The organism is Streptomyces sp. GESEQ-35 (assembly GCF_017948485.1).
Classification (GTDB): Bacteria; Actinomycetota; Actinomycetes; order Streptomycetales; family Streptomycetaceae; genus Streptomyces.
This window is the reverse complement of the sequence record NZ_JAFFSX010000028.1, coordinates 1-55,898: the sequence shown is the minus strand read 5'-3', so window position 1 is coordinate 55,898 and position 55,898 is coordinate 1. Positions and strand designations below refer to the sequence as shown.

Below are 55,898 nucleotides of genomic sequence, written 5' to 3'. Positions count from 1 at the left end.
AGGGCGGCGGAGCGCGTACTCGTCCATGATGATGCGGACGTTGGGCTCCGGCTTCTGCCGCAGTAGGTACTGGCGCCCGATACGAGCCGCCACCTGTTCCTCGACCAGATCGTCCTCAGGTGTTGTCTGGAGCCCAGACAACACCTCCCGGGCGAAAGCTTCGGTCTGCAGAAGTCCCGGCACGCCCAGCGTGAACTTCCACATGATCCGCGCCATCGCCTCCAGCTCCATGAACCTCTTGTACTGGTCCTTGAACACGTCCAGCCGAGCAGCATGCCAATGCCGAACCAGCAGGTCGCCGGCCCCGTAGTACCCGTCCAGGTCCTCCATCACGGTCAGCTTGGACAGCCGCTCCCCCGACTCCAGCCGGCTCAGGTAGCTCTTGTCGTACCCGGTGTCGTCGGCCAGCTGCCCCAGCGACTTCCCTGCCTTCTCCCGCAGGAACTTCAGCGTCCGCCCCAGTACAGCCCGCCCCGATTCCCGCTCCGCGTCAACGACTTCGCCCATGTCACCCCTCCCCGTTGCCTGGCGCTCCAGACAACACCAAACCCCTTCCGCAGCGTACGTCGAACCTGTGACGATCGAGGCACGAACGGTAATCACCGCTCGTCAGCCCCCACTTGCCACGGCAAACCCCCGCGACCGATGCAGCTCGGCCCGGGGGCGTGGCCGACGCTTCGAAGGAGCGCCGACATGCGCGAACGTACCGCCCGATGCATCGAATCGCTACTGCTCGTACTCATCCGGGCACTGCTGCCCGCCCGTGGACGCCACCGAGCAGCACCATCTCAACTCCCGCCCATTGAGCGCCCGTTGGCCGCACCACCCGGCCGCCCACTCCACACTTGCCCCTTCGAGCCCGACACCCCCCTCGTACGCCCCTACCTCCTGACCCCGGACGAGCGCCACGAACGCAAGCTGCAACGCCAACGCCGCCGCGCGCTCTGGCTCGCCACCTACGGCATCGACGTCGGCCCGCGCCGTATCCATGGAGTGGAGGTCTCCGGATGAGCGTCGCCGAAGAGCTGCCGGCATCGGCCACCTACGAGCTCCGCCTCCTGCCCTGGACCACCCCCGAGGGCAAGCCCTGCTATCTCAGCACCGACAGCGACCACAGCACGCTCTCCCTGCTCGCCGACAACGTGGAGGCGGCTCAACTGGACTCCGGTGAACAGGTACTCGTCGGAGCCAGGGCAGTACTGGCCGATCCCAAGGCTGGGGAGCGGGCAGCACGCTTCGCGCTCACCAGGGCGACGGAATGTCTGGAGGACGTCCTGCGTATCGCGGTCAGCCGGGGCGAACGCATCACCGGGAGCGAACAGTGAACATCAGCGTCACCCCGCCAGCATGCTCAAGGCGGCAACCTTTACGTGCGGGGCGGCAACCGATCTTTCGGACCATCCCCCGCACGGAACGGATCGCCGCATGAGTGAACAGCACAGCAAGCCGCGTCACCGCAGAAGCCGCAAGGCCCTGGCTGTCGGCATCCCCCTCGCCCTCACCGCCGCCGGAACCATGGCCTACGGCACGGTGTTCGGCGACCAGCAGCAGGCCTCCGCCGCCTCAACCGCCGCCCCCACCTGGGCCACCGCCACCGCCGACGGCTTCGCCTCCGTCAACTCGCAGGGGCAGAACGGGACTTACGGCGGCCGGGACGGCAAGACCGTCACCGTGAGGACGCTGGCCGACCTGGAGAAGTACGCGACCGCCGCCGAGCCGTACGTCATCGTCGTCGCGGCCACCATCGACATGAACCCGGTCGGGAAAGAGATCAAGGTCCAGTCCGACAAGACCATCGTCGGGGCCGGCACCTCCGGGCACATCGTCGGCGGTGGGTTCTTCCTCGGCTCCGGGGTTCATAACGTGATCATCCGGAACCTCACCATCCGGGACGCCTACCAAGGCATCTGGAATGACAAGGAACACGACTTCGACGCCATCCAGATGGACGGGGCCCATCACGTCTGGATCGATCACAACGACCTGCGGCACATGGCCGACGGGCTCATCGACGTCCGCAAGGACACCACCAACGTCACGGTGTCGTGGAACAAGCTCAGCCAGGACAACAAGGCCTTCGGCATCGGGTGGACCGAGAACGTCGTCACCGACATCACCATCCACCACAACTGGATCAGCGAGACCGAGCAGCGCAACCCGTCCACGGACAACGCCGCGCACGCGCACCTCTACAACAACTTCCTGGAGGACGTCGCGGGGACCGACATCAAGTCCTCGTACGGCAACTACTCGCGCGGCGGGACGGCCATGGTCCTGGAGAACTCCTACTTCCAGGGCATCAACAACCCCGTCATCAAGGACAGCACCGCCTCGATCGTGCAGAGGGGCAACGTCTTCTCCGGGACCAGTGGGAGGAACGAGAGCGGGGGGACTGCTTTTGATCCGAAGAGCTACTACGGCTACACGCTCGACCAGGCCGCCGACGTACCGAATCTCCTCAAGTCCGGTGCGGGGCCCAGGAGTTCCATCGGCACATCGACCGCATCGACGACCGCTGCCGCGGCGACCACCCTCACCGTCGCCGCCGACGGGTCCGGCCAGTACAGGACCGTCCAGGCCGCCGTCGACGCCGTCCCCGCCAACAACCCCGCCCGGGTCCTGATCTCCGTGAAGCCGGGAACGTACCGCGAGGTCGTCAAGGTCCCGGCCGACAAGCCGCACGTCACCATCCAGGGCAGCGGCAGCAGCCGTAAGGACACGGTGATCGTCTACAACAACGCCGCCGGAACCACCAAACCCGGTGGCGGGACCTACGGCACCCCCGGCAGCGCCACCCTCTCCGTCCAGTCGGACGACTCCCAGGTCCGCAATCTCACCGTCACCAACGACTTCGACGAGGCCAGTCATCAGGACATCGCCAACCAGGCGGTGGCGCTGCTGACGCAGGCCGACAAGATCGTCCTGGACAGTCTCATCGTCAACGGCGACCAGGACACCCTGGAGCTGGAGACCGCCGCCAAGGACAAGCTCGGCCGGGTCTATGTGAGCAACTCCTACATCACCGGCAACGTCGACTTCATCTTCGGCCGGGCGACGGCCGTCGTCGACAGGTCCGTCATCACGCTGAAGAAGCGCTGGAACGGCACCTCCGCCGGCTACGTCACCGCCCCGAGCACCCCCGCGAACCGCAAGGGCATCCTCATCGACCGCTCGACGGTCAACGGCGACGTCTCCTCGGCCTCCTTCTTCCTGGGCCGCAACTGGCACCCGAGCGGTGACGCCACCGTCGATCCGCAGACGACCGTACGGAACTCCACGCTGAGCGCCGCGATCAAGTCGACCCCCTGGTCCGACATGGGCGGCTTCTCCTGGAAGGACGACCGGTTCGCCGAGTACCAGAACACCGGCGCGGGCGCGGGTCCCGCGAGCGGCGACCGGCCGCAGCTTTCCGACGCGCAGGCCACCGGCCAGGAGGTCGCGGACTGGCTGGGCGACTGGACGCCCACGGCGTCCTGACACCTCGCTCCAAGGTCAGGCACAGCGCCTCGTCACACTTTTGAGGCATGGCTCGGACTCGAAAGATTCTGCTGGCCGACGACGACACGGCCTTGCGCGAGGACGTCGGACGGCTGCTGCGGTTCGAGGGCTACGAGACCGTTCTCGCCGAGGACGGCCGCGTGGCCCTCGATCTCGTCGCCGAGCCGGACGGCGAACCGGATCTGGTGCTGATGGACGTCACCATGCCGGGCCTCGACGGGCTGGCCGCGACCCGGCGGATCCGGGCCTCCGGGTCCACCGTGCCGATCCTGATGATCACCGGCCGGGACGCGGTCGGCGACCGGATCGTCGCCCTCGACAACGGCGCCGACGGCTATCTGATGAAGCCCTTCGCCGCCGAGGAACTCCTCGCCCGGGTCCGGGCCCTGCTGCGCCGGAGCGGCACCTGGCACGCCCCCGAACCTCCCGACCGGCTCTCCTTCGACGACGTCGTCCTCGACCCCCGCTCCCACACCGTCACCCGCGGCGGCCGCCCGCTCGATCTCACCCCCACCGAGTACTCCCTCCTGGAGTACCTGTTGCGGCATCCCGCCAAGGTGCTCAGCCGGGCGCAGATCCACAAGGACGTCTGGGGCTTCGACTTCGAGCCCGCGTCCAACACGCTGGACGTATACGTGATGTACCTGCGCCGGAAGCTGGAGGGCTACGGGCAGCCGCGGCTGATCCAGACGGTGCGCGGGCTGGGGTACGCGCTGCGCGCCGCGTGAGACAGCACAAGTCACCCCTGCCGGAGTCTCGGTCGAGCCGGTTCAGCCCATCGCGGCCCGTACCGCGGCGAGTATGGCCGTCTCGTCGGCACCGGTCGCGCGGGCGGCGGCGACGTATCCGTGAGCGAGCCGGGTGAGCCGAAGGGTGTCGGCGTGAGCGGCCGACGGCACGGCGGCGACCCGGGTGCCTGCTCCGCGTTTGGAGCGGATGAGGGCCGCGGCCTCCAGTTCCTTGTAGGCCCGGGCCACGGTACCGACGGCCAGGCCGAGGTCGGCGGCGAGTTGGCGGACGGTGGGGAGACGTTCGCCCTCCGGGAGGCGGCCGCTGCCGATGAGCGCGGCGAGTTGGGCCCGGATCTGCTCGTACGGAGGGACGGGGCTGGTCGTGTCCACACGTACGGTCGGGCCGGTCATGGTTGCCTCCGGGGGGCGGAGAGCGGGACGGCAAGGACGTACAGGCACCACACCGCCGTGCAGCCGGCAGCCGCCGCGACCGGCAGCAGGATCCAGCCGACGGTGTGTGACGCGGGTCCGAGGCAGGAAAGCGAGCGCAACGCACCCGAGGCGAAGAACGCGGTGCCGGCGAGCGGAGCGGAAACCAGCAGTCCCCATGCGGCCGTCACCGCGAGTACCCGGTCCCGGCGCTGTTCCTCGTCGGCGGCGCGCAGCGCCGGGTCGCCGTCGGGGACCGGTCGCCGCGTGCTGCGGTACAGGACGTAGCCGCAGGCGGCGGTGGAGAACGCGAGGGCGCCGAGGATCGGGACGCCGTAGAAGAGGCCGGGCCAGGGGCCGTGCGACTCGGTCAGTCCGTCGCAGGCGGCGCCGAGTGTGCGGCCTGCCCGACCCATGTCGTCCGCGGACGCGGTGAACGCGGCGGCCGCGAGCAGGGCGATGAGCGCGGCAGCCTGCGTGGCCAGAAGTGCGGCGAAGCGGGTCGGGAGGAAGTCGCGGATGCGGCGCGGAGTGAGGCCCGCCCGGCGTACCGGCCCCTCAGGCTTGGGACTCAGGGCGTCTGCCGCCAGGATGCCGGCCACGGCGCAGATACCGAAGACCGGGGTGGCGAGGAGGATTCCGGACCCCAGACGGTCACTCCCGGCGATTCCCCAGGCCAGCGCGGCGCCGAGCGCAAGGCCGCCCCACCGGGCGAACCGTTCGGCGCGGGGCCGTCGGTGCCGGTCGGGCAAGGCAGTGTCGAGCATGGCGGTCCCCCGTCGTGGAGCTTGCATCAAAGATCAAGTACAAGATCGCGGACACCGGATCTTGTGTCAAGTCAGTGATACAAGCTGCTCGAACGGTGAATGCTCAGATCCGGAGCATCAGCGTGTCGTCCCCTCCGTGTACGGTCAGCGCCCCCGGCATCGGCCCCGCCAACCGCGCATACGCGCCGCCCCGCGCCACCAGCTCCGCATGCGTGCCCGTCTCGACCAGGCGGCCCTCGTCCACGACAAGGATGCGGTCGGCGTCCGGCGCCAGGCTCAGATCGTGCGTGATCATGATCGTCGTACGGCCGCTCATCAGCCGGCGCAGCGGCTGGACGATACGGCGGGCCGCCACCGAGTCGAGTCCGGCCGTCGGTTCGTCCAGGACCAGGACGGGCGCGGCGCGCAGCATCGCGCGGGCGATGGCGATCCGCTGGAGCTGTCCGCCGGAGAGGGTGGCGGTGCCGGGGGCGATGACGGTGTCGTAGCCGTGGGGGAGCTTGACTATGAACTCGTGCGCGGCTGCGGACCGCGCGGCCTCCTCGATCTCCTCGCGCGTCGCGCCCGGACGGCCGCACTCGATGTTCTCGAGGATCGTGCCGTGCAGGATCAGCGTCTCCTGCGGGAGCAGGGCGACGTTCTCGCGCAGGAAGTCCAGAGGTACGTCCGTCAGGGGCACGCCGTCGAGACAGATCACCCCCGACGACGGGTCGTAGAAGCGGACCAGGAGCTTGGAGAGCGTGGACTTTCCGGCGCCGCTCGGGCCGGTGACGAGGATCAGTTCGCCGGGTGCGGCGGTGAGGGTGACGTCGTGGAGGCTGTCCTCCTCCGCGCCGGGGTAGCGGAAGGACGCGCCGTGGACGCTCACCCAGCCGCGGACCGGCCATTCCCGCACCGGTTCGGCGGGGTCGGCGACCGCCGGTTCGGAGTCGAGGATCTCGCCCAGGCGCTCGGCGCCCGCCGTGGCGGCGGTGAGGGTGAGGCCGAGCTGGCCCAGGTTGCGGATCGGCGGGTAGAGGTAGCCGAGGAAGGCGGCGAAGGCGAGCAACTGGCCCAGGGACATACGGGCCTGCGCGATCTCCCAGACGCCGAGGCCGATCACCGCGAGCACGCAGAGCGTCTCGACGACCTCGACGAACTGCTCGTACATCTCGCTCGCCCGCGCTCCGCGCACGGACGCCCGCATCCACGCGCGCGCCTCACGGTCGAGCCGCTTCTCCTCCGCCGCACGGCGGTTGTACGCCTGTGTCAGGACCACGTTGCCGAGCGACTCCTCGACGACCGAGGTGATCGCTCCGTCGGCGGCCCGTTCCTCCCGGGAGGACTCCTTGATACGGCCGGCGAAGCGGCGGGCGGCGAGGAGGAAGAGGGGGGCGAGGACGAAGGTGACCAGGGCCAGGTCCCAGCGCAGCCAGAGTGCGGCGGCCGCGTAGAAGACGGCGGAGAAGGCGGCGGAGACGGTGCCGACGACGCCCGACACCACCATCTGCTCGATCGCCTCGACGTCACCGGTGAGCCGTTCGACCAGGTCGCCCTGGCGGTGCCGCTGGAAGAAGTGCGGGGGCAGGTCCTGAACGTGCCGGAAGGCCTGCGCGCGCAGCCGCAGCACAAATCTCTCGGCGGTCCACACGGCGAGGGAGTTGCCGAGGTAGCCGACGATCGCGCCGGCGACGGAAGCGGCCAGCCACCAGCCGGCCGGGCTCCAGAACGCGGAGAGCGAACCCGCCTTCAGGGCATGGTCGGTGAGTTCCGCGAAGAGCAGGATCGACGCGGTTTCGGCGAGCGCGGCGACGATCACACAGGCGATGACGACCACGAGCCATCTGCGATCGCCGCGCGTCAACGGCCAGAAACGCGCGAATGCCGATCGGACGTCACGCATGGTCAACCTCCCGGAATATACGGCCCGACATGCCCGAGGCGGGGTCCGGATATTCCGGACCCCGCCTCGTGACGCTGCTTACTTGTTGCCGACCGGGCGGCGCTTCGCGGGCTTCTTCGGAGCCTTCTTCTTCGGAGCCGGCGCGGGCTTGTTGTTCTTCTTCACCGGGGCGACCTTGTGGAAGCTCATAGCTTTCTCCTTCTTCCCTGCGGGTGGATTCCCTTTGCCGTCTGCGCTGTTCGCTTTCGACATGGAAAACACTACGGGAGCCCGGAGGCGAAAATCGCCAATTCCGCTTAGACCTCGATTAATTGGGCCTGAGATTGATTTTCAGGCAGTCCCGGGAACCGAAGCACCATTCACCCAGACTTTATTACGGGCCTCACCTGGAATTTACCTATCCAATTGACAGCCCCGCCCCGTCCAGCCGCACCCTGATCCCGTCCTCCTCCACCCGGACATCCCTGAGCCGCAGCTCCCCGTTCGGCGGCTCGGGCAGCCGGAACCCCAGCGACAGCCGGTCGGCGAGGACCGGGCGGGTCAGCCGGGGCAGGGCGTCCAGGAGTGTGGGGTCGAAGCCCAGGGTCTTCAGAAGCTGGGGGTGGGCGAGGGCCAGGTCGATGAGGTTGAGGTTCATGGCCTGGCGGGCGAAGCGCGCGGAGCCGGTCAGGTCGGCGAGCTTTGTGTCGTCGCGCAGGGCCTCGCGTACGGCGGAGTCGGGAACGCCCAGGCGGCGCACGAGAGACGGCACCGACAGCAGCGCCTTCGCCTTGCGCGTCTCGCGGGCGATCCGGGCCGCCGCGTCGGAGGTCAGATGCAGGCCCTCCGACGCGCGGGCACCCGGGCGGTACGTCGCCAAGTCCCCGATGTCCAGGCGCATTCCGCCGATGTGCGTGGTGATGCCGCGGTCGCCGTCGCGCAGGATGCGGGCCTCGGCGCGCAGCCGCAGATCGTGTCCGGCGACCGGCAGCATGCCGCGCGCCCGGATCCGGTCGTGCCCCTCGCCGGTGAACGTCACCTGGGACGCGCCCAGTTCGCGGTTCAGGTCGGCGAACGACAACAGCACGTCGCCGTCCAGCTCGGGGACGCTCGCGCCGCGCACGGACGTCGGACTGTCGGCGTCCAGTCGTACGTTCTTCGCCGTCGCCGACACCTGCGCCAGCGAGACCCGGTCGGCGGCCACGTCGGGCACGGTCACCTTCACCGAGTCCAGCCGCTCGTCGGCGAGTTGGGTGACGAAGGGGAAGCCGCCGATCTCCACTTCGGGCGCCGCCGCGAGGTCGAGCCGGTCCTTGAGGGTGTCCGCCGCCTCGCGCTCGGCGTACAGCAGCGCCCAGCGGTCGGTGAGGGCCAGACAGGCGGCAAGGACGACGAGCCCCACCACCGCCTTCATCCCGAGCGACAGACCCGCGAAGCGGCCCCGCCGACGGCGACGGCCGTTACGGCGGTGGTTGGGCGGGGCCCACTCCTCGTCGTCCTCGCCGACGGTGTCCCTCCGGAGGAAGTCCTCCAGAGGGCCTTCGTCGAGAGCGCCGAGCTCGTCGTACGGGTTTGAACGATAATGCGTCGCTATGTGGTGGGGGGTACGCATCGATCCATCCGAACATACGTACCGACCCCACCCGCAACCTCTACCCGAGGTATGCGATCTAGCTCACGATCGTGATCCGGTCCGCCTTCGGCGGAGCGATCGGGTTCGCGGCCGAGGAATTGGCCGTGAGGTACTGGCCGAGAGCGGCCAGGTCGTCGGTCCCGACCAGGTCGTTCGTGCCCTGACCCAGCGTTGGGAAGCCGTCGCCGCCGCCCGCGAGGAAGCTGTTCGTCGCGACGCGGTAGGTGGCCGCCGGATCGATGGCCGTGCCGCCCAGCTTGATCGAGTCGGTGACGACCCGGTCCGCGCCGGTCTTGGTCATGTCCAGGGTGTACGTCAGACCCGACGAGATCTGGAGGACCTTCGGGGAGGCCGCGTTGGTCCCGCTGACCTGCTCCTTGAGCACCTGGATCAGCTGGGTGCCGGTGAAGTCCTGGAGGTTCACCGTGTTGGCGAACGGCTGCACCGTGAAGCCCTCGGCGTACGTCACCACACCGTCGCCCTCACTGCCCTTGGCCGCGTAGGTCAGCCCGGCCCGGATGCCGCCCGGGTTCATCAGCGCGAGGTCGGTCTCCGGGTCCAGCTCCTTGCCGTACGCGAGCTGCGCGTCGGCGATGAGGTCGCCGAGCGGGGACTCGGTGCCGCTGTTGCCGATGTCGGCGGAGATATGGCCGATCGCACGGTTGCCGATGGGCGCCGCGAGGGTGTTCCACTTGCTGATCAGCTCGGTCATGTCGGTCGCCTTGGGGACGTCCCGGGTGACCACGTGGTTCGCGGACTTGACGGCCGTACGGGCGATGTCACCCGTCCACCGGTCGTACGTCAGCGTGGTGTCGGTGTAGAGCCGGCCGAAGGACGCGGCCGAGGTGACCATGCGCGGCTTGCCCGAAGGGTCGTTGATCGTGCACGCGTACGCCGCGTGGGTGTGGCCGGTGACCAGCGCGTCCACCGACGGCGTGATGTTCTTGGCGATGTCCACGATCGGGCCGGAGATGCCGTCACCGGCGCCGGGGCTGTCGCAGTCGTAGTTGTACGCCTGCGAGGCGGGCGCCCCGCCCTCGTGGATCAGCGCGACGATCGACTTCACGCCCTGCTTCTGGAGCACCTTGGCGTACTTGTTGATCGTCTCGACCTCGTCCTTGAACTTGAGGCCCTTGACGCCCTCGGCGGAGACGACGCCCGGAGTGTCCTCCAGCGTGACGCCGACGAAGCCGACTTTGACGCCGTTCTTCTTCCACACCGAGTACGGCTTGAGGATCGGCTTGCCGGTCTTCTCGTCCAGGACGTTCGCCGCGAGGTACGGGAAGTCGGCGCCCTCGAACTTCTCGTCCGTGTAGCAGCCGTCGGTGGCGTGGCAGCCGCCGTTCTGGAGGCGGGCCAGTTCCTTGGCGCCCTCGTCGAACTCGTGGTTGCCGACGCTCGTCACATCGAGGTCGAGCTTGTTCAGCGCCTCGATGGTGGGCTCGTCGTGGAACAGGCCCGAGATCAGGGGGGAGGCGCCGACCATGTCGCCGCCGGCCGCGGTGATCGAGTACTTGTTGCCCGCGCGGGCGTCGCGCAGGTGGGTCGCGAGGTACTCGACACCGCCCGCGTCGATCGTCTTCGTCGTGCCGTCCTCCTGCACCTCGGTGACGCGGCCCGAGGAACCGGCCGGCGGCTCCAGGTTGCCGTGCAGGTCGTTGAAGGACAGCAGCTGGACGTCCTGGTAGCGGCCGGGCAGACCGTGGCCCGCCCCCTTGCTGTCCTGCGCCGCCCCGGCCGGAAGCGCCGCGAGCAGCGCGCCGGCGGTGGCCAGTCCCGCTGCTGATGCGAGAAGTACGTGCGTACGGCGTCTGCGGTGATGCGGCTGGGATATGGCTGGCATGCGTTCCCCTGTGGGTCTGCTGTTGTCTGTGGGTTTCGGGTGATCTCGCCCGGCGGCAGCCTAGAGTCAACGCGCGTAGCGCGACAGGGGGTTCGCGGTTACATCCTCGTTGCTTCGTTGCCCTCGGCTGCCGCCACTTTGTCCGAGGCTCCCCGTACCCTCGTACTCATGACCAGCGACGACACGGCATACCCGGCCCGCTCCCGAGCCATCGAGACCTACTCCGCGCTCTCCCCGGCACAGACCGAGTCCGTGCTCGCGCTGCTCACGGAGGCGACGCTCAACGACGGGCAGCAGGCGGTGTCCGAGCAGGGGCGGCTGTATCTGCGCGGAGGCGCCCGGGAGGGCATCGCCCATCTGCTGCTGACGGTCGGCGACGAACTCGTCGGCTACGCCCAGCTGGAGGACACCGATCCGGTGGAAGCGCCGGCCGCGGAACTGGTCGTCCATCCGGCGCACCGGGGGCACGGTCACGGACGGGCGCTGGGGTCGGCGCTGCTGGCCGCCTCCGGGAAGCGGCTGCGGGTGTGGGCGCACGGCGGGCATTCGGCGGCGCGGCATCTGGCGCAGGTGCTGGGGCTCACGCTGTTCCGTGAACTGCGCCAGATGCGGCGGCCGTTGACCGGGCTCGACCTGCCCGACCCCGTGCTGCCGCCCGGTGTGAGCGTCCGTACCTTCGAGCCGGGTCGGGACGACACGGCCTGGCTCTCGGTCAACGCCGCCGCCTTCGCCCACCATCCCGAGCAGGGCTCCCTCACGCAGCGGGACCTCGACGACCGTATGGCCGAGCCCTGGTTCGATCCCGCCGGGTTCTTCCTGGCGGAGCGCGAGGGCGAGCTGATCGGCTTCCACTGGACGAAGGTCCACGCCACGGAGGGCCTCGGCGAGGTGTACGTCCTCGGCGTCCGCCCCGGCGCCCAGGGCGGGGGCCTGGGCAAGGCCCTGACGACGATCGGCCTACGGCATCTCGCGGCGCAGGCCCTGCCCACCGCCATGCTGTACGTCGACGCCGACAACAAGGCGGCGGTGTCGGTCTACGAACGGCTGGGCTTCGTCACACACGAGACGGACCTGATGTACCGGTCGGAAACCTGAGCCTGCGCACCGGCTCCCGCCCGCACACCCCCCACACCACCGCCGCACCGGCCAGCACGAACCCCCAGCGGTCGTGCGCGGCAGCCCACCGCTCGTCGGCCACCTGCACGAACAGGGCCCAGTCGTCCGGCAGGAGCAGGGGCGTCAGGGCGGCCGCGGCGAGCAGGACCGCTGCCACGAGTGTGCCGGGTGTGGGGTCTTCCGAGCGGTGTACCGCGATGGCCGCGACCGCGAGGGCGAGGGCGAACACCGCGCCGGCCTCCAGCGTGACGTCGGCCACCGGCGGCCGTACGTCACCGGGGACCAGGAGCGCCGCGGCCGTCCACCACACCGCCGCCGCCGGCGCGACGAGCACCGCCCGCAGAGCGTGGCGGACCCAGCGGCGGGTCGGTACGGGTGTCGTGGTGTTCCGGGCGGGGTCGTCCAGGACGAACGCCAGCCCGAGCGCGAAGGCCAGCGCCGCACCCCGTAGGAGAAACAGGGCCCACCACGCGTTCGAGCCCATCAGCCTCGGCAGCCCCGCCAGCAGCAGGCCCGCCGCTCCGGCCGCGCCCAGCACCCGCCAGGGCAACGTACGCCAGACCGGCACCGCCAGCTCCCTCACTCCTCGCATGCGTCCGCGTCCTTCGGCACCTTGACGCCCAGCAGTTCGGCCGCCCGGCTGGTCTTGGCCTTCGGTGAGGTCAGCTCGGCCCAGTTGGCCTTCACCTTCGCCGTGACGGTGTCACGCGGCTGCTGGAGCAGCTCCCGTACGACATCGGTCTGACCCGAGGTCATGGACAGCGGATCGGTGGGCGACAGGACGATCGCGGAGCCGGTCACGCTGTCGTCGAGGCGGACGTTGCGGAAGGACTGCATCGGGTCGTCCGCCCAGCCCAGCGCCAGCCACATGACGGTCACCATGCGGCCGTCGCACATGTCGCCGGCCGCCTTCTCGCTGCCGGTCACCAGCACGGAGGCGACCGCCGCCGAGAACTCGGGAACGCGGTTGCCGCCCCACGCCGTGCCCACCGTCACCTGGTGCGGGGTCGCGGACGGGTCGAGTGCCGCGTCACCGGACAGGCCGTAGCGGGCGTCGACCCGCTGTCGTACGAGGAGTTGCTGCTTCTGCTCGTTGCCGGCCGCCAGCGACCGGACGTGGTCCACGACGTCCGCCCAGGTGCCCGTCTGCGGCTCCCACTCCGGGAAGGCGCAGTAGGCCGAGCCGTCGTGCCGTACGCAGGTCTGCTCCTTCTCGGGCGTCACCGAAATCCGCTCCCGGGCCGCCGTCAGCTCCGGCGAGACGCCCTCGGCCTGCCGGACGGCGCCCGTCAGTGTCAGGACCACCGCGGCGGCCAGGGCGCCCGCGACGATCGGTGTGCGGCCGCCGCTCACCAGCATCGCCAGCAGCACGGCGACGAGGACGAGCCCCGCGAGGTAGAGCGCGTGCCAGGCGGCCGGGCGGCCGATCAGGTCGGACGGCAGCATGGTGTTGCTGGCCTCGCCGATCACCGGCGCCAGCCACCTCGTCCCCCCGTTGTCCCCGGGGGCCGCGACCAGGAGGAAGAAGAAGAGGACGAAGACCCCCGCCAGGGGGGCCGCCACGACCGACGGGATCAGTCGGCCCAGCAGCACCCCGACCGCCCCGAACAGCAACACGGTCAGCGGCCCGACGAGCAGCTCCGCCGGGGAACCGTGCCCGATCGCCCCCGGCTTGAGCGCCTGCCAGGTGAACTGGCCCGCGACGCAGAGCGCGGTGAGGACGGCGGCCGGGACCACGGACAGCGCGTGTGCCGCCGTGCGCTGCCAGGGCTGAAGCAGCAGCACCGCGAAGTGGCGTTCCGTGTCCCGCCGTCGGGATCTCAGTACCGCCAGGTTCGCCGACAGCAACACGGCCAGGGCGACCAGCAGCGGCGCGGACTGCGTGGCGCGGTCGACGCTCTGGAGCACCGGGAAGTCGTCGCCGTCGCGGTAGACGGTCCAGGCGATGTACACGGCGAAGGCCAGCAGCACCGGGACGCGCAGCAGCAGCTCCCGCGCCTCGAAGCGGGCCAGGGCGAACACCGCCGCCCAGGTCTGGCGCGGCTCGGTGCTCACGGCGGGCGGGGCCGCCTCCAGCACGGCGCTCATGCAGCCACCTCCGCCGGCTCGCCGTCGAGCGTGAGGAGGTAGCCGTCCTCCAGGGTGGGTTCGAGTAGTTCGGCCCCGGGTGGCGGGTCGCCCACGTTGCGGAACGTCCCCAGCCCCGTGCGCCAGCCCGCCTTCGCGCCCGGCGCGCGTTCCGTACTGCTCCACACCCGGCCGGCCGCCCGTGCGGTCAGCTCGGCGGGGGTGCCGTCGAAGCGGATGGTGCCGCTCGCCATGACCAGGACGCGGTGGCAGAGCATCGCCACGTCCTCGGTCTGGTGGGTGGACAGCAGGACCGAACGGCCCTCACCGGCCTGTGCGATCAACTCCCGGAAGCGCATGCGCTGTTCGGGGTCGAGGCCGACGGTCGGCTCGTCGAGGACCAGGAACCCGGGGTCGCCGACCAGCGCGGCGGCCAGCGCGACCCGTTGCTGCATACCGCCGGACAGCTTCTTGATCCGCTTGCCGCGTACGTCCGACAGATCGACGCATTCCAGCACCCGCCGCACCTCCTGGTGCCGTGCGGCGCGGTCGGTCAGCTCCTTGAGGATCGCCACATAGTCGACGAACTCGAAGGCCGTGAAGTCCGGGTGGAAACCGGGGGTTTGGGGGAGGTAGCCGAGGTTGCGCCGGACCTCGTGGCGGCCGGCGGCGGTCGCCGGGTCGTGGCCGAGGACGGTGAAGGCGCCCTGGTCGGCGGGAACGGCCGTGGCGAGCACCCGCAACAAGGTGGTCTTTCCTGCTCCGTTGGGGCCGAGCAGGCCCGTCACACCGGGCGTGAGCCGCAGTGAGACATCGTCCAGGGCGCGGGTTCCGCCGTAGCGGAGGCTCAGCCCGGAGGCGGAGACGGTGGGGATCATGCGGCGCTCCCGTTGAAGAGGTCGAAGCGGTCACGAAGGAGGAAGAGCAGACCGGCGGCGAGCATGGCGACGGCGGCTGCCGCGCCCTGTCCGGCCGCGGTGAAGGGTGCGAGCGGTCCGTCGGCCGTCGCCTGCGCGACCAGCAGCAGCGCGATCCACCCGCCGCCGACGAGGGACGGCGCGAGCACCGGCCCGAGACGCGGGGTCAGCGCGAGCCCGGTCGCGGTGAGGGCGAGTGCGGGCAGCAGCCAGGCGAGGGCCTGAAGGCCGTACGCCGGAAGCGCGAGGGTCGCCAGGCCGTTGAGGCCGAGTCCGGCGGCGAGCACGGCCACCGTACGGATCATCAGCAGCCGGAACCCGTGCACCGGGGACACGACGGCCATCTCGTACGTCGGGTCCAGCGCGGGCCCGTACGACACCGCGACCCCCGCAAGGGGCAGCAGCGGCGCGAGGGCGAGGAACATCGTGGGCGACCGGGTCACCGGGGACACGTTCGTCACCACGACGGTCAGCACGAGCACTCCGACGACCGCGCCCAGCCACGAGCCGCGCATCACCGGTGTCGCCGCGAGCAGCCGCGCCGTGTGATCGGGCACCCCGATCCGCACCAGCAGCGCCTCGAACCAGCCCGGCCGGGGCGCGTCCAGCTCGGCGTCCAGCCGCTCCCAGCCGGCGTCGAGCGCGACCGGGTCGCTGACCTCGGCGAGCACGGCCCGGCACCGGTCACAGGCGGTGAGGTGGGTGTCGGCGGACCAGAGGGCGGGGGCGGTCAACTCGCCGCGCGCGTAGGCCCGTAGATCCTCATCAGATACGTGCCAGGTCATGCGGGCACCTCCTCAAGTCCTTTGCGTGCGTACGGCCCCGGTTCCGGCAGGTGCCGGATCGGGCCGGCGCCCTGCCGAGCCGTGTGCCGGGCCCGTTGTCCGATCGCCCGCGTCATTCCGGCGCCTCCCCCGGTTACGTGCGTCATGCCAGCGCCTCCCGCAGTTGCTTGCGGGCACGCATCGCCCGTGTCTTGACCGTGCCGGGCGGTATTCCCAGCAGGACGGCGGCCTCGCGGGTGGTCAGCCCGTCGACGACCGTCGCCTGGAGCACCGCGCGCAGCTCCGGGGAGAGCCCGACCAGGGCGCCCGCGAGGTCCCCGTGCTCGACCCCCGCGAGCACCCGCTCCTCCGCGGACGCCTCGTCCCGGTGCCGCAGCCGCGCCAGCGTCTGCCGCAGCCGGCCCCGGGCACCGTCGCCGCGCAGTACGTCGACCAGGCGTCGCGACCCGATGCGCCACAGCCACCCGGCCACATCGCCGTCCTCCCGGTAGCGGGCCTTGCCCCGCCACACCGCGAGGAACGTCTCCTGTACGACGTCGTCGACGATCCCGGCGTCGGCGCACCGGCCGCGCAGCCGGGCGGCGAGCCACGGCGCGAACCGCCGGTACAGCTCCTCGAAGGCGCGCCGGTCCCCGTCCGCCGCGATGGCTCGCAGCAGGTCCCCGTCGCTTCTCGTTTCGCTCACGTCTCCTCATCGCACGGGCGCCACGGATCGGTTCACACCCTCGCCCATGGCTTTGCGGCTTGACTTTCGGGGCCGCCTTCCACCACCCTTTCACTACTCAATTAGTGAAAGGGTGGTTGCCGAGTGGTCGAATACCGTATCGACCGGCACAGCGGCGTGGCCACCTACGTCCAGATCGTCCAGCAGACCAAACAGGCGCTCCGCCTGGGCCTGCTGGAGCCGGGTGACAAGCTCCCCGCGGCCCGCGAGGTCGTCGAAGCCACCGCCATCAACCCCAACACCGTCCTCAAGGCCTACCGCGAACTGGAGCGGGAGGGCCTGGTCGAGGCACGCCGGGGCCTGGGCACCTTCGTACGCCGCGGGCTGAACACCACCCCCGCCGACTCTCCCCTGCGCACCGAACTGGACGCATGGGCACAGCGGACCCGCGAGGCGGGTCTCGGGCGGGAGGACGTGGCCGCGCTCTTCACTGCCGTACTCGAAACACACTTCGCCGCAGGCGAGAAGCACCTCCAGGGAGAACCGACATGACCGACACGGCCATAGAGGCAGCCGGCCTGGGCAAACGCTTCGGCAGGCGGTGGGCGCTGCGTGACTGCACCGTCCAGCTGCCCACCGGACGCGTCTGCGCGGTCGTCGGGCCGAACGGCGCCGGCAAGTCCACGCTGCTCGCCCTCGCCGCCGGGCTGCTCGCCCCGACCGAGGGCACGGTGCGCGTCCTCGGTGGATCTCCGGCGGCGGCACGCGCGCGTGTCGGTTTCGTCGACCAGAGAAAGCCGCTGTATCCGCAGCTCACGATCGCCGAGACGCTGGGCATGGGTGCCGACCTCAACCCCGGCCGCTGGGACGCGCAGGCCGCCGAGCGGATCGTGGCCGACGGCGACCTCGACCCGAAGTCCCGGGTGCGCTCCCTCTCCGGCGGCCAGCGCACCCGCGTCGCGCTCGCCCTCGCGCTGGCCAAGCGGCCCGAACTGCTGCTCCTGGACGAGCCGATGGCCGACCTCGACCCGCTGGCCCGGCACGAGCTGATGGGCGTCCTGATGTCCCAGGCCGCGCAGTACGGCACCACGATCGTGATGTCCTCGCACGTGGTCGCCGAGCTGGAGGACTCCTGCGACCACCTGCTGCTGGTCGGCGGCGGCCAGGCCCGGCTCGCGGGCGAGCTCGACGAGCTGCTCCAGGCCCACACGCGCGTGACGGGTCCCGCCGACACCCCCCTCGACCCGCACCACACCGTCGTCGAGTCCCGCACCACCGGCCGCCAGCTCACCGCCCTGCTCCGCCCGGCGGGCCCGCTGCCGGACGGCTGGCGGACGAGCGCCCCGTCCTTGGAGGAGCTGGTCCTCGCCTACCTCCGCAACCCGCAGGCCCCCGCCCGGGCGGCCGAAACCCAGGAGATCCCCGCGTGACCGCCCTGACCGCCCCGGCTCCCTCGCCCCACCTGCTGCGCCGGCTGCTGCGACTGCACCGCCCCGCCCTAAATGTTCGGGCGGCACTCCTCGTCAACCCGCAGGCCCCCGCTCGGGCGGCCGAGACCCAGGAGATCCCCGCGTGACCGCCCTGACCGCCACAGCCCCGGCTCCCACCCCCGCACCCCACCTGCTGCGCTGGCTGCTGCGACTGCACCGGCCCGCCCTGTACGTCTGGGCAGCGCTCCTCGTCATCACCGCAGCCACGCTCCTGTGGCTGGGCGGCCCGCTCACCGACGACGCGGCGGCGGCATGGCGGGAGTACAACGCCTGTGAGCAGCCCTCTTGTGTGTACGACCAGGACTCGATCGTCCTCTACAAGGACGTGTACAACTACGCGACCTTCGCCGTCCTGGCGGTCCCGTTCCTGGTCGCCGCCTGGGCGGGTGCCTCGCTGATCGGCCGCGAACTGGAGAACGGCACCGACCGGCTGGCCTGGACCCAGTCCGTCTCCCCCGCCCGCTGGCTGGCCGCCAAGCTCGCCGTACCGGCCGCCCTGGTCACCGCCGGCACCGGACTGTTCGTCCTCCTCCACCATCTGGCCTGGTCGGCAGGGGAGGGAAAGATCGACACCGCCAAGTCCTGGCACGACTCGGCCACCTTCTACGCGGGCGGCCCCATCACGGTCGCCCTCGCCCTGACCGGCCTGCTCGCCGGCGCCCTCGCGGGCCTGGTCCTGCGCCGCTCACTCGCCGCGCTCGGCACCGGCGCGGTTGCCGTGGCCGCACTGTGGCTCGGCCTCAACCAGGCGCTGCCACATCTGTGGCCGGCGGAAACCCGGCTCAGCAGCCTGCAGAGCGGCCCGGCGCTGGAAGGCACGGAGGTCGGCTACGGCCTGGTGACCACGTCCGGCGACCGGATCGCCGACCCCAACTGCGGCGGCACGTTCATCCCGGAGTGCCGCCACGTCATGGAACGCCTCGACGCCACCGCCTATTACGTCGACTTCCACCCGGCGTCCCACTACTGGCCCCTCCAGCTCACCGCGACGGCCATCGTCCTGGCCGTGGCCGCCGCAGCCGCCTTGATCGCGTTCCGCCTGGTCAGGCACCGTACCGGCTGACGCATCGTGATGCGCATACGTCCCTCAGAGCGGGTAGGGGCGTATGCGCAGGGCTTCGTGCTGCCCTGCGTACGGAAACCCGGGGGACGTAGACGCCTCGGGGCCGCCCCCCGCTATCCCGCACGTCATGTCGCCGTAACCATTGGTTCAGCCGGGCTTGCGACCCTCGGCGAATGCAGCCAGCCGTGCCAGAGCCGGCGCCGCCCCCCGAGGGCCGCGCGAGGAACGGGGCGGGAAACGGAGCGGTGAACGGGGACACCGGATTCGCCGTCGCGCTCCCTCCCGCTTCTTCCGACGCGCCCGTCTCGCTCCCGGCGCGGAACAATGGGTCCATGAGCCAGTCGAACGCCCAGGCACAGGTCCAGCATGCACAACCGTCCGTCGGTTCCATAGCCGCACACCGGCCACACACGGTGTCCGCCGCGGTGTCCGACCTGGAACCCGACATCGATGCCGACCTCGACGCCTACGAGGAGGCTCCGTACGACGGGCCCCAGTTGCCCCAGGGCCGCTTCCTGGACCGGGAGCGCAGCTGGCTCGCGTTCAACGAACGGGTCCTCGAACTCGCCGAGGACCCGAACACGCCCCTGCTGGAGCGCGCGAACTTCCTCGCGATCTTCGCCTCCAACCTGGACGAGTTCTTCATGGTCCGGGTGGCCGGCCTGAAGCGCCGTATCGCGACCGGTGTCGCCACGCGTTCCGCTTCCGGTCTCCAGCCGCGTGAGGTGCTGGAGATGATCTGGGCCCGCTCCCGCGAGCTGATGGCCCGGCACGCCGCCTGCTACCACGAGGACGTCGCCCCCTCCCTCGCGGAGGAGGGCATCCACCTGGTCCGCTGGGCCGAGCTGACCGAAAAGGAGCAGGCGCGCCTCTTCACGCTGTTCCGGCACCAGATCTTCCCGGTCCTGACCCCCCTCGCGGTCGACCCGGCGCACCCCTTCCCGTACATCTCCGGCCTCTCCCTGAACCTGGCCGTCGTCGTACGCAACCCGGTCACCGGCCACCGCCACTTCGCCCGCGTGAAGGTGCCGCCGCTGCTGTCCCGCTTCCTGGAGAGCTCCCCCGGCCGGTACGTCCCCATCGAGGACGTCATCGCCGCCCACCTGGAGGAGCTGTTCCCGGGCATGGAGGTCCTGGAGCACCACGCCTTCCGGCTCACTCGCAACGAGGACCTGGAGGTCGAGGAGGACGACGCCGAGAACCTCCTCCAGGCGCTGGAGAAGGAGCTCATGCGGCGCCGGTTCGGGCCGCCGGTGCGTCTGGAGGTCGAGGAGTCCATCGACCGCGAGGTGCTCGACCTGCTGGTGCGGGAGCTGAAGATCAGCGAGGCCGAGGTGTACCCGCTGCCGGGTCCGCTCGACCTCACCGGCCTCTTCCGCATCGGCGGCCTCGACCGGCCCGAGCTGAAGTACCGCAAGTTCATCGCCGGCGTCCACCGCGACCTCGCCGAGGTCGAGTCGGCGTCCGCACCCGACATCTTCGCCGCGCTGCGCAACCGGGACGTGCTGCTGCACCACCCGTACGACTCCTTCTCCACGTCGGTACAGGCGTTCCTGGAGCAGGCGGCCGAGGACGACGACGTCCTCGCGATCAAGCAGACCCTGTACCGGACCTCCGGCGACTCCCCGATCGTCAACGCGCTCATAGACGCCGCCGAGGCCGGCAAGCAGGTCCTCGTCCTGGTCGAGATCAAGGCCCGCTTCGACGAGCACGCCAACATCAAGTGGGCGCGCAAGCTGGAGGAGGCCGGCTGCCATGTCGTCTACGGCCTGGTGGGCCTGAAGACCCACTGCAAGCTGTCGCTGGTGGTCCGCCAGGAAGGCGACACGCTACGGCGGTACTGCCACGTCGGCACCGGCAACTACCACCCGAAGACGGCCCGCCTCTACGAGGACCTCGGCCTGCTCACCGCCGACCCCCAGGTCGGCGCGGACCTGTCCGACCTGTTCAACCGGCTGTCGGGATACTCGCGCCGCGAGACCTACCGACGGCTGCTGGTGGCCCCCAAGTCCCTCAGGGACGGCCTGATCTCGCGGATCGAGAAGGAGGTCCAGCACCACCGTGCCGGACGCCCCGCGTTCATCCGCATCAAGGTCAACTCGATGGTGGACGAAGCCGTCATCGACGCCCTGTACCGCGCGTCCCAGGCGGGCGTGCCGGTCGACATCTGGGTGCGCGGCATCTGCGCGGTGCGTCCGGGCGTGGCGGGCCTCTCCGAGAACATCCGGGTCCGCTCGATCCTCGGCCGCTTCCTCGAACACTCCCGGGTCTTCGCCTTCGGCAACGGCGGCGAACCCGAGGTGTGGATCGGCAGCGCCGACATGATGCACCGCAACCTCGACCGCCGCATCGAGGCGCTGGTCAGGGTCACCGACCCGGCTCACCGCGCCGCGCTCAACCGGCTCCTCGAGACCGGGATGTCCGACACCACCGCGTCCTGGCATCTCGGTCCGGAAGGCGAGTGGACCCGGCACGCGACCGACGCGGACGGCCAGCCCCTGCGGAACATCCAGGAGATGCTCATAGACGCCCGGAGGCGCCGGCGTGGCACAGCAACACCTTGAACCGACGGACCCGAAGGCCGGGACGGCCGGGCTGACCGGGGACGCTCTCGCGGGCTACCTGCGGGCCCAGGCCACGGAGTTCCTCCGTGCCCTGCGGCTGCACCGGGAGACCGGAGGCACGACCAACGGCTCGGCCTCGGGCACGGAGGAGTCGGTCGATGCGGCGCGCGCCCTGCGCCACTCGGCCCGCCGCATCAGCGGCAGCCTGCACACCTTCCGCCCCCTGCTCGACCCCGACTGGTCCGAGGCCATCCGCCCCGAACTGGCCTGGCTCTCCGGCACGCTGGCAATGGAACACGCCTGCGCGTCCCGCCTGGAACGGCTGCTGCTGGCGCTGCACCGGTTGTCGGGGGCGGCGGGATTCCCGGCCCAGTCGGCGGATGCAACCGGCGTAGCTGTGGGCAGTCGTTCCGCTGGGGCGGATCCCGACCCACGGAAAGCGGAACCCGGCAACGCCGGTCCCCCGACCCACCCGGCCACTTCGGAACGCGGCAACCTGACAGTTGGCGCGGCCAAGGCAGGCGCCCTCCTCGAGCGCCAACTGACGCTGGCCCGGACCCGAGCCCACTCCACCGCCCTCCAGGCCCTCGGCTCCTCCCGCTTCCACGCGGTCGCCGACAACATCGCCGTACTGGCCAGTGACGTCCCCCTCACGCCCAAGGCCCCCACCGCCGATCTGCGCCCCCTCGCCGGCGCGGCCGAGGAGCGCCTCACCGACGCGATCGCCGCCCTGCCGCTGGTGACGGCCGGCAGCCCGTACAACGCGGAGGCGCTGGTCCACGGCCTGTCCCCCGACCCGGCCCCGCACCCGCAGGACGCACCCTGGCACCAGGTCCGTCTGCTGCTGCGCCTGCACCGCTACGGCCGCGAGGTCCTGCTCGGCGAGGACGCGCCGGTGGACGTGCGCCTGCTCACCGCGGGCCAGGCGCTGAACCGGCACCGCGACGCCTCGGAGGCCGCCGCCGCGGCGGCGGCCGCCGCCCGCACCCCCCGGATCGCCCCGGCGACGGCGTACGCCCTCGGCGTGCTCCACGCCGACCAGCGGCACGAGGTGGAGGCGGCACGTTTCGCGTTCCAGCAGGCATGGCAGAAGCAGGCGGTCGGCACCGTCTGACCCGTCCGGGCCGCGGTTCCGACCCACACCCGCACCTTCGAGGAGGCGGTGAAGTCCCGGTGACTCACACGAACGACGGCACCGTCCAGGCAGCCGGCTGCGTCCTGTGGCGCCGCTCGCCGGTAGACGGTGAACTGGAGGTATGTCTCGTGCACCGCCCGAAATACGACGACTGGTCACACCCCAAGGGCAAGCTGAAACGAGACGAGGAGTCACTCGCGGGCGCCCTGCGGGAGGTCGCGGAGGAGACGGGCTACAGCGCGGTGCCGGGCACGGAGCTGCCCACCGCCCACTACCTCGCGAGCGGCCGCCCCAAGCAGGTCCGTTACTGGGCGGCCGAGGCCGGATCCGGCTCCTTCGCCCCCAACCAGGAAGTGGACCGGCTCCTGTGGCTCTCCCCGACGGCCGCCCGCAACCGTCTCACCCAGCCGAGGGATCGCACCCTCGTGGACGCTCTGCTGGATGCCCTTCGCCTGGCATAGTCCGGAATCTCCCCGTGTCCACAGCGTGAGCCTTCCGTGACCTAACCACACCGACAGCAGGGGTTCACCCTGCGTTCATTTCTGGCCATAAGCGCCTTCACCTGATCTGCCTACTTTCAGCCTTGCCTGATGACGGGCACTGCCCGAATAGGTGTCCGCATCAATCAGTCTTTCGCACGCCGCCGAATTCAGGACGGCGGCTCCTGGAAGGAACTCCCTCAAGTGAAGCTTCAGCGCAAGAACCGGCGGGCTCTCGCTCTCGGCGCGATCGCCGTCTCCGGCGCCCTGGCCCTCACGGCGTGCGGCTCGGACGACACCGGCGACACCGGCAGCGGCGACTCCTCCGCGACCGCCGCGGCCGGTTCGATCAAGTGCGACGACGCCAAGGGCCAGCTGCTCGCCGACGGCTCATCCGCGCAGAAGAACGCTATCGACGCCTGGGTCAAGCAGTTCACCGCTCAGTGCACCGGCGTCCAGATCAACTACAAGGGCGGCGGCTCCGGCGCCGGCGTCACCGCGTTCACCCAGGGCACGGTCGGCTTCGCCGGTTCGGACTCGGCGCTGAAGCCCGAGGAGATCACGGCCTCCAAGGAGGTCTGCTCCGGCGGCCAGGGCATCGACCTCCCGATGGTCGGCGGCCCGATCGCCCTCGCGTACAACGTCGACGGTGTCGACAACCTGGTCCTGGACGCGCCGACGATCGCCAAGATCTTCAGCGGCAAGATCAAGACCTGGAACGACGCGGCGATCGCGAAGCTGAACCCCGACGCCAAGCTGCCCAGCACCAAGATCCAGGCGTTCCACCGCTCGGACGAGTCCGGCACCACGGACAACTTCACCAAGTACCTGCTCGCCACCACCCCGGACGACTGGAAGTACGAGGGCGGCAAGGCCTGGACGGCTCCGGGCGGCCAGGCCGCGTCCGGCTCCTCCGGTGTGGCGCAGAGCGTGAAGCAGACCTCCGGCGCGATCAGCTACATGGAGCTGTCGTACGCCAAGGACGTCTCGACGGTCGCCATCGACACGGGTGCCGCCGAGCCGGTCAAGGCCTCCACCGACGGTGCCACCGCCGCCATCGCGGACGCCAAGGTCGTGGGCACGGGCAAGGACCTCGCGCTCGAGATCAACTACGCCACCAAGGCCGACGGCGCCTACCCGATCACCCTGGTCACCTACGAGATCGTCTGCGACAAGGGCAACAAGGCGGAGACGCTGCCCACCGTCAAGGCGTTCCTGAACTACATCGCCAGCGAGGACGGCCAGAAGGTTCTCGCCGAGAACGACTACGCGCCGATCCCCGACGACATCATCGCCAAGGTCCGCACCACCATCGCGGGCCTGAGCTGACCTGAGTGTGCGGCCCGGTCCCCCTGGGGGGCCGGGCCGCACCGTCCGGTGCACCGCCGCCAGGAGCCGCACGCCGAGTACGGCTCCGCAGACCGGAGAAACCGATGGACATAGCCACACAAGACACACCTCCCCCCGCACCTCAGCCGACCGAGGGCGAGCGTAAGCGCGCCGCCCGTGGCGCCACCCGACCCGGAGACCGGGTCTTCCTCGCTCTCAGCCGTGGGTCGGGCATCTTCCTGCTGGTGATCATGGCCGCGATCGCGGTCTTCCTCAGCTGGCGAGCCGCCATCGCGATCGGCGATGACGAGGGCAACTTCCTCACCACCTTCGAGTGGAACGCCACCGCGATCCCGCCGGTCTTCGGTATCGCCGTCCTGGCCTTCGGCACGGTGGTCTCCTCGATCATCGCCATGGTCATCGCGGTCCCGATCGCCGTCGCCATCGCGCTGTTCCTCACCCACTACGCCCCGCGCAAGCTGAGCGGCCCGATCGCCTACGTGATCGACCTGCTCGCCGCCGTACCGTCCATCGTGTACGGCCTGTGGGGCGCCCTGATCCTCGTACCGCACATGGACGGCCTCTTCGGCTGGCTGAACGAGTACTTCGGCTGGACCGGCATCTTCTCGTGGCAGGAAGGCCCCGCCCGCTCGATGCTCACCGTCGGCATCCTGCTCGCGATCATGATCCTGCCGATCATCACCAACGTGAGCCGTGAAGTCTTCCGCCAGGCTCCGCAGATGATCGAGGAAGCGGCCCTGGCCCTCGGCGCCACGCGCTGGGAAGTCATCCGCATGGCCGTGCTGCCCTTCGGCCGCTCCGGCGTGATCTCCGCCTCGATGCTCGGCCTCGGCCGCGCGCTCGGCGAGACGATGGCCGTCGCCACCGTCCTCTCCCCGGACTTCCTGATCCACGCCAGCCTGCTGGACCCGGGCGGCGGCACCTTCGCGCAGAACATCGCCAGCAAGTTCCCCGAGGCGAACGAGTTCGGACGTGACGCGCTGATCGCCTCCGGTCTGGTCCTGTTCGTCATCACCCTGCTGGTCAACGGCGCGGCACGCATGATCATCGCCCGCCGCAAGGAGTACTCGGGGGCCAACGCATGAGCCACTCAGCCGCCACCGCCAAGCGTCCCGGCTCCCTTCAGGGCGGCCAGCTGCCGACCTGGGGCCCGTGGGCGATCGCCGCGGGTTCCCTCGCCGTCTCCATCGGCCTCAGCCTGGCCGTCGGGATCGAGAGCAAGATCCAGTGGGGTCTGATCGCCGCGATCCTCTACGTCCTCGGTACGTTCGTCATCGCCTCGCGCGTCGAGAACCGCCGTCAGGCCAAGGACCGCATCGCGACGTCGCTGGTCTGGGTCGCCTTCCTGCTCGCCGTGGTCCCGCTGGTCTCCCTGGTGTGGACGACCGTCTCCCGAGGCGTCAAGGTCCTCGACGTCTACTTCCTGTCCCACTCCATGGGCGTGGTCGCCGACTCCGAGCCGGGCGGCGGTATCTACCACGCCATCATCGGCACCCTGGAGCAGGTCGGCATCGCCACCGTGATCGCCGCGCCGGTCGGCGTGCTCACCGCGATCTACCTGGTGGAGTACGGGCGCGGCAACCTCGCCCGGGCCGTCACCTTCTTCGTCGACGTCATGACGGGTATCCCGTCGATCGTCGCCGGTCTGTTCATCCTCTCGATCCTGCTGATGTTCGACCTGGGCTTCTCCGGCTTCGCAGGCGCGCTCGCGCTGACGATCCTGATGATGCCGGTCGTGGTCCGCTCCACGGAGGAGATGCTCAAGCTCGTCCCGAACGAGCTGCGGGAAGCATCCCTGGCGCTGGGCATCCCGAAGTGGCGCACCATCCTGAAGGTGGTCCTGCCGACCGCGATCGGCGGCATCACCACCGGCATCATGCTGGCGGTCGCCCGTATCGCCGGTGAGACCGCGCCCGTGCTGCTGCTGGTGTTCGGTAACCCGTTCATCAACAACAACCCGTTCGAGGGTGCGCAGGCGTCGCTGCCGCTGTACATCTACCAGCAGTACTCGCAGAGCGCGGGCTCGGAAGCGGCGTACGACCGCGCCTGGGCCGCATCGCTCACGCTGATCGCCTTCGTGATGATCCTGAACCTGGCGGCCCGCGGCATCGCCCGCTGGAAGGCCCCCAAGTCCGGTCGCTGACGCGGCCATACAGCGACCGATCTGATTTCCGAAAGAAGCAGTGATACCCATGGCCAAGCGAATTGACGTAAGCGGGCTGAACGCCTACTACGGCTCCTTCCGCGCCATCGAAGACATCTCGATGACCGTCGAGCCCCGCTCCGTGACCGCCTTCATCGGCCCGTCCGGCTGCGGCAAGTCCACGTTCCTGCGCACGCTCAACCGCATGCACGAAGTGACGCCGGGCGGCCGGGTCGAGGGCAAGGTCATGCTCGACGACGAGAACCTGTACGGCGGCGGGGTCGACCCGGTGGCCGTGCGGCGCGAGGTCGGCATGGTCTTCCAGCGTCCGAACCCGTTCCCCACGATGTCGGTGTACGACAACGTGGCGGCCGGTCTGCGGCTCAACGGCTCGTACAAGAAGTCCGCGCTGGACGACGTCGTCGAGAAGTCCCTCAAGGGCGCGAACCTCTGGAACGAGGTCAAGGACCGTCTGAACAAGCCGGGTTCCGGCCTGTCGGGTGGTCAGCAGCAGCGTCTGTGCATCGCGCGCGCGATCGCGGTGGAGCCGAACGTCCTGCTCATGGACGAGCCCTGCTCGGCCCTCGACCCGATCTCCACCCTCGCCATCGAGGACCTGATCGGCGAGCTGAAGGAACGGTTCACGATCGTCATCGTGACGCACAACATGCAGCAGGCCGCCCGGGTCTCCGACCGCACGGCCTTCTTCAACCTCTCCGCCGTCGGCCAGCCCGGCAAGCTCATCGAGATCGACGACACGGAGCGCATCTTCTCCAACCCGTCGGTCCAGGCCACCGAGGACTACATCTCCGGCCGCTTCGGCTGACAGACCCCTCGCGGTGCTGCATGGCGGTGCCACCGCGAGGTCGATAAGGGCCCGTCCCCCGGCTCCCGGGGGACGGGCCCGTCGTCGTTCTCACGGCCGCTACAGGAACGCCAGGTTCACAACCCCGTACGAAGCAGCGGCCACCAGCGCGGCGGCCGGCATGGTGATGAACCACCCGAGCACGATGTTCTTCGCGACGCCCCACCGCACGGCGTTCACCCGCTTCGTCGCACCGACACCCATGATCGCCGACGTGATGACGTGCGTGGTCGAGATCGGCGCCTTGAAGAGAAACGCGGTGGTGAACATGATCGACGCGCCGGTCGTCTCCGCCGCGAACCCCTGAGGCGGGTCCAGCTCAATGATCTTCCGCCCCAGCGTCCGCATGATCCGCCACCCACCGGCATACGTACCGAGCGACAGCATCACGGCGCAGACGATCTTCACCCACACCGGAATCGGATCGCCGTAGTCCTCGACATCGGCGATGACCAGCGCCATCACCACGATGCCCATGGTCTTCTGCGCGTCCTGAAGGCCGTGCCCGAGAGCCATCCCCGCCGCGGACACCGTCTGCGCGATCCGGAACCCGCGCTTGGCCTTGTGCGGATTGGCCCGCCGGAAGATCCACATGATCGCCGTCATCACCAGATAGCCGACCACCAGGCCCACCACCGGCGACACGAACATGGGGATGACGACCTTCTCCAGCACCCCGGACCAGTACACGGTCGTACCGCCCGCGAGCGCGGCCCCCACCATGCCACCGAACAAGGCATGCGAGGACGACGAGGGCAGCCCGTAGTACCAGGTGACCAGGTTCCAGGTGATCGCCCCGATCAGCGCGGCGAAGAGGATCCCCATCCCCTTCGACCCCTCGGGTGTCTGAATCAGCCCCTCACTGACCGTCTTGGCGACCCCGCTGCCCAGAAAGGCACCGGCCAGATTCATCACGGCGGCCATCGCCAGCGCGGCCTTCGGCGTCAGAGCGCGCGTCGATACGGACGTCGCGATCGCGTTGGCCGAGTCGTGAAAGCCGTTGGTGTACGTGAAGAAGAGCGCGACCAGAATGGTCACGACCAGCGCAAAGGTGTCCATGGCGTGGGCTCAGGACTCCTTGACGGCGATGGTCTCCACCGTGTTCGCCACATGCTCGAACGCGTCCGCGGCTTCCTCCAGCACATCCACGATCTGCTTGAGCTTCAGCACCTCGATCGCGTCGTACTTGCCGTTGAAGAGGTGCGCAAGAAGCTTTCTGTGGATCTGGTCGGCCTGGTTCTCCAGCCGGTTGACCTCGATCCAGTACTCGGTGAGGTTGTCCATCGTCCGCAGACTCGGCATCGCCTCGGCCGTCAGCTCGGCCGCCCGCGCCAGTACCTCGATCTGCTGCTCGACGCCCTTGGGAAGTTCCTCCACGTTGTAGAGGACGACCAGGTCGACGGCCTCCTCCATGAAGTCCATGATGTCGTCGAGGCACGATGCGAGCTTGTAGATGTCCTCACGGTCGAACGGCGTGATGAACGAGGAGTTCAACTGGTGGAAGATCGCGTGCGTAGCATCGTCACCTGCGTGTTCCGCGGCCCGCATACGCTCTGCGATCTCGGCCCGGCCGGCGGTGTCCGCCCCGAGCAATTCCATCAGGAGTTTCGAGCCCGTGACGATGTTGTCCGCGGATGCGGCAAACATGTCGTAGAAGCTCGTCTCCCTGGGGGTCAGACGAAAGCGCACGTGGGGTCCTCGGGATGCTTCGGTTTCGGTCAGGCTGATGCTAGGCACATCATCCGGCCATGGCTAATGGGCCGTCTCCCAGTGTCGCCCATCGAACAGAGTGCTCTGCACAGGGGCGTAACAAGGGTTCGGTCCTGGCTTCTGCCTGCGGCATTGGCCAAGAGCCCTATACCCAGCAAAGTTCGGTACGATATACCCAGTAGGGGTATATGTGTCTGGAGGACGCGATGACGACCACCGAGGCCGGCGCAGGAGCGCACTCCGAGGCCACCCCGGCCGTGGTGACGGACCACGACCGCGGCATCCACGGCTACCACAAACAGAAGGACGAACACCTCAAACGCCTGCGCAGGATCGAGGGCCAGATCCGTGGCCTTCAGCGCATGGTCGAAGAGGACGTCTACTGCATCGACATACTCACGCAGGTGTCCGCCTCCACCAAGGCCCTACAGTCCTTCGCCCTCCAGCTCCTGGAGGAGCACCTGCGCCACTGCGTCGCCGACGCGGCCGTCAAGGGCGGCGAGGAGATCGACGCAAAGGTGGAGGAAGCAACAAAGGCAATCGCCCGCCTGCTACGTACGTGAGATTCCTCGCGCCCCAAAGGGGCGCGGGGCTGTATCGATATGCGGCTCCGCCGCGTGGGCGCGACCAGCCACAACGCACCCGCAGAGACCTACTGGCCCTCAGCGGAGCGATCGCGTGTTTCGGCCACTTTCAGCACCTCGTCGATGCTCTCAAGGCTGAGCCGATCCTCGTGGGCGGCGGACGCCGCGATGATCAGGTCTCCGCACAGCTCGATCTCGGCGAGGGCCACGTGGTCCTGAACTGCCGTACCGCCGACCGGAGCCACGTGCATCACCTCTTCTCTGCCGTCACCGACTTCCTAGAGTAGGGAGCGGCCTACACAACGCGCATGGCACGGACGGGCTAGTTCTTGACGTCCGTCACTCTTCCGCGCGCCTTCCCCCTCGGCCGCCGCTCACTCCTCGGCGATCCGACCGGCATAGATGTCACCGGCTTCCGGCAGCTCTACGTCGACGGGGGTCCCGAAGTCGTACAGCAGGGTCGTCGAGGCTACCGCGACGGTGTTCTTCTGCTGTCCGTTGACGAAGCTGAACCGGTGCCGGATCTTACGGATGCGCCCCTGGTCGTCGAGGTAGACGTCGAACGGCACGGAGGCCGTGGCGAACCCTTTCGCCGCTGCGGCCAGCGCCTTTTGGTTCCCCTCCGAGGCATCCTGCGCCGCGTCCGCGAGATCGGCGGTCCCCCGGTAGTGCCGTACCGGGGTCCCCGCGACCTCGGTCTCTCCCGCGTACGTCGCCGTGCGCGTCCCCCGCAGCAGTTCGGCGGCGGCGTACGGGTCGGTGGCCCCGCCGGTGACGAGATTGCCGTCCGACAGCGTGGCGGTGTCCACCCGTACCCATTTGTCGGCGGGCACTCCGGCTCCCCGGTTCTTCATGAACAGCGCGCCGGGGGCGAGGAGTTCGGTGATCGAGCGATGGTCCGGGGTGCCCGCCGGGTCCTGCGGCAGCTGCACCTCCAGCCGCCCGAGCTGCCGGGAGAAGTCGTACACCCCTTCGCCCCGGATGGTGACGCGGGTTCCGCCGGTGGCCATCTCCATGGACGTACGGGCCTGGGAGGTGCCGGCGTCGACCAGCCGGTCGGCCGCCCGGTGCAGGGTCTCGACGGGATCGGCGGACGCACGTGCGTCCTCGGCGGCGGCTCCGCCGGAACACCCCGTGGCGCAGGCGCAGACCATGAGTCCCGCGACGCCCGCCGCTGTCCGCCACTGTCGCCGTTGCCGCTCCGCCATCGCCTGCCTACCCCCAGCCGCTACGTCCGTCCCTGGCCCCCTGTCGTTTCGGTTAACGACGAGTAGGTGGCACCGTCACGCCGAGCAGTGGGCCCCTTTACCTGCCCTGGGTACGGTTGATGCGTGGCGCAGCACGATGGCCTGGATTCCCGCCAGGCACTCCCGGAACACCGCACATCAACGGTTGACCAAGGCAAGTTCTGCACAGCCCGCTGCACCTGCGGCTGGCGCGGACCGGCCCGCAGAGCCCGCAGCCAGGCGAGAACGGACGCGAAGGGGCACGCGAGCGCACCGGGGTAGTGGCGCCGTTCCCGCACGTGAGCCCGCCCGTATCCCAGGGCATCCTGTGACAAGACCGCAGCCTTGTCACACCGCGGCCGGCGGTGGAACCCGTGCCTCCGCGGTCCCGTCTCGTTCCACGGAAGCCGACAGGAGGCGCACATGGAACGGCGTACGTTCATCGGAGGCGGCGCGGCCGCGATCGCGGGCTTGACGACTGCGGCGTGCAGCGGCGGGGGAACATCGGGCGCGGCCCGCAGCACCACCTCCGCCACCGCGGACCTGACCACGGGCATGTCCACCGCCACCAAGACCGCCGCCGCGAACTGGTCCGCCCTGGCGCAGGAACTGGACGGCACCCTGGTCCGCCCGGGCGAGGCCCAGTGGAAGGCGGCCCAGCAGCTCTACAACACCCGCTTCGACAGCCTGAAGCCGGCGGCGGTGGCCTACGTGGCGCACCCGGACGACATCCGCACGAGCCTCTCCTACGCCCGGGCCCACAACCTCCAGGTGGCGATCCGCAACGGCGGCCACTCCTACGCGGGCTGGTCCTCGGGTAACGGCCGTCTGATCGTCGACGTGTCGAAGCTCAGCAGGGTCCGGGCGAGCGGCGGTACGGCCGTGGTCGGCGCCGGCGCCAAACTGATCGACGTCTACCGGGCCCTCGCGGCAAAGGGCGTGACCATCCCGGCGGGCTCGTGCCCCACGGTGGGGGTCTCGGGCCTCGCCCTGGGCGGCGGCCACGGAGTGGTCTCCCGCGCCTACGGCCTCACCTGCGACAGCCTCACCCAGGCGACACTGATCACGGCCGACGGCAAGCAGCTGACGGCCAACGCCGCCGAGAACAAGGACCTGTTCTGGGCGCTGCGCGGCGCGGGCAACGGCAACTTCGGCGTCGTGACGGAACTCCGGTTCAAGACCCACCCGGCCCCGCAGGCGGTGTCGGCGTACATGAGCTGGCCGTGGTCGAAGGCGGCGGCGGTGGTGCGGGCCTGGCAGGAGTGGGGCCCGAGCCGGCCCGACGAGATCTGGTCGTCCCTCCACCTGGCCGGGGCCGGCAGCACACCGACCATCTCCGTCGCGGCCTTCTCCCTCGGCACCTACGGCGAACTCCAGAACGCGGTGGACCGACTGGCCGACCGAATAGGGTCCCCGGCGACCAGCGTCTCCCTGAAGCGCCGCTCCTACGAGGCCTCGATGGACCTCTACGCAGGCTGCTCGTCCTTCGCGTCCGACGCACAGTGCCATCTCCCGGGCTCCACCCCCGGCCGTTCCCCCGAAGGCGCCCTGAACCGCGAGACATACGCGGGGAAGTCGGACTTCTTCGACCGTTCGCTCTCCGCCGCGGGCATCCAGACGCTGCTGTCCCAGCTGACCTCGGTCCGGGGCGGCGCCGGCAGTATCGACATCACGGCCCTCGGCGGCGCCGTCAACCGCGTCTCCCCCACGGCGACGGCCTTCGTCCACCGCCGCTCCCGCATGCTGGCCCAGTACGTCGCCTCCTGGCGAGCGGGCACCTCCGGTACGACGGCGCAGTCCTGGCTGACCTCGGCCCACACCGCGATGCAGCCGTACGCCTCGGGCGCCGCCTACCAGAACTACACGGACCCGACCCTGAAGGACTGGCGCAAGGCGTACTACGGCGATGCGGCAACACGCCTCCAGCAACTGAAGAAGCAGTACGACCCGGAGAAGTTCTTCACATATCCACAGGCGCTGTAAGCCCCAAGCTGCGGGCATGCGTGCCGCCTGGGGCGGCACGGGTGGGCGCAGGCGGCACCCCGTCAGCGCCGGGCTGCGCGACCCACCCCGCCCCAGCCCCAACGCCGCCCAGCTACGCGGCCAGGTCCCGTTCCTCGGCCCCGGCAGGCTCAGCCCGAGCCCCGGGAATCACCGCTTCCTCGTTCCCCCCGACTCTCCCCCGCCCCCGAATAAGCCACGACGCCCTGCCGGACCCCTCAGCCGCCTTCATCACCGGCGTAAGCAGCGCCATCGCCAGCGGAGACAGCAGCAACACCACAGCCGTACCGAGCGCGAACCCACCCACGACATCCGTCGGATAGTGCACACCCATATAGATCCGGCAAAAGCCCTCGATCAGGGCCAGCGCAATCCCCGCCGCCCCGAATTTCCTGTTCGCCACGAAAAGCCCGACCCCCATGGCCATGGCGATCGTCGCGTGATCGCTCACAAACGAGTAATCGGTCTTCCCGCCCACCAGGACATCCAGCCCCTGGTGGTCGAGAAAGGGCCGGGGCCGCTCGACAAATCCCCGTATGGGCACATTCACCAGCACCGCGATCCCGGCGGCAAGGGGCGCCCACACCAGCGCGGCAACGGAAGACACCGCATCCTCGCCACCCCGCTGCCGGACATTCCACCAGCACCAGAGCACCAGCAGCACCATGGCGATCAGCAGCCCGAACTCGCCGACGAACTCCACACCCCGGTCGAACCACCGCGGCGCGTCCTTGGCCAGGCCATTGATGTCGTAAAGCAGCTCGACGTCGGGGTTCGACCCGGATTCTGCGAGTCCAGCCATGGTGCGCGGCCCCTTCGTCGTCTCTCTACGTCACCAGGAACGCACGGCTCCTGTTAATACGTTCCACACTCCACCGAATGATCACTCAGACGTTATCGAAGAGATACTCATCACCGCAGCTCAGGGGGGTGGTTGACGCTCAGTTCAGGGATCGGTTCAGGCCATGCTGGACAGTCTTGTCCGTTCCGTGGGGGTCGGCCGACGGTCAGGCTCCGACGTACGCCGCAAGGTGCTCACCTGTGACGGTGGAGCGCGCGGCGACGAGATCGGCGGGGGTGCCCTCGAAAACGATTCGGCCACCGTCGTGCCCGGCGCCGGGTCCGAGGTCGATGATCCAGTCGGCGTGTGCCATGACGGCCTGATGATGCTCGATGACGATGACGGACTTGCCGGAGTCGACGAGCCGGTCGAGCAGACCGAGCAGCTGCTCGACATCGGCGAGGTGAAGGCCCGTCGTCGGCTCGTCGAGGACGTACACGCCGCCCTTGTCGGCCATGTGCGTGGCCAGCTTGAGCCGCTGCCGCTCGCCGCCGGACAGCGTGGTGAGCGGCTGGCCGAGGGTGAGGTAGCCGAGCCCGACGTCGGCGAGCCGGTCGAGGATGGCGTGCGCGGCGGGCGTACGGGCCTCGCCGGCGCCGAAGAACTCCTCGGCCTCGGTCACCGACATCGCGAGCACCTCGCTGATGTCCCGGTCGCCGAGGTGGTACTCCAGGACCGAGGCGTCGAACCGCTTCCCCTCGCAGTCCTCGCAGGTGGTGGCGACGCTCTGCATGATCGCCAGGTCGGTGTAGATGACGCCGGCGCCGTTGCAGGTCGGACAGGCGCCCTCGGAGTTGGCGCTGAACAGGGCCGGCTTGACGCCGTTGGCCTTGGCGAAGGCCTTGCGGATCGGTTCGAGCAGTCCGGTGTACGTCGCCGGGTTGCTGCGCCGGGAGCCGCGGATCGGCGCCTGGTCGACCGAGACGACGCCCTCGGAGGCGGGGACCGAGCCGTGCACGAGCGAGCTCTTGCCGGAGCCGGCGACGCCGGTGACGACGGTCAGCACCCCGAGCGGGATGTCGACGTCGACGCCCTGGAGGTTGTTCGCCGTCGCGCCGCGGATCTCCAGGGCGCCGGTGGCCTTGCGCACCGTGTCCTTCAGGGCGGCCCGGTCGCCGAGATGGCGGCCGGTGATGGTGCCGGAGGCGTGGAGCCCTTCGAGGGTGCCCTCGAAGCAGACGGTGCCGCCCGCCGTACCGGCGCCGGGGCCGAGGTCGACGACATGGTCGGCGATCGCGATCGCCTCCGGCTTGTGCTCCACGACCAGAACCGTGTTGCCCTTGTCGCGCAGCCGCAGCAGCAGGTCGTTCATCCGCTGGATGTCATGGGGGTGCAGCCCGATGGTGGGCTCGTCGAAGACGTAGGTGACGTCGGTCAGTGCCGAGCCGAGGTGGCGGATCATCTTCACGCGCTGCGCCTCGCCGCCCGACAGCGTGCCCGCGGGCCGGTCGAGCGAGAGGTAGCCGAGGCCGATCTCCGTGAACGAGTCGAGCGTGTGCTGGAGCTTGGTGAGCAGCGGCGCCACCGACGGCTCGCCCAGCCCGCGGACCCATTCGGCCAGGTCGCGGATCTCCATCACACAGGCGTCGGCGATGCTGATCTTCTTGATCTTCGACGTCCGGGCGCCCTCGCTGAGCCGGGTGCCGTCGCACTCGGGGCAGGTGGTGAAGGTGACGGCCCGCTCCACGAACGCCCGGATGTGCGGCTGCATCGCCTCCTTGTCCTTCGACAGGAACGACTTCTGGATCTTGGGGATCAGCCCCTCGTAGGTGAGGTTGATGCCGTTGACCTTCACCTTGGCCGGTTCGCCGTAGAGGAAGTCCTGCATCTCCTGCTTGGTGAAGCTACGGATCGGCTTGTTCGGGTCGAGGAGGCCCGACTGGGCGTAGAGCCCCACGGTCCACTGGCTGTCCGACTTCCAGCCGGGGATGGTGAACGCGCCCTCGGCGAGCGACTTGGAGTCGTCGTAGAGCTGGGTGAGGTCGATGTCGGAGACCTTGCCCCGGCCCTCGCAGTGGGTGCACATGCCGCCGGTGCGCTCGTAGGTCGCCCTGACCGCCTTCTTGTTGCCCTTCTCGACGGTGATCGCACCGGCCGCCCGGACCGAGGCGGTGTTGAAGGAGTACGCGCTGGGCGGGCCGATGTGCGGCTTGCCGAGCCGGCTGAAGAGGATCCGCAGCATCGCGTTCGCATCGGTGGCGGTACCGACCGTGGACCGCGGATCGGCACCCATCCGCTGCTGATCCACGCTGATCACGGTCGTCAGCCCATCGAGCACATCGACCTCGGGCCGCGCCAGATTCGGCATGAAGCCCTGCACGAAGGCGCTGTACGTCTCATTGATCAGCCGCTGCGACTCCGCAGCGATCGTGTCGAACACCAGCGAGCTCTTGCCCGACCCGGACACCCCGGTGAACACCGTCAGCCGACGCTTCGGTATCTCAATACTGACGTCCTTGAGATTGTTCTCCCGCGCACCGTGCACGCGAATCATGTCGTGAAGATCGGCAGCGTGCGACGTCATCGTGTCTCCATCTAAAGGGGCGGAACAACAGCGCCCCTTTAGGGGCGCGGGGAACTGCGCGACCAGCCACAACGGACCCGCAGCCAACCGACAACCACAGCGCTCAGCTCAACTCACTTGAGTTCCTGGATGCGGACCATGTTCCCCGCGGGATCGCGAAACGCACAGTCCCGAACCCCGTACGGCTGCTCGGTAGGTTCCTGAACAACCTCCGCCGCGGAGCTACCCTGCACCTTCTCAAACGCACCGTCGAGATCGTTCGTAGCCAGCAGGATCCACCCGTACGTCCCCTTGGCCATCATCTCGGCGATGACGCGCCGCTCATCATCGGTGATCCCGGGGTCGGCGGCCGGCGGCGCCAGCAGGATGGACGTGCCGGGCTGTCCGACGGGCCCGACCGTGATCCAGCGCATCAGACCCTGTCCGACATCGCTGCGGACCTCGAAGCCGAGCGTGTCCCGGTAGAAGGCCAGGGCCGCCTCCGGGTCGTCCTGCGGAAGGACGCTTGCGTGAATGGTGATGTCCATGCACGTCACGCTAGCGGCGGCCCGGTGCCGACGCTTCTTGATTCCTGATCGGCCTGGTCACCTGTTTCGCCACGCACGCCGGCATCCCCTCCGTCGCGTCCGCCGCGAGCCGCCGGTAGGTGCTGGGCGGCATGCCGACCAGCTCGGCGAAGCGTGTGCTGAAGGTGCCCAGCGAGGCACAGCCGACCTCGAAACAGACCTCGGTGACGCTGAGGTCCCCGCGCCGCAGCAACGTCATCGCGCGCTCGATGCGCCGCGTCATCAGATAGCTGTACGGCGACTCGCCGTACGCGGCCCGGAACTCCCGGCTCAGATGCCCGGCCGACATGTGCGCACCGCGCGCCAGCGCCTCGACGTCGAGCGGCTGGGCGTACTCCCGGTCGATCCGGTCGCGGACACGACGCAGCCGCGCGAGATCGCGCAGGCGCTGCTCCGGGACGGGCGGGTTGGTCACGTTCAAGAGCGTACGTGGGTCACCCCTGCCCCGTCAGCGCCAGCGCCTTTCCACCGTCCTCGGTGACCCTCGTCGCCCCGAAGTAGTCCGGTGTGTCGATCGGGTCGAACCGGATCACGGCCCCCGGCCTCGGCGCATCGATCATGTAACCGCCGCCCACATAGATCCCCACGTGCCGGATGGCCCGGGAGTTGGTGAGGTCGTCCGAGAAGAACACCAGATCCCCCGGCAGCAGCTCCGCCCGTGAGGGATGCGCCCCGGCGTTGTACTGATCGTTGGCGACACGCGGCAGGGTGACCCCCACACTCTCGTACGCCGCCTTGGTCAACCCGGAACAGTCGAACCGCCCGCCCTGGTCTGAGGTCCCGTTCCCACCCCACAGATAGGGCGTGCCGAGCTTCTTCTGGGCGTAGTAGATGGCGCCGGCGGCCTGCTTGGAGGGATCCACGCGCGAGACGGGCGCGGCGAAGCTCTCCTCGAGCGTCGTGATCGTCTTCACGTAGTTCTGGGTCTCCGAGTACGGCGGCACGCCTCCGTACTTGATGACCGCGTACGCCCCCGCGTTATAGGCGGCGAGCATGTTCTTCGTGGCGTCCCCCGGCACGTCCTTCACATACGACGCGAGCTTGCAGTCGTACGAGGCGGCCGACGGAATCGCGTCGTTCGGATCCCACACATCCCGGTCCCCGTCCCCGTCCCCGTCGACACCGTGCGTGGCCCAGGTCCCCGGAATGAACTGCGCTATCCCCTGCGCCGCGGCCGGGCTCTGCGCATTCGGATTGAACCCGCTCTCCTGGTACAGCTGGGCGGCGAGCAGCGCGGGATTGATCGCGGAGCACATGGTGCCCCACTTCTGCACGAGGGTCTGGTAGGCGGCGGGCACGGCCCCCTTGGCCAGCGACTTGGAGGCTCCGCCCACCCCGTTGGCGAGGTTCCCGGCGACGATGTACACGCCGACGACGAGCAGCATCACGAAGCTGAGCCCCGCCGCGAGGGCAGCACCCGCCACGATCCACGCCTTACGCACCGTCAACCGCCCCTCGCCGCCCGGGATTGCGCCCACGTCAGTCTAGAGACTGCCCCGAGGGGCGGTGTGATCACACGAAAGGAGAGCCGGCCGGAGCAGCCGATTCTCTCGTGGTCGGTCGGGCCGCCCTTGACGCTCAGTCAGCGGCCGGACTTCAGGGCGTGCAGCAACAGCGGCAGGGAGCGATGCAGTTCACGCTCCCAGTAGGGCCAGTCGTGGGTGCCGGGTCCGTAGAAGTCGGTGGTGAGCCGCACTCCGGCGGCCTTGAGCCGGCCGGCGAGGGCGTGGTTCATCTCGTTCAGCTGTGCCTCCAGGTCGTCCTGGGTGCCGGGCGGGTCGAACGGGCCGGCCGTGCCGTCGCCGCTCGACAGGAAGACGGGGCTCGAACGCAGCCGTTTCGCGAGGTAGTACGGGTCGTGCGCCTCCCAGATGTCGCGCTGGGCCACCGGGTCGCCCCACAGCGCGAGCGGGTCCTCGCCGAACTCCTCCAACAGGTCCATCAGGCCGTTCGGGAAGTCGGCGTACAGGGGATGCACCACGCCGCTGTAGCTCGCCACGGCCCGGAACATGCCTGGGTGGTGTGCGGCGTAGAGCAGGGAGCCGAGGCCGCCCATGGACAGCCCGGCGATCACCCGGCGGTGGCCGGCGCCGTAGCCGTGCTCCAGCAGCGGGCGCAGCTCGCGCAGGTGGAAGGTCTCCCAGGCCGGCGAACCGCCGCTGCCGTGATTCCACCAGTCGCTGTACCACCCGGCCGGTCCGCCCTCGGGCATGACGACCAGTGTGTTGCGGAGCTGCGGCAGCGCGGCGACGTCAGTCTCCCGGGTCCAACTGTCATACGTGTCGCAGCAGCCGTGGAGCAGGAACAGCACGGGCCATCGCTGCCCCTTCCGCCGCTCGTCCCAGCCGTCCGGGGTCAGCAGCCGCACCTTGGCGGTGCGGCCCAGAGCGGGCGACGCGACGGTCAGGTCGACCAGGCGAGGCCCCACCTTCTCCTCCGCCACGACCCGGGCACCACCGCCCCCGCCCGATCGGTCCGCGGCCGCGGTTCCGGGCAGGACCGCCATGACCAGGGCGACCAGGACTGTCCAGATCAACGGGCGGGCATGGCCACGGTGCACGGCGGGCCTCCACTCTCAGCGAACCGATCGGCTTCTGACGAGTACCACCGGGGAGCGTACGGATCGCTGGGGCGAGGGTCACTACCTCGGACAACTGATGCTTGGCGGAAGCGGGGCCACCGGACACTCGGCCCACAGCAGCTTCCCACCCTTCGAGGCCCCCAGCTCCCGCAGCACGGAGACACCGACCGAGTCGGCACTGGCCCGTACGAGATGCAGGCCGCGACCGTCTTCGGCGTCGAGCGGGGGTTCGGCGAGCGGGACGCCGTCGGCACGGAACCCTGGAGGGACCCTCGGGTCCGTGTCCCATACGGCGACTCGAAGACGGCCGGATTCCATCGGACGGAGGCGGAGGGCGTATGGGCCGGCCGTGTGGAGGTGGGCGTTGGTGAGGAGTTCGGAGGCCATGAGTTCGGCGGTGGGGATGGCGTGGGTGAGCCCGTGGGCGGCGAGGACGGTACGGAGGGTGGCTCGGGCGATGCCCGGTGCGTGTGGATCGTGCGGGAGGTGGAGGGTGTAGGCCCAGGGCGGGGATACGGTGGCCATGGAAGTCTCCGATCACTGTGGGGAGTTGGGCGGTGCCCAGTTGTAAGGTAGCGGGATCCGTATAAGTTCTTAGATGGATCCAGGGAAAGTACTGATTCACCACCCGTTTGAGTGACAAGGAGGGCGGACGCACGTGCGAAACAACCCAACGGGTCGTCAACTCCGCCTGGGCACTGAGCTGCGCAAACTCCGGGAGCGTGCGGGCCTGACCTCCACTCAGGCGAGTCGACTGCTCGGCGTGCAGCAGAACCAGATCAGCAATGTGGAAGCCGGACGTGCGGGAGTGAGCCCCGAGCGAGTGCGCACGCTTGCCTGCCACTACGACTGCGGGGACAAGGCCCTCGTCGAGGCGCTCGGCGAGATGGCAACCGAGCGGACGCGCGGCTGGTGGGAGGAGTACCGCGAGATCCTGCCCGCTGCCCTGCTGGACCTCGCCGAAGTCGAGCACCACGCAACGCGACTGCGCGCCGCCGTGACCGTGCACATCCCCGGCCTGCTCCAGACCACGGACTACGCTCGCGAGATCTTCCGCCAGGACGTGCCGGAGATGTCACCCCCCGACATCGAGCACCGGATCTCGTTCCGCATCAAGCGGCAAGCCGTGCTCTACCGGGACTCGCCGACACCGCACCAGGCAATCGTCCACGAGGCTGCTCTGCGCATGAAGTTCGGCGGCCCCTCCGTGACCCGGGCGCAGCTTCAGTACCTGCTGGACATGAGCGAGCGCGACCACATCACCATCCGCGTGATCCCGTTCGACGCCGCCACGCTCCCCGGCTCGGGCCAGTCCTTCTACTACTCCAAGGGGCCGGTACCTCAGCTCGACACCGTGCACCTCGCCCAGTCCCACGGCCCGGTCTTCCTCGACTCCGAGGCCCAACTCGACAAGTACCGCGTACTCCTGGACCGCATGGAAGCCGGCGCGCTCTCGGCCGTGGAGTCACGTGACTTCATCCACAAGATCACCCAGGACCTGTGAGGAAATCCCGCGATGACTCAACTCACCTGGCAGAAGTCGTCCTATTGCGCCCAGGGCGACTCCTGCGTCCACGTCGCGACCACCACCGAAACGATCCATCTCACCGAAAGCAGCGACCCCACCGGCGCGATACTCACGGCCACGCCGGCCGCTTTCGATGCCCTCCTCACCGCTCTCAAGAAAGAACCCCGTGCCTGACATCCCCCCGAACCTCACCTGGGAACGCGCCGCACCGTCGGAGGCAACCGGTCCCGGCCCCTGGATCGAGATCGCCTTCGGCGAGGGGGACGACGGGGAGGCCCCGGTCTACATCCGCGAGACCAGCGACCCGGACAACGTGGTCACGACGAACCGCCGCAAGTGGGACGCCTTCGTACTCGGCGTACAGGCAGGCGAGTTCGACCACTTCGTAGAAGACGCGTAGACGCGTGACAGCACGCTGCCAAGCCTGCGGGCGCCCGATCGAGAGCGGCGGCGGACCGGGGCGGACCGCGTCGTACTGCTCGCAGGCATGCCGACAGCGGGCCTACCGCGAGCGGCGGCGGCCGGCCGGTGTACCCGCCCGGGAGCTGGTGTCCGACCTCGGGGACCGGCTGACCCGACTGCGCCTGGAACCCGCGCTCGCGTTCCAGGCCGACGTGGAGGCCCTGTCACCGCGCTTCGCCCAGCTACGACGTCTCGCCCGCGAGGCACGTGAGGCGGCCGAAAGCGTCACACCCGCCGACGTGACGAAATCCGGCGAGGACGACACCCTCACGGCCCTCATCGAGGCCCACCACCGCGAACTCCGCGTCCACTGCTACCGGCTCCTCGGCTCGTACGACGAGGCCGAGGACCTCACCCAGGAGACCTTCCTACGGGCCTGGCGTGCCCGCGAGACCCTGGACGGCGTCGACAACCCGCGAGCCTGGCTGTACAAGATCGCCACCCATCTGAGCCTCGACTTCCTGCGCAAGCAGAACCGGCGCCCGACCCGCTATGAACCCGTACCCGGCATGGACTCCGGAGACGGCCCGCCGCCCCCACGGGTGCCGTGGCTGCAACCGTTCCCGGACGACCAGTTGCCCGAGGCCCCCGCGCCCGAGCACGAGCCCGACGAGCAGGCCGTGGCAAGCGAGACCCTCGAACTGGTCTTTCTCACCGCCATCCAGCAACTCCCGGCACGCCAGCGCGCTGCGGTGATCCTGCGTGACGTCGCCGGATGGTCGGCCCAGGAGACAGCCGAGCTGATGGACACCAGCGTCCCCTCGGCCAACAGCGCGGTGCAGCGCGGCCGTTCGGCCCTGCGGCAGGCGTTGCCGGGGCGGCGCGAGGACTGGTCGGCCACCGCGCCCAGTGCCGAGGACCTGGCACTGCTCCAGCGCTACATGGACGCGGCGGCCCAGGCCGACATCGACGCCATGGTCGAGCTGGTCCGGGAGGACATGGTTCTCACCATGCCGCCGAACCCGTTCTGGTTCACCTCGCGAGACGCGATGTTCGCGTTCGTACGGCCGAACCTGGATCCGGCGTCGCCGATGTTCGCCGGGCACTGGCGGCACCTGCCGGTACGTGCCAACGGCCAGTTGGCGGTCGCCGGCTATCTGCGGCGGCCCGGGACCAGCGTGTTCCGGGCGCAGCTGATCGACGTACTGCGGGTCGAGGAGAGTCGTATCGCCCAGATCACCACCTTCGAGCCGCACCTGTTCCCCGCGTTCGGGCTGCCGATGACACTCTGAGGATTTCCCGCTGCCGCGATGAGTTTTCCCGTCCTGCACGTCCCATGGAGTGACGGGCGCACCCGGCGCTCCCCTTCAGGAGGCGAAGAGCCATGCTGAACAACAAGGTCGCGGTCATCTACGGCGGAGCCGGTTCCCTCGGCGCGGGAGTCGCGAAGGCGTATGTACAGGCGGGGGCACGGGTGTTCCTCGCCGGCCGTACGGAGGACACCCTGCGGAAGGTCGCCGCGGAGACCGGCGCCGAGTACGACGTGCTCGACGCGCGGGACAAGGAAGCCGTCGAGGCCCACGCGACGTCGGTCGTCGAGCGGGCGGGACGGATCGACATCTCCGTCAACCTGGTGCCGCGGGGAGACTTCCAGGGCGTACCGCTGACGGAGATGTCGGTGGAGGACTACACGCGTCCGGTGACCCAGGGGATCACCTGCCAGTTCATCACCGCGCGGGCCGCGGCACGCCGGATGGCCGCACAGGGCTCGGGCGTGATCCTCTCCCTGGACAGCGGGTCCGCCAACGGCAGCCCGATGATGGGCGGCACCGCCGCGGCCGACGGCGCGATCGACGCGTTGATCCGCCAGCTCGCCCAGGAGGTCGGCCCGGCCGGCGTCCGCGTCTGCGGGATCTGGACGGCCGGCGTCACCGACAGCCTGACCCCCGAGAAACTCACCGGCGCGGGCGCCCCGGCGATGGACGAGGCCGCGGTGGAGGGCATCCGCTCCCACCTGGACAGCCTGCGGATGACGAAGCGCTCGCCGCAGATCGCGGACATCGCCGCACTGGCGACGTTCCTCGCCTCCGACGGCGGTGCCGCCATCACGGGCACCTGGGTCAACGCGACCGCCGGAATGTTCGCGAGCTGACCGAGCACCGGGTCACCCATGCTCAAACTGTCAGTTCCGTCCCGGCCGGCGCCATGGAGACCGTGTCCTGGCGGATGTACCACTCCGTGGACAGGAACCGTTCCCGCACGGCCGCCGGGAAACCGGCGAGCAGGCCCGGTGCGGCACCCCGCTCGACCTCGGTGCGATGGGCCTGCACGGCGGCCCACTTCCGCTCCAGCCAGGGGCTCACATCGACGGTCGCGGTGATCAGCTCGTCCGGAACGGTGTTCATGCCCTTGCCCGCACGGGCCAGTTCCGCCAGGGCCGGAAGCGCCGAGTGCGGGTGCGTGGCCAGGTAGAGGGCGCTCGGCCGCCAGGGTCCACCGGCATCGGGAAAGAGCCTCTCCAGCCCGGCCGCCTGCACCGCGAGTGCGGTCACCCGGTGCGTGTGCACATGGTCGGGGTGGCCGGTCAGGCCACCGTAGGCGTCGTGGGTGACCACGATCTCCGGGCGGAACTCGCGGATATGAGCCACCAGCCGCCCCACCGACTCGTCGATCGGCGCGTCGCACAGCCGCGGCCTGCCCGGGGCGGACTGCGGCACCCGCGCGTCGGCATAGCCGAGCATCCGCGGCCCACCGGCCCCCAGAATCCGCAGCGCCTCGGCGAGCTCTCCGCCGCGCCGCGTGCCCTCGGTCCACGTCGCCGTCACCACGGCCGTCCGAGCACCGGCGGCGGCGTGCCGGGCCAGCACGCCGCCGGAGGACAGGGACTCGTCGTCCGGATGAGCGAAGACGCCGAGCAGGCTCGGCACCGACATCGGCATCGACCGCCTCTCATGAGTACCGATACTCATGTACGAAATCACGCGTCACGTCAGACTGCGGGTTCCGCAACTCATCGACAGGGGTGCGAAGTTGAGACGGCCGAGTCAAGCTCTGGCCGTGACGGCACTGGTGGCCTGCGCGCTGACGGGTGCGGTGACGGGGCCTGCGAGGGGGGCGGCAACGTGCAGGTGACGATGGAGTGGCAGGGGGCGCAGGTTGCCGCGTTCTCGGTCGACTGTCCGGCAGGGACGGCGGGGGTGGGCTCGGTGACCATGGACGCCGGGGTGGTCGGTTCTGGGTCCTTCACCGTGGGCGTGGACGCCTCGGCGGAGAACATTCGGTGGGCTCTGACCGTGACGCAGCCGGAGTGACCGTGAGGTAGACGGCCTGGCGGTCCGCCTCGCTATCGCTGTGCGGCGGCCGGCTGCCTCGACGGCCAGTTCACCCCCGTCAGCTCCTCCGACACCGTCCACAGGCGGCGGGCCTCCGCCGGGTCGCTCGCCGCCCTCGTACGGCCCACCAGCGTCGGCGCGCCACGCATCTCGCCCCTCCCGTCAGGCCCGACGTAGCTCGCACCCGGCAGATCCTGCGTCGCCGCATACAGGGTGGGCAGCGCGCCCGCCCTGTCGTCCTGCGCCATGAACCTGTTGCCGATCGCCATAAAGGCCCGCAGGACCGGGTTCGCCGCATGGCTCTGAAGCTTGGTCGCCGCGTACCCCGGGTGGACCGCGAAGGCCCGCACCGGCGAACCCGACTCCGTCAGACGGCGTTGCAGTTCCAGCGTGAACAGCAGGTTCGCCAGCTTGGACTGGGCGTAGGCCCGGCGCGGCGTGTACCCGGCCGTCAGATTCAGATCATCGAAGTCGATCGTCACCGCTCCCCAGCGATGCGCGCCCGACGACACCGTCACCACCCGGTCCTGGACGTACGGCAGCAGCAGGTTCGTCAGCGCGAAGTGGCCCAGATGGTTCGTGCCGAACTGCATCTCGAAGCCGTCCCGGGTCTGCTGCCGCGGCAGCATCATGACACCGGCGTTGTTGATCAGAACGTGGATCGGGTCCCGCCACCCGGCCGCGAAGTCCCGTACGGACCGCAGGTCGGCCAGGTCAAGGCGCCGTACCTCCGTACTGCCGCGCACGGTCGCCGCCGCCGCCCGCCCGCGCTCCAGGTCCCGTACGGCGAACACCACATGCGCCCCCACGCGGGCCAAGGCGTCAGCCGCCGTCAGACCGATGCCGCTGTTGGCCCCGGTGACGACGGCCGTGCGGCCGGTGAGGTCGGGGAGGTCCGTGTCGTTCCACTTGCCTGTGTTCTTGCTCGTCTTCTCATCCATGCCACGAATGTAGGCGCTGACTACAATGCTGTCAATGGCAACAAAGATGACAGCGCCAACAAAGATGGCGTCGCCTACATCGGGATACGATGATGCCCATGCCCGCAGCCAGCCGCCCCTATCACCACGGAGACCTGCGCTCCGCCCTGCTCGCCACCGCCGAGCGCACCCTCCGCGAGAAGGGCGTCGCCGCACTCTCCCTGCGCGAGCTGGCCCGCGAGATCGGCGTCAGCCACGCCGCCCCCGGCCGGCACTTCAAGGACAAGCGGGCCCTGCTCAACGCCCTCGCGCTCACCGGGTACGACCGGCTCGCCCAGACCCTGGACGCCGCCGACGACCCGGCCCTGCCCCTCCAGCCCCGGCTCAACGAACTCGCCCGCGCCTATCTGCGGTTCTCCATCGACAACGCGGCACTGCTGGAGCTGATGTACGCCCGCAAGCACGAACCGGACGCCGCCGAGCAGATGGCCGCCGGCATCGACAGCACCATCGGCTCGCTCGATCGCGTGCTCGCCGACGCCCAGAAGCGCGGCGAGATCATCGAGGGGGACCCCGAGCACCTCACCCTCCTCATGGGCGCCACGCTGCACGGCCTCGCCTCGATGACGGCCGCCGGCATGCTCACCCCCGAGGCCGCCTTCGGCAGCGTCGACGAACTGGTCCACCACCTGCTCCACGGCCTCAAGCCCCGCTGACCGCACGGGAGTTCCGAGTCAAGCGGCGCCCATCCGCCCGCCATCGATCCCCCATCGGCGGGTAACCCCTCCGCCCCTTTCCAGTAAGGCGCAGGTCAGGATTGCCGGACCCATCTTGTTGTCGCGTACTCAACAAGAGATCGTCATCGCGGGCCGCCGCCCCCGCCGGGAACCGAACCGGCGGTCCCCCACCCGCAGGCCTCTCCCCACCACTGCCAGGAGGCTGTACGTTGCGTACCTCGACCCCCAACTCCTCTTCCCGACGCGGAAGATGGAGCCGGCCGGCCACCCTCGCCTTCGCTGCCCTGGCCCTCACCGGCCTTGGCACCGCGGCCCCCGCGAACGCCACCACCCCCTCGACCAAGGTGACTTGGGCCGACACCCCCTGCGCCACACCCAAGAAGGCAGGCGAACTCGCCTGCAACTCCCTCCGCGTCACCGGCGGACGCACCGCCTTCCAACAGCAGCACGGCATCACCCCGAAGGCCGCCGACGCCGCGACCCCCTCCGGCTACGGCCCCTCCGACCTCCAGGACGCCTACGGCCTGACGAGCGCCGCCGCCTCCAACGGCTCCGGCGAGACCATCGCCATCGTCGACGCGTACGACGACCCGAACGCCGAGGCCGACCTCGCGACCTACCGTTCGCACTACGGCCTCCCCGCCTGCACCACCGCGGGCGGCTGCTTCAAGAAGGTCGGCCAGACCGGCTCCACCACCTCCCTCCCCACCGCCGACAGCGGCTGGGCCCAGGAGATCTCCCTCGACGTCGACATGGCGAGCGCGGTCTGCCCGCAGTGCAGCATCCTGCTGGTGGAGGCCAAGTCGGCGACCATGGCCAACCTGGGCACGGCGGTCAACGAGGCCGTCTCGCTGGGCGCGAAGTACGTCTCGAACAGCTACGGCGGCTCGGAGTCCTCGTCCGACACCAGCTACGACTCCTCCTACTTCAACCACCCGGGCGTCGCCATCACCGTCAGCGCGGGCGACGCCGGCTACGGCGCCGAGTACCCGGCCGCGTCGAAGTACGTCACGTCCGTCGGCGGCACACAGCTCGCCGCCTCTTCCGGCACCCGCGGCTGGACCGAGTCCGTCTGGAACACCAGCAGCACCGAGGGCACCGGCTCCGGCTGCTCCTCGTACGACGCGAAGCCGAGCTGGCAGACCGACACCGGCTGCGGCAAGCGCATGATTTCGGACGTGTCCGCCGTCGCCGACCCGGCGACCGGAGTCTCGGTCTACGACTCCTACGGCGTCACCGCCGGCTGGTACACCTTCGGCGGCACCAGCGCCTCGGCCCCGATCATCGCGGCCGTCTACGCCCTGGCCGGCACCCCGTCCAGCGGCTCCTACCCGGCCGAATTCCCGTACGCGGCCCCCTCCGCCCTCAACGACGTGACGACCGGCTCGAACGGCACCTGCCCGACGAGCTACTTCTGCACCGCCACCTCGGGCTACGACGGCCCCACCGGCCTGGGCACCCCGTCCGGCCTGGACGCCTTCACCGGCTGACGCTCAGTCACCCCACCTGCGGGCCGCGGCTGCTCAGCCGCGGCCCGTTCGTATGCCATGGGCGGCGGAGGATAGCCTTCACCCGGAGAACATCCTTCCGCGCGTGATCATAAGAAAGGTCAACGACGGAACCACACGAAGGTTCTGCTCAGGCCTCATTGCCCGGCGTAACGTGCCGTGATACACAGAGTGACCGTACGAGCTATTCGTACGAATCCCGCCCATCAATGACGCCAAGTCGACATGCGACAGCGGAATTGTCGGCGACAATGAGGCCTGACCTCTGCGCACCGCAGGGGGACGCGGAACTACCCAACAGGGGCGGTGACTTACATGCTCTTTGCGGCCGACAAGGGAGACATCAACACCATCATCGGCGGGATCGCTCCGGACTGGGGTCCCTTCGGGGCACTGGGGGCCGAAGCGAAGACGATGATCCAGGTCGTCATGGCGGTCGCCATCCTGCTCTGCCTCGGCATCGCCATCTGGGGCGCCGCGAAGCAGCGCATCGGCGCGACAGCGCTGCGGGACACCTTCAGCGCGGAACAGGGCAAGGGCCTCATCGTCGCCGGCCTCACCGGAGTCTTCATCATCGGCTCACTCGGCACGCTGTTCACCATCGTGTACGGCATGGCCGTCTAGCCGCCTGCCCCTCTCTCTCCCCCACCCGTCGTGCCAACCGGCTGAGGTTGCGTCTCCCTGATGTCGAGTCACCACACCGCGCCCGCGCGGGAACCATCACGGCTACCGTCGTACATCTACGCGGTCCGCTATGACGTCGAGGGGGCGTACGGCGCATGAGTCTCGGGGACGAGCACGAGCCCTCCGGGGGTTACGGCGGCACGGGCCACACCCGCACGCGGCTGCCCGAAGGAGGCGGCGGCGGTGACGTGTACGGCGGCGCCCGCCGCGGGTCACGGTCCTCCTCACGGAGCCTGGTCACGGTGGTCGGCGTGGTCGTCCTCCTGATTGCCGCGATCGCTTTCGCCAACCGTGGAGGCGACGATTCCTCTTCGGGCGGCGGAGACACCGCGGACAAGCCGGAGACGTCGAGCACGGCGGCGAGCGGGGAGCAGCCGGTGCAGACGGAGGCGGGTGGGATTCCGTCCGGGTTCCCACAGGATCAGCAGGGGGCGGAGAGTGCGGCGGCCAACTATGCGGTGACGCTGGTTTCGGCCGACATGCTCAAGCCCGCCCGCCGCGCCGAGATCGTCCAGCAGGTCTTCGTCGCCGACCAGCAGGCCGCCCTGGCGGACAAGTTCAATCGGGCGTACTCCAAGGAGTTCCTCAGCAGCATCGGCCTGGACGAGAACGGCAACGCGGCCGCGGGCTCCACCTACGTCTCGCGCACCATGCCGATCGGCACCAAGGCCACGAGCTACACCAACTCCGTGGCCACCGTCGAGGTGTGGTGCACCGGGGTCTTCGGCACGGCGGGGGAACAGTCGACCGACCCGGTCAGCAGTGACTGGTTCACCATGACGCTTCAGCTCCGCTGGACCGACAGCGACTGGAAGGTCGACAGCTTCTCCCAGAAGGACGGCCCTGCGCCCGTCCCCGGAGACAACAAGGCCTCCAGCGCGGACGAGATGGCCAAAGCAGTTGAGGAGTACGGAGGCTTCACCTATGCCCGGTAGCCAGCGCCGCGTACTCAAAGTCGCCGCCACCCTCACAGCCGTACAAACCGCAGCCGTGCTGCTGGCCACCCGGGCTGTCGCGGCACCCACCCCGTCACCGACCCCGTCGAACGACAACTGTGACCTGATCGTCGGCCCCGCCAAGGACTACTGCGAACGCGGCGACAACAGCAGCGGCACCGGCGGTGGATCCACCACCCTCGACCCCACCTCCACCCTCGACCCCCTCTCCTCCCTGGCCAAGGGCTGCGCCGACGCCGCCGCCTGGACCGTCAACAAGCTCAGCGACGCCGTTCAGGCGACCGCGACCGTCGACTTCACGAACGCCAAGTTCCTTCAGCAGTACGCCGTCGTCTTCGCGGCGTCGACGATCCTCACGCTGCTCCTCTGGCTGCTCGCGGTGGCCAAGCGAGCCGTACGAGGCGTCTCCCTCTCCACGGCGATCGGCGAAGCGATCGGGTTCCTCTGGCTCACGGTGCTGGCGTCCGCGTTCACGCCCCTGATCCTGTACACGGTCGTATCGGCGACGGACGGCGTCACGGACGTCCTCGCAAAGACGACCGGCAACCAGACGGACACGTTCTTCGGCACGTTCTCCGGCGCCCTGGAGAAGGGCGAGGACATCGGCGGCGGCCCGATCATGCTGATCGTCGTCTCCCTGGTGAGCATCCTCGCCGCCGGCGTCCTCTGGCTGGAGCTGGTGATCAGAGCCGCCCTGCTCTACGTCGGCGCCCTCCTCGGCACCGTCGTCTACGCGGGCCTGGTCGACAAGAACCTGTGGAGTCACGTCCGCCGCTGGGCCGGCATCATGATCGCGGTGATCCTGGTGAAGCCGGTCATCGTGATCGTGCTGGGTCTCGCCGGCGCACTGTCCACCGACGACGGACCGGACGCCTTCTCCGCCGTCGTCTCCGGCCTCTCCATCATCCTGCTGGCCATCTTCGCGTCCGCGATGATCTACCGCTTCGTCCCCGGCTTCGGCGACGAGATCGCCGGCTCCCGCAACAACCGCATCATGCAGGGCGCCGAAGGCAAGGCCGCCGCGGTCATCAGCTCCCCGGCGACCCTGGTCGCACAGGGCATCAAGACGCACAGCTCCCGGGCCGACAACAACGGCGGCGGTGGCGGCGGCCAGTCGAACACCGCCCGCCCCGACAACCCGGCCTCCGGCGGCGTCGCCGCGCACAGCACACGCAACTCGAACGGCGGCGGCTCTGTCCCCTCCGCCGCACCCGCACCCCGTTCGAGCAGCAACGTCAACACGCCCCACGCCAGCAACACCCGCAACAGCAGCCCCAAGCGCACGGGAGGTGAAGGGCGTTGACGACCGAGTCCCATGTGTCCCATACGGTCACGCCCCGCCGCACATATCTGATCGGCCGCGCCCGGCCGAACGCGATCGTCGGCCGGAATCGTGAGTCCGGCGAGATCACGCTGATCATCGCGGGCGCGTTCCTCGGCATGATGTGCGGGCTCCTCGTCCCCGTCTTGTCCCTGCGCATCGTGCTGCTGATGGGCTTCCCCCTGCTCGCGCTGGCGGCGGTCTACGTGCCGTACAAGCGCCGGACCATCTACAAGTGGTTCGAGATCAACCGCACGTACAAGCGCACCCTCAAGCGGGGGACCGTGTACCGCTCCGGCGTCGTCGAAGCCGGCACCCACCTCGACGGCCGTGAGATCGAGATCGGCCCGCCTCCGGGCATCGGCCGCATCACCTGGCTCGCCGCTCCGTTCGGCCCCGACGAGATCGCCGTACTGCTGCACGCGGACCGCAAGACCGTCACCGCCGCCATCGAGATCGAGGGCCCCGGCGTCGGCCTGCGCGACAGCGAGGACCAGGAGGCCCTCGTCGACCGCTTCGGCACGCTGCTCAAGCACGTGGCGAACGGCGACGGCTTCGTCACCCGGCTCCAGATGCTCGCCCGCACCCTCCCCGCCGACCCGGACGCCCACGCCAAGGACGTCGCCGTACGCGGGGACGAACGCGCACCGGGGTGGCTCACGCATTCCTACGACCAGCTCCAGTCGATGGTGTCGACGAGCAGCGAGCAGCACCGCGCCTACCTCGTCGCCTGTATGCACTACACGCGCGAGCTCGCCGCCGAGGCCAACGCCATGGCACGGGCGGCCCGCCCGCACGGCGGCAGGGCCGACCGGGACGCGGGCCTCGCGGTCGTCATGGCGCGCGAGCTGACCGACATCTGCTCCCGGCTCCAGGAAGCCGACATCCGCGTACGGCAGCCCCTCGGGCAAGGCCGGCTCGCCTCGCTCATCCACTCCATGTACGACCCGGACCACCCCATCGACCACATCCAGGCGATGACGAAGCGCAACGCGTGGCCGGCCGAGCTGGACGCCATGGAGCCGACGTACCTCCAGGCCAAGACCCGCGAGTCCTCCACCCGCGCGCCCTGGTGCCACTCCACTGCCTGGGTGAAGGAATGGCCGATGACCCCGGTGGGCGTCAACTTCCTGGCGCCGCTCCTCGTCCACACCCCGGACGTCATCCGAACGGTCGCCGTGACGATGGACCTCGAGCCCACCGAGGTAGCCATTGAACGCATGCTGACCGAAAAGACGAACGACGAGGCCGAGGCCTCCCGCCAGGCCAAGATGAACCGCACCGTCGACCCGCGCGACGTCGCCTCCCACAATCGTCTGGACCAGCGGGGAGAGGACCTGGCGAGCGGCGCGGCCGGGGTCAACCTGGTCGGCTACATCACCGTCTCCTCCCGCAATCCGGAAGCCCTGGCGCGCGACAAGCGGACCATAAGGGCCTCGGCCGGAAAGTCGTATCTGAAGCTGGAGTGGTGCGACCGCGAGCACCACCGCGCCTTCGTGAACACACTGCCCTTCGCCACCGGCATCCGGAGGTAGGACCTGATGCGGGATCCGCTGTCCGCCCTCACCGAGGCCTTCACGTCCTTCCTCTTCGGCAAAGTCGAGACGACCCGCCTGCCCGTCCGCACCTCCACAGGCCAGGCCCAGGCGGTCTACCTCCCCACCGCCGCCCCCGGCCTCGGCGACTCCGGCGTGATCATCGGCCGCGAGGTCTACTCCGGCAAGGGCTACATCTACGACCCCTTCCAGCTCTACGGCCAGCAGCTCCCCGCCCCGCACTGGCTGGTCCTCGGCGAGTCCGGCAACGGCAAGTCGGCCCTGGAGAAGACGTACGTCCTACGACAGCTGCGCTTCCGCGACCGCCAGGTCGTCGTCCTCGACGCACAGGGCGAGGACGGGGTCGGCGAATGGAACCTGATCGCGGAGGAGTTGGGAATAACTCCTGTCCGGCTGGACCCGATGGCCGCCCTGGACCACGGCATCCGCCTGAACCCTCTCGACCCCTCGATCACGACGACGGGCCAGCTGGCGCTGTTGCGGACCATCATCGAGGTCGCGATGGGCCACGGCCTGGACGAGCGCGCCGGCTTCGCCCTCAAGGTCGCCCACTCCTACGTCAACGAGACGATCGTCGAACGCCAGCCGGTCCTCACCGACATCGTCGAGCAGCTACGACACCCCGAGCCTGAGTCGGCCGAGGCGATGAACGTCGACATAGACGACGTACGGGCATGGGGCCTGGACGTGGCACTGGTGCTGGACCGACTGGTCGACGGTGACCTGCGCGGCATGTTCGACGGCCCGACGACGGTCGGCATCGACCTGGACGCCCCGCTCATCGTCTTCGACCTCTCCCACATCGACCGCAACTCCATCGCGATGCCGATCCTGATGGCGATCGTGGGCGTCTGGCTGGAGCACACCTGGATCCGCCCCGACCGGAAGAAGCGCATCTTCCTGGTCGAGGAGGCCTGGCACATCATCGCCAGCCCCTTCGTGGCCCAGCTCTTCCAAAGGCTGCTGAAGTTCGGGCGCCGACTGGGTCTGTCCTTCGTGGCGGTGGTCCACCACCTGTCGGACGTGGTGGACGGGGCGGCGGCGAAGGAGGCGTCGGCGATCCTGAAGATGGCGTCGACGCGGACGATCTACGCCCAGAAGGCGGACGAGGCGAGGGCGACGGGCCGGGTGCTTGGTCTACCGAGGTGGGCCGTCGAGATCATCCCGACCCTCACTCCCGGCATCGCGGTGTGGGACGTCAACGGCAATGTCCAGGTCGTCAAACACCTGGTCACCGAGACGGAACGGCCCCTCGTCTTCACCGACCGCGCGATGACCGAGTCCTCCACCGACCTCACGGACGACGCCCTGCGCGCCGCCGAGCTGGAGGCGGAGGAGCGGGCGGCGGCCTTCATGGAACAGCACCTGGGCGACCTGGACGGCTCGTCGGAGTCAACGGTGGCGTGAGAAGAGCGTGGTGAAATGAGACACGACGACCGCAATCACCGTCAGGACGCCCAGGGCGGCATCCCCGACGGACTGCTGATCGGCATACTCGGGTTCCTCCTCGGCATGACCGTGCTGGTCTGGACGGCGGCGGGTCTGGCCGGCTGGTTCTCCCACGGCGCCTGGCCCGAGGGCGTGACCTTCGCCCGCACCCCGCTCGCCATGCGCCAACTCATCGGCCGGCCACGCGACATCACGGGCGCCTGGCCCGAGACCCCCGCGGCCCAGCTCTCCGGCTACGGCCTCTTCTGGGGCCTGTTCATCGGCCAGCTGATGGTCCTGATCGTCCTGACGGTGTTCGTGATGGGCACGGCGGCGAGGTGGAAAGCGGTACGGGCAAGAAGGCGAGCGGAACGGACGGCAACCGCGGCCCCGGCTCCGGCCCCTCACGACGTACCCACCCCGAGGCTGGGCGAGCACACCACTCCGACGCACTCCTACAGCCCACAGCCACACGACACCGCCCCGCTGCCCCCCACGGGCCCGCAGCCGCCACAAACCCCCGAAGCCCCGCGGCCGCCACACAGCCCAAGCCACGCGCTGCAGACCCCTGCTTCTCTGTTTGGCGGCGAACGGGTGGTCGGGTGGGAAAGCATCCTCGTAGCCCCGAGGGAAACCCGCCAGACAACCGCAACCCAAGCCGTACGAGACGCGGCAGGCCCCACCCTCGTAGTCACGTCCAACCCGTCCGTCTGGCAGGACACAAAAGACCCCCGAGCCAAACTCGGCCCGATCCTCCTCTACGACCCGACGCACCTCTGCGACACCCCCGCCCGCCTCCACTGGTCCCCCACGACCGGCTGCGAGGACAAGGCGACGGCGGTCGCAAGAGCGGCGGCCCTGCTCGTGCCGGTCCGGCCGACCGCGAAGATCGACCAGGCGGTGGCCGACACCGCCGAAACGCTCCTGCGGAGCTATCTGCACGCCGCCGCCATCGACGGCCGCACCTTCCGCCACGTCCACCGCTGGTCACAGGGCATGCAGGTCCAGGACGCCGTACGAACCCTCCGTACGAACCCGAAGGCGGCCCCAGGAGCCGCGGGCGAACTGGAGGCAGCCCTCACGGCGCACACTGAACGCCGGGACATGGCACAGGAGTTGACCATCAGGGCCCTCTCCTCCCTCTCCACGATCAACGTCAGAGAGACCTGCACACCCAATCGAAGCGACGCCCTCGTTCTGGATTCCTTCCTCGACGAAGGGGGCACGCTTTATGTGGTGGGTGAATCCATCGAGGACCCCAGGACGAATCCCGGCGCGATGCCCCTCCTGACGGCCCTCGTCTCCAGCGTGGTCGAGCGCGGCCGGCACATGGCCGAACGGTCATCCTCCGGTCGCCTCGACCCACCACTGACGCTCGTCCTGGACGACGTCGCCGCCGTGGCTCCGCTTCCCCAGTTGCCGGAGTTGCTGGCCACCGGAGCGGACCGGGGCCTGCCCACCCTGGCCCTGCTCCGCTCCCGGGAGCAGGCCCGCACCCGCTGGCCGCACGACGAACTGCCGGTGTAGCCGTCATTCGCGCTCGATCGCGAACTCCAACTCGGACGCTCCCGGAGCCTGCGTCAACGGCACGGTCACCCCGGTCGGTTCGAACCCCACCTTCCGGTACAGCCGCTGGGCCCGGCCGTTCTCCTCATGCACGATGAGCCTCACCCGCTCGGCACCATGCGCCCACGCCCACTCCAGGCCGGCGTCGATGAGCACCTCGGTGAGCCCGATTCCACGGTGGTCAGGCCGTACGAACACGGCGACAACATGACCTTGCTTGCGCTCGACGGGAAAGCCGGCCCAGTCGGTCCCCCCGGCCTCCTCCATCAGCACGGTCAGTGTCCCCACCCAGTCCCCGTCCGGCCCCTCAGCGATGATCTGCTGCGCATCGGGTGCTCCATCGGCGCTGCTGACGGCCCGCTCCTGCCAGAAGGAGTCGGGATGGGCTGCGGCTTGCTCGTAGGTCTCCAGGAAAGCGAGATGCGCCACGGGATCCTGTAGGGAGACAAGCCGCAGTGCCTTCACCGCGGGCCACTCGTCGGCACGTATGGAACGGACCTTGTAGTTCATGACTGCCACCGTAGCTG

Annotated in this window: 57 protein-coding genes (1 of these 57 running past the window's edge); 32 read left to right on the top strand and 25 right to left on the bottom strand. The window is 69.6% G+C overall.

The genetic code is table 11. The features are described from left to right. Positions 1-507 carry the 5' portion of a helix-turn-helix transcriptional regulator gene (locus KCH87_RS38515; protein ID WP_210592527.1) on the bottom strand. The gene continues 315 nt to the left of window position 1, outside the view, so 507 of the gene's 822 nt are visible here — the first part of the coding sequence; it begins with the start codon at positions 505-507; its stop codon lies beyond the left edge, outside the window. Positions 508-693: 186 nt separating this feature from the next. On the opposite strand from KCH87_RS38515, the gene KCH87_RS38510 reads away from it, so the two are divergent. The 4 genes from KCH87_RS38510 (at position 694) to KCH87_RS38495 (ending at position 4,226) form a co-directional block, all read left to right on the top strand. Continuing rightward, positions 694-1,011: a hypothetical protein gene (locus tag KCH87_RS38510; protein ID WP_210592526.1), complete on the top strand. Its 318-nt coding sequence runs from the start codon at positions 694-696 to the stop codon at positions 1,009-1,011. Beyond that, the gene (locus KCH87_RS38505) at positions 1,008-1,325 is read left to right on the top strand and encodes a hypothetical protein (RefSeq protein WP_210592525.1); all 318 of its coding nucleotides are present in this window, start codon (positions 1,008-1,010) and stop codon (positions 1,323-1,325) included. Before KCH87_RS38510 ends, KCH87_RS38505 begins: the two co-directional genes overlap by 4 nt. 100 nt (positions 1,326-1,425) lie before the next feature. Beyond that, positions 1,426-3,477 carry a pectinesterase family protein gene (locus KCH87_RS38500; protein WP_210592524.1) on the top strand — a complete coding sequence of 684 codons (2,052 nt, stop codon included), beginning with the start codon at positions 1,426-1,428 and terminating at the stop codon, positions 3,475-3,477. A 47-nt stretch (positions 3,478-3,524) separates the two neighbouring features. Next, entirely contained in the window at positions 3,525-4,226 is a 702-nt protein-coding gene (locus KCH87_RS38495; protein WP_210592523.1) for a response regulator transcription factor, read from the top strand. Positions 4,227-4,268: 42 nt separating this feature from the next. Here KCH87_RS38495 and KCH87_RS38490 read toward each other — a convergent pair whose 3' ends face one another. From KCH87_RS38490 to KCH87_RS38470, 5 genes are all read right to left on the bottom strand, one after another. Beyond that, positions 4,269-4,640 (bottom strand): GntR family transcriptional regulator, encoded by a 372-nt coding sequence (locus tag KCH87_RS38490; RefSeq protein WP_210592522.1) that lies wholly within the window; start codon positions 4,638-4,640, stop codon positions 4,269-4,271. Next, a complete protein-coding gene (locus KCH87_RS38485) occupies positions 4,637-5,425 on the bottom strand; it encodes a hypothetical protein (RefSeq protein ID WP_210592521.1) in 789 nt (262 codons plus the stop codon). Before KCH87_RS38485 ends, KCH87_RS38490 begins: the two co-directional genes overlap by 4 nt. A gap of 103 nt (positions 5,426-5,528) precedes the next feature. Then, the gene (locus tag KCH87_RS38480) at positions 5,529-7,307 is read right to left on the bottom strand and encodes an ABC transporter ATP-binding protein (protein ID WP_210592520.1); all 1,779 of its coding nucleotides are present in this window, start codon (positions 7,305-7,307) and stop codon (positions 5,529-5,531) included. Between the two features lie 397 nt (positions 7,308-7,704). Beyond that, positions 7,705-8,898: a DUF2993 domain-containing protein gene (locus KCH87_RS38475; protein ID WP_210592519.1), complete on the bottom strand. Its 1,194-nt coding sequence runs from the start codon at positions 8,896-8,898 to the stop codon at positions 7,705-7,707. A 58-nt stretch (positions 8,899-8,956) separates the two neighbouring features. Then, positions 8,957-10,762 (bottom strand): bifunctional UDP-sugar hydrolase/5'-nucleotidase, encoded by a 1,806-nt coding sequence (locus KCH87_RS38470; protein WP_210592518.1) that lies wholly within the window; start codon positions 10,760-10,762, stop codon positions 8,957-8,959. A 168-nt stretch (positions 10,763-10,930) separates the two neighbouring features. Here KCH87_RS38470 and mshD point away from each other — a divergent pair, with 168 nt between their 5' ends. Next, positions 10,931-11,857 carry a mycothiol synthase gene (gene mshD, locus KCH87_RS38465; RefSeq protein ID WP_210592517.1) on the top strand — a complete coding sequence of 309 codons (927 nt, stop codon included), beginning with the start codon at positions 10,931-10,933 and terminating at the stop codon, positions 11,855-11,857. On the opposite strand, the gene KCH87_RS38460 is transcribed toward mshD, so the two are convergent. The 5 genes from KCH87_RS38460 to KCH87_RS38440 form a co-directional block, all read right to left on the bottom strand. Beyond that, complete coding sequence (locus tag KCH87_RS38460) at positions 11,817-12,470, bottom strand: ABC transporter (protein ID WP_210592516.1); 654 nt, start codon at positions 12,468-12,470, stop codon at positions 11,817-11,819. The two genes, mshD and KCH87_RS38460, sit on opposite strands and share 41 nt — an antisense overlap. Then, complete coding sequence (locus KCH87_RS38455) at positions 12,458-13,966, bottom strand: ABC transporter permease (protein ID WP_210592515.1); 1,509 nt, start codon at positions 13,964-13,966, stop codon at positions 12,458-12,460. Before KCH87_RS38455 ends, KCH87_RS38460 begins: the two co-directional genes overlap by 13 nt. Continuing rightward, positions 13,963-14,823 carry an ABC transporter ATP-binding protein gene (locus tag KCH87_RS38450; protein ID WP_210592514.1) on the bottom strand — a complete coding sequence of 287 codons (861 nt, stop codon included), beginning with the start codon at positions 14,821-14,823 and terminating at the stop codon, positions 13,963-13,965. Before KCH87_RS38450 ends, KCH87_RS38455 begins: the two co-directional genes overlap by 4 nt. Continuing rightward, positions 14,820-15,647 (bottom strand): zf-HC2 domain-containing protein, encoded by an 828-nt coding sequence (locus KCH87_RS38445; protein WP_210592513.1) that lies wholly within the window; start codon positions 15,645-15,647, stop codon positions 14,820-14,822. Before KCH87_RS38445 ends, KCH87_RS38450 begins: the two co-directional genes overlap by 4 nt. Positions 15,648-15,789: 142 nt before the next feature. Beyond that, the gene (locus KCH87_RS38440; RefSeq protein ID WP_210592512.1) at positions 15,790-16,332 is read right to left on the bottom strand and encodes an RNA polymerase sigma factor; all 543 of its coding nucleotides are present in this window, start codon (positions 16,330-16,332) and stop codon (positions 15,790-15,792) included. A gap of 123 nt (positions 16,333-16,455) precedes the next feature. On the opposite strand from KCH87_RS38440, the gene KCH87_RS38435 reads away from it, so the two are divergent. The 11 genes from KCH87_RS38435 to pstB all read left to right on the top strand — a co-directional run bounded on the left by KCH87_RS38435 (position 16,456) and on the right by pstB (position 27,361). Beyond that, a complete protein-coding gene (locus KCH87_RS38435; protein ID WP_210592511.1) occupies positions 16,456-16,863 on the top strand; it encodes a GntR family transcriptional regulator in 408 nt (135 codons plus the stop codon). After that, a complete protein-coding gene (locus KCH87_RS38430) occupies positions 16,860-17,741 on the top strand; it encodes an ABC transporter ATP-binding protein (protein ID WP_210592510.1) in 882 nt (293 codons plus the stop codon). The genes KCH87_RS38435 and KCH87_RS38430 overlap by 4 nt, the downstream gene beginning before the upstream one ends. Continuing rightward, positions 17,738-17,887, top strand: coding sequence for a hypothetical protein (locus tag KCH87_RS38425; protein WP_210592509.1), 150 nt, complete (start codon positions 17,738-17,740; stop codon positions 17,885-17,887). Before KCH87_RS38430 ends, KCH87_RS38425 begins: the two co-directional genes overlap by 4 nt. Further along, entirely contained in the window at positions 17,884-18,864 is a 981-nt protein-coding gene (locus tag KCH87_RS38420; RefSeq protein ID WP_308299020.1) for an ABC transporter permease, read from the top strand. The genes KCH87_RS38425 and KCH87_RS38420 overlap by 4 nt, the downstream gene beginning before the upstream one ends. Before the next feature lie 332 nt (positions 18,865-19,196). Then, positions 19,197-21,428 (top strand): RNA degradosome polyphosphate kinase, encoded by a 2,232-nt coding sequence (locus KCH87_RS38415; protein ID WP_210592508.1) that lies wholly within the window; start codon positions 19,197-19,199, stop codon positions 21,426-21,428. Continuing rightward, complete coding sequence (locus KCH87_RS38410) at positions 21,409-22,542, top strand: CHAD domain-containing protein (RefSeq protein ID WP_210592507.1); 1,134 nt, start codon at positions 21,409-21,411, stop codon at positions 22,540-22,542. The genes KCH87_RS38415 and KCH87_RS38410 overlap by 20 nt, the downstream gene beginning before the upstream one ends. Before the next feature lie 59 nt (positions 22,543-22,601). Continuing rightward, positions 22,602-23,024, top strand: coding sequence for an NUDIX hydrolase (locus tag KCH87_RS38405; protein ID WP_308299019.1), 423 nt, complete (start codon positions 22,602-22,604; stop codon positions 23,022-23,024). A 222-nt stretch (positions 23,025-23,246) separates the two neighbouring features. Beyond that, complete coding sequence (gene pstS / locus KCH87_RS38400; RefSeq protein ID WP_210592505.1) at positions 23,247-24,371, top strand: phosphate ABC transporter substrate-binding protein PstS; 1,125 nt, start codon at positions 23,247-23,249, stop codon at positions 24,369-24,371. 104 nt (positions 24,372-24,475) lie between these two features. Then, positions 24,476-25,477 carry a phosphate ABC transporter permease subunit PstC gene (pstC, locus tag KCH87_RS38395; RefSeq protein WP_210592504.1) on the top strand — a complete coding sequence of 334 codons (1,002 nt, stop codon included), beginning with the start codon at positions 24,476-24,478 and terminating at the stop codon, positions 25,475-25,477. Next, the gene (gene pstA / locus KCH87_RS38390) at positions 25,474-26,535 is read left to right on the top strand and encodes a phosphate ABC transporter permease PstA (RefSeq protein WP_210592503.1); all 1,062 of its coding nucleotides are present in this window, start codon (positions 25,474-25,476) and stop codon (positions 26,533-26,535) included. Before pstC ends, pstA begins: the two co-directional genes overlap by 4 nt. A 49-nt stretch (positions 26,536-26,584) precedes the next feature. After that, complete coding sequence (gene pstB / locus KCH87_RS38385) at positions 26,585-27,361, top strand: phosphate ABC transporter ATP-binding protein PstB (RefSeq protein WP_210592502.1); 777 nt, start codon at positions 26,585-26,587, stop codon at positions 27,359-27,361. A 99-nt stretch (positions 27,362-27,460) separates the two neighbouring features. Here pstB and KCH87_RS38380 read toward each other — a convergent pair whose 3' ends face one another. Then, a complete protein-coding gene (locus tag KCH87_RS38380) occupies positions 27,461-28,459 on the bottom strand; it encodes an inorganic phosphate transporter (protein WP_210592501.1) in 999 nt (332 codons plus the stop codon). 9 nt (positions 28,460-28,468) lie between these two features. Further along, positions 28,469-29,089, bottom strand: coding sequence for a DUF47 domain-containing protein (locus tag KCH87_RS38375; RefSeq protein WP_210582535.1), 621 nt, complete (start codon positions 29,087-29,089; stop codon positions 28,469-28,471). A 227-nt stretch (positions 29,090-29,316) separates the two neighbouring features. Here KCH87_RS38375 and KCH87_RS38370 point away from each other — a divergent pair, with 227 nt between their 5' ends. After that, complete coding sequence (locus tag KCH87_RS38370) at positions 29,317-29,673, top strand: metal-sensitive transcriptional regulator (RefSeq protein ID WP_247197438.1); 357 nt, start codon at positions 29,317-29,319, stop codon at positions 29,671-29,673. A gap of 89 nt (positions 29,674-29,762) precedes the next feature. Here KCH87_RS38370 and KCH87_RS38365 read toward each other — a convergent pair whose 3' ends face one another. Then, positions 29,763-29,945 (bottom strand): hypothetical protein, encoded by a 183-nt coding sequence (locus KCH87_RS38365; protein ID WP_210592500.1) that lies wholly within the window; start codon positions 29,943-29,945, stop codon positions 29,763-29,765. A gap of 123 nt (positions 29,946-30,068) precedes the next feature. After that, positions 30,069-30,902 carry a hypothetical protein gene (locus KCH87_RS38360; RefSeq protein ID WP_210592499.1) on the bottom strand — a complete coding sequence of 278 codons (834 nt, stop codon included), beginning with the start codon at positions 30,900-30,902 and terminating at the stop codon, positions 30,069-30,071. Between the two features lie 441 nt (positions 30,903-31,343). On the opposite strand from KCH87_RS38360, the gene KCH87_RS38355 reads away from it, so the two are divergent. After that, positions 31,344-32,903 (top strand): FAD-binding oxidoreductase, encoded by a 1,560-nt coding sequence (locus KCH87_RS38355; protein WP_210592498.1) that lies wholly within the window; start codon positions 31,344-31,346, stop codon positions 32,901-32,903. Positions 32,904-33,015: 112 nt separating this feature from the next. On the opposite strand, the gene KCH87_RS38350 is transcribed toward KCH87_RS38355, so the two are convergent. From KCH87_RS38350 to KCH87_RS38320, 7 genes are all read right to left on the bottom strand, one after another. Then, entirely contained in the window at positions 33,016-33,723 is a 708-nt protein-coding gene (locus tag KCH87_RS38350) for a phosphatase PAP2 family protein (protein WP_210592497.1), read from the bottom strand. 205 nt (positions 33,724-33,928) lie between these two features. Next, positions 33,929-36,286, bottom strand: coding sequence for an excinuclease ABC subunit UvrA (locus tag KCH87_RS38345; protein ID WP_210592496.1), 2,358 nt, complete (start codon positions 36,284-36,286; stop codon positions 33,929-33,931). A 113-nt stretch (positions 36,287-36,399) separates the two neighbouring features. Further along, complete coding sequence (locus tag KCH87_RS38340) at positions 36,400-36,813, bottom strand: VOC family protein (RefSeq protein WP_210592495.1); 414 nt, start codon at positions 36,811-36,813, stop codon at positions 36,400-36,402. 10 nt (positions 36,814-36,823) lie between these two features. After that, the gene (locus tag KCH87_RS38335) at positions 36,824-37,267 is read right to left on the bottom strand and encodes a helix-turn-helix transcriptional regulator (protein WP_210592494.1); all 444 of its coding nucleotides are present in this window, start codon (positions 37,265-37,267) and stop codon (positions 36,824-36,826) included. A 19-nt stretch (positions 37,268-37,286) separates the two neighbouring features. After that, on the bottom strand, positions 37,287-38,300 hold the full coding sequence (locus tag KCH87_RS38330) for a bifunctional lytic transglycosylase/C40 family peptidase (RefSeq protein WP_247197447.1): 1,014 nt from the start codon (positions 38,298-38,300) through the stop codon (positions 37,287-37,289). Between the two features lie 134 nt (positions 38,301-38,434). Beyond that, positions 38,435-39,358 carry an alpha/beta hydrolase family protein gene (locus KCH87_RS38325; RefSeq protein WP_210592635.1) on the bottom strand — a complete coding sequence of 308 codons (924 nt, stop codon included), beginning with the start codon at positions 39,356-39,358 and terminating at the stop codon, positions 38,435-38,437. Between the two features lie 135 nt (positions 39,359-39,493). Continuing rightward, positions 39,494-39,958, bottom strand: coding sequence for an ATP-binding protein (locus tag KCH87_RS38320; RefSeq protein WP_210592493.1), 465 nt, complete (start codon positions 39,956-39,958; stop codon positions 39,494-39,496). A gap of 133 nt (positions 39,959-40,091) precedes the next feature. On the opposite strand from KCH87_RS38320, the gene KCH87_RS38315 reads away from it, so the two are divergent. The 5 genes from KCH87_RS38315 (at position 40,092) to KCH87_RS38295 (ending at position 43,515) form a co-directional block, all read left to right on the top strand. Beyond that, positions 40,092-40,937, top strand: coding sequence for a helix-turn-helix transcriptional regulator (locus KCH87_RS38315; RefSeq protein WP_210592492.1), 846 nt, complete (start codon positions 40,092-40,094; stop codon positions 40,935-40,937). Positions 40,938-40,949: 12 nt separating this feature from the next. Then, on the top strand, positions 40,950-41,135 hold the full coding sequence (locus tag KCH87_RS38310; protein WP_210592491.1) for a DUF397 domain-containing protein: 186 nt from the start codon (positions 40,950-40,952) through the stop codon (positions 41,133-41,135). Further along, the gene (locus tag KCH87_RS38305; protein ID WP_210592490.1) at positions 41,128-41,361 is read left to right on the top strand and encodes a DUF397 domain-containing protein; all 234 of its coding nucleotides are present in this window, start codon (positions 41,128-41,130) and stop codon (positions 41,359-41,361) included. The genes KCH87_RS38310 and KCH87_RS38305 overlap by 8 nt, the downstream gene beginning before the upstream one ends. Before the next feature lie 4 nt (positions 41,362-41,365). After that, entirely contained in the window at positions 41,366-42,655 is a 1,290-nt protein-coding gene (locus KCH87_RS38300) for an RNA polymerase subunit sigma-70 (protein WP_210592489.1), read from the top strand. A 92-nt stretch (positions 42,656-42,747) separates the two neighbouring features. After that, a complete protein-coding gene (locus KCH87_RS38295; protein WP_210592488.1) occupies positions 42,748-43,515 on the top strand; it encodes an SDR family NAD(P)-dependent oxidoreductase in 768 nt (255 codons plus the stop codon). Between the two features lie 22 nt (positions 43,516-43,537). On the opposite strand, the gene KCH87_RS38290 is transcribed toward KCH87_RS38295, so the two are convergent. Then, positions 43,538-44,296 (bottom strand): PIG-L deacetylase family protein, encoded by a 759-nt coding sequence (locus KCH87_RS38290; protein ID WP_210592487.1) that lies wholly within the window; start codon positions 44,294-44,296, stop codon positions 43,538-43,540. A gap of 189 nt (positions 44,297-44,485) precedes the next feature. Here KCH87_RS38290 and KCH87_RS38285 point away from each other — a divergent pair, with 189 nt between their 5' ends. Further along, a complete protein-coding gene (locus KCH87_RS38285) occupies positions 44,486-44,674 on the top strand; it encodes a hypothetical protein (protein WP_247197435.1) in 189 nt (62 codons plus the stop codon). A 32-nt stretch (positions 44,675-44,706) separates the two neighbouring features. Here KCH87_RS38285 and KCH87_RS38280 read toward each other — a convergent pair whose 3' ends face one another. After that, the gene (locus KCH87_RS38280) at positions 44,707-45,636 is read right to left on the bottom strand and encodes an oxidoreductase (protein WP_210592486.1); all 930 of its coding nucleotides are present in this window, start codon (positions 45,634-45,636) and stop codon (positions 44,707-44,709) included. An 89-nt stretch (positions 45,637-45,725) separates the two neighbouring features. On the opposite strand from KCH87_RS38280, the gene KCH87_RS38275 reads away from it, so the two are divergent. The 8 genes from KCH87_RS38275 (at position 45,726) to KCH87_RS38240 (ending at position 55,332) form a co-directional block, all read left to right on the top strand. After that, the gene (locus KCH87_RS38275; RefSeq protein WP_210592485.1) at positions 45,726-46,331 is read left to right on the top strand and encodes a TetR/AcrR family transcriptional regulator; all 606 of its coding nucleotides are present in this window, start codon (positions 45,726-45,728) and stop codon (positions 46,329-46,331) included. Between the two features lie 230 nt (positions 46,332-46,561). After that, the gene (locus tag KCH87_RS38270; RefSeq protein ID WP_210592484.1) at positions 46,562-47,842 is read left to right on the top strand and encodes a S53 family peptidase; all 1,281 of its coding nucleotides are present in this window, start codon (positions 46,562-46,564) and stop codon (positions 47,840-47,842) included. 333 nt (positions 47,843-48,175) lie between these two features. Next, positions 48,176-48,484: a hypothetical protein gene (locus tag KCH87_RS38265; protein WP_210582519.1), complete on the top strand. Its 309-nt coding sequence runs from the start codon at positions 48,176-48,178 to the stop codon at positions 48,482-48,484. Positions 48,485-48,639: 155 nt separating this feature from the next. Next, complete coding sequence (locus KCH87_RS38260; RefSeq protein ID WP_210592483.1) at positions 48,640-49,479, top strand: hypothetical protein; 840 nt, start codon at positions 48,640-48,642, stop codon at positions 49,477-49,479. Continuing rightward, positions 49,469-50,803: a hypothetical protein gene (locus tag KCH87_RS38255; RefSeq protein WP_210592482.1), complete on the top strand. Its 1,335-nt coding sequence runs from the start codon at positions 49,469-49,471 to the stop codon at positions 50,801-50,803. The genes KCH87_RS38260 and KCH87_RS38255 overlap by 11 nt, the downstream gene beginning before the upstream one ends. Next, positions 50,800-52,356, top strand: a complete 1,557-nt coding sequence (locus KCH87_RS38250) for an SCO6880 family protein (protein ID WP_210592481.1) — start codon at positions 50,800-50,802, stop codon at positions 52,354-52,356. The genes KCH87_RS38255 and KCH87_RS38250 overlap by 4 nt, the downstream gene beginning before the upstream one ends. A 6-nt stretch (positions 52,357-52,362) precedes the next feature. Continuing rightward, positions 52,363-53,784, top strand: a complete 1,422-nt coding sequence (locus KCH87_RS38245; protein ID WP_210592480.1) for an ATP-binding protein — start codon at positions 52,363-52,365, stop codon at positions 53,782-53,784. A 15-nt stretch (positions 53,785-53,799) separates the two neighbouring features. Further along, positions 53,800-55,332, top strand: coding sequence for a type IV secretory system conjugative DNA transfer family protein (locus KCH87_RS38240; protein ID WP_210592479.1), 1,533 nt, complete (start codon positions 53,800-53,802; stop codon positions 55,330-55,332). Between the two features lie 3 nt (positions 55,333-55,335). Here KCH87_RS38240 and KCH87_RS38235 read toward each other — a convergent pair whose 3' ends face one another. Further along, positions 55,336-55,881, bottom strand: coding sequence for a GNAT family N-acetyltransferase (locus KCH87_RS38235; RefSeq protein WP_210592478.1), 546 nt, complete (start codon positions 55,879-55,881; stop codon positions 55,336-55,338). Positions 55,882-55,898 lie beyond the last annotated feature (17 nt).

Excerpts from the sequence above, each read along its gene's own strand:
- KCH87_RS38415 (WP_210592508.1), top strand. The coding sequence starts at position 19,197 with ATGAGCCAGTCGAACGCCCAGGCACAGGTCCAGCATGCACAACCGTCC.
- pstA (WP_210592503.1), top strand. The coding sequence starts at position 25,474 with ATGAGCCACTCAGCCGCCACCGCCAAGCGTCCCGGCTCCCTTCAGGGC.
- KCH87_RS38510 (WP_210592526.1), top strand. The coding sequence starts at position 694 with ATGCGCGAACGTACCGCCCGATGCATCGAATCGCTACTGCTCGTACTC.
- KCH87_RS38260 (WP_210592483.1), top strand. The coding sequence starts at position 48,640 with ATGAGTCTCGGGGACGAGCACGAGCCCTCCGGGGGTTACGGCGGCACG.
- KCH87_RS38490 (WP_210592522.1), bottom strand. The coding sequence starts at position 4,640 with ATGACCGGCCCGACCGTACGTGTGGACACGACCAGCCCCGTCCCTCCG.
- KCH87_RS38295 (WP_210592488.1), top strand. The coding sequence starts at position 42,748 with ATGCTGAACAACAAGGTCGCGGTCATCTACGGCGGAGCCGGTTCCCTC.
- KCH87_RS38485 (WP_210592521.1), bottom strand. The coding sequence starts at position 5,425 with ATGCTCGACACTGCCTTGCCCGACCGGCACCGACGGCCCCGCGCCGAA.
- KCH87_RS38380 (WP_210592501.1), bottom strand. The coding sequence starts at position 28,459 with ATGGACACCTTTGCGCTGGTCGTGACCATTCTGGTCGCGCTCTTCTTC.
- KCH87_RS38310 (WP_210592491.1), top strand. The coding sequence starts at position 40,950 with ATGACTCAACTCACCTGGCAGAAGTCGTCCTATTGCGCCCAGGGCGAC.
- KCH87_RS38355 (WP_210592498.1), top strand. The coding sequence starts at position 31,344 with ATGGAACGGCGTACGTTCATCGGAGGCGGCGCGGCCGCGATCGCGGGC.
- KCH87_RS38275 (WP_210592485.1), top strand. The coding sequence starts at position 45,726 with ATGATGCCCATGCCCGCAGCCAGCCGCCCCTATCACCACGGAGACCTG.
- KCH87_RS38430 (WP_210592510.1), top strand. The coding sequence starts at position 16,860 with ATGACCGACACGGCCATAGAGGCAGCCGGCCTGGGCAAACGCTTCGGC.
- KCH87_RS38325 (WP_210592635.1), bottom strand. The coding sequence starts at position 39,358 with ATGGCGGTCCTGCCCGGAACCGCGGCCGCGGACCGATCGGGCGGGGGC.
- KCH87_RS38245 (WP_210592480.1), top strand. The coding sequence starts at position 52,363 with ATGCGGGATCCGCTGTCCGCCCTCACCGAGGCCTTCACGTCCTTCCTC.
- KCH87_RS38445 (WP_210592513.1), bottom strand. The coding sequence starts at position 15,647 with ATGACCTGGCACGTATCTGATGAGGATCTACGGGCCTACGCGCGCGGC.
- KCH87_RS38240 (WP_210592479.1), top strand. The coding sequence starts at position 53,800 with ATGAGACACGACGACCGCAATCACCGTCAGGACGCCCAGGGCGGCATC.
- KCH87_RS38280 (WP_210592486.1), bottom strand. The coding sequence starts at position 45,636 with ATGGATGAGAAGACGAGCAAGAACACAGGCAAGTGGAACGACACGGAC.
- KCH87_RS38360 (WP_210592499.1), bottom strand. The coding sequence starts at position 30,902 with ATGGCGGAGCGGCAACGGCGACAGTGGCGGACAGCGGCGGGCGTCGCG.
- KCH87_RS38460 (WP_210592516.1), bottom strand. The coding sequence starts at position 12,470 with ATGCGAGGAGTGAGGGAGCTGGCGGTGCCGGTCTGGCGTACGTTGCCC.
- KCH87_RS38475 (WP_210592519.1), bottom strand. The coding sequence starts at position 8,898 with ATGCGTACCCCCCACCACATAGCGACGCATTATCGTTCAAACCCGTAC.
- KCH87_RS38505 (WP_210592525.1), top strand. The coding sequence starts at position 1,008 with ATGAGCGTCGCCGAAGAGCTGCCGGCATCGGCCACCTACGAGCTCCGC.
- KCH87_RS38470 (WP_210592518.1), bottom strand. The coding sequence starts at position 10,762 with ATGCCAGCCATATCCCAGCCGCATCACCGCAGACGCCGTACGCACGTA.
- KCH87_RS38290 (WP_210592487.1), bottom strand. The coding sequence starts at position 44,296 with ATGTCGGTGCCGAGCCTGCTCGGCGTCTTCGCTCATCCGGACGACGAG.
- KCH87_RS38370 (WP_247197438.1), top strand. The coding sequence starts at position 29,317 with ATGACGACCACCGAGGCCGGCGCAGGAGCGCACTCCGAGGCCACCCCG.
- KCH87_RS38480 (WP_210592520.1), bottom strand. The coding sequence starts at position 7,307 with ATGCGTGACGTCCGATCGGCATTCGCGCGTTTCTGGCCGTTGACGCGC.
- KCH87_RS38500 (WP_210592524.1), top strand. The coding sequence starts at position 1,426 with ATGAGTGAACAGCACAGCAAGCCGCGTCACCGCAGAAGCCGCAAGGCC.
- KCH87_RS38345 (WP_210592496.1), bottom strand. The coding sequence starts at position 36,286 with ATGACGTCGCACGCTGCCGATCTTCACGACATGATTCGCGTGCACGGT.
- mshD (WP_210592517.1), top strand. The coding sequence starts at position 10,931 with ATGACCAGCGACGACACGGCATACCCGGCCCGCTCCCGAGCCATCGAG.
- KCH87_RS38235 (WP_210592478.1), bottom strand. The coding sequence starts at position 55,881 with ATGAACTACAAGGTCCGTTCCATACGTGCCGACGAGTGGCCCGCGGTG.
- KCH87_RS38340 (WP_210592495.1), bottom strand. The coding sequence starts at position 36,813 with ATGGACATCACCATTCACGCAAGCGTCCTTCCGCAGGACGACCCGGAG.
- KCH87_RS38365 (WP_210592500.1), bottom strand. The coding sequence starts at position 29,945 with ATGCACGTGGCTCCGGTCGGCGGTACGGCAGTTCAGGACCACGTGGCC.
- pstB (WP_210592502.1), top strand. The coding sequence starts at position 26,585 with ATGGCCAAGCGAATTGACGTAAGCGGGCTGAACGCCTACTACGGCTCC.
- KCH87_RS38265 (WP_210582519.1), top strand. The coding sequence starts at position 48,176 with ATGCTCTTTGCGGCCGACAAGGGAGACATCAACACCATCATCGGCGGG.
- KCH87_RS38255 (WP_210592482.1), top strand. The coding sequence starts at position 49,469 with ATGCCCGGTAGCCAGCGCCGCGTACTCAAAGTCGCCGCCACCCTCACA.
- KCH87_RS38320 (WP_210592493.1), bottom strand. The coding sequence starts at position 39,958 with ATGGCCACCGTATCCCCGCCCTGGGCCTACACCCTCCACCTCCCGCAC.
- KCH87_RS38450 (WP_210592514.1), bottom strand. The coding sequence starts at position 14,823 with ATGATCCCCACCGTCTCCGCCTCCGGGCTGAGCCTCCGCTACGGCGGA.
- KCH87_RS38455 (WP_210592515.1), bottom strand. The coding sequence starts at position 13,966 with ATGAGCGCCGTGCTGGAGGCGGCCCCGCCCGCCGTGAGCACCGAGCCG.
- KCH87_RS38495 (WP_210592523.1), top strand. The coding sequence starts at position 3,525 with ATGGCTCGGACTCGAAAGATTCTGCTGGCCGACGACGACACGGCCTTG.
- KCH87_RS38350 (WP_210592497.1), bottom strand. The coding sequence starts at position 33,723 with ATGGCTGGACTCGCAGAATCCGGGTCGAACCCCGACGTCGAGCTGCTT.
- pstC (WP_210592504.1), top strand. The coding sequence starts at position 24,476 with ATGGACATAGCCACACAAGACACACCTCCCCCCGCACCTCAGCCGACC.